The following is a 57,671-nucleotide window of genomic DNA, read 5'->3' as shown; positions in this document are numbered from 1 at the left end:
TCGAAGTTCAGTTGAGGCCATGCCAGCTGAGCAGCGATGAGTACACCGACTGCCATGCCAACAACACCCCAGACAACAGTCATGATGGCAAACTGTCTTACCACCTTATAGTTGTATTCTGGATGGTCAAATGCTGTGCTCATGATCAGATTCCATTAAACAGCGAGGGTTAGAGGGTTAAAAAATCGGCGCAATTATCGTCGCTGGCATCCCCATTTGCAAATAATCCATGTAAAAAAAGTGCCATAAATACAGCGGCTTAGGGCAGTTTTTACACGAATGATAATCAAATGAGAATCAATCGTATTGACGTTCGGTTGGAAATCTGACAGTTTTACGTGCCTCGCCAGGACATAAACTTCAGCCCCAACCTGCGCATACTCCAATTTTACCGCACCTTTGCAGCCCAATTGCAGCCCCTGCATGGTATTACTGTCGTAAACAGGAGTATTGACCCAGCTCAAGCCTTGACGCAGAACGCCTGAAAGCCAGAATACGCGCCGTAAGAACCACGAATTAAGAAGCTTCAGAAGCGTCAGTCAGAAAAATATAAGAGGAGCACCATATGGCCAGTGAACAGACTCAGGAAATACTCGACTCCATCATCATTGATGGGAAAGAGGGCCAGCCAACACTGATCCTGGCGCACGGCGCAGGTGCAGATTTATCAAGTGAATTCATGGCTGACATGGCTGGTAAGATCGCGGCGCACGGTATTCGCGTGATGCGGTTTAACTTCCCATACATGATTAAGCGCGCGCAAGATGGCAAGAAACGACCACCAGACCGCGCTCCAAAACTTATTGATGCTTACGCAGAACTTGTTGAAGAGCTGGATACTCCATGCGTCATTGGTGGTAAAAGCATGGGTGGGCGTATCGCCAGCATGCTTGCCAACGGCAATGATGTGCCTACACAGGTGCAAGGCTGCGTCGCATTGGGTTACCCATTCCACCCGCCGGGGAAACCAGACAACCTGAGAACAGAACACCTGTTAGCAGTTAATACGCCGACGTTAATTGCACAGGGCACACGCGACGCGATGGGGGCAAAAGAAGAGGTATCGGGTTACGGGTTAGATAAAACACTCGAACTGGTCTGGCTCGAAGACGGAAACCACGACCTGAAACCAAGAAAGGCATCCGGTTATACCCATGATGCCCACCTTCAAGCAACCGCAAAACACGTCGCCGACTTTGTAAAACGCTGCCTGTAGGAGGGGATCACATCCCCGACCTGTGCGCTACAGATTCGCGAACCCCATACTTCTGCACATCATGCCGTCAGAATCGTGATCTTCTCCTGCGTTTCCAGAATCGGCTGAATCGACGCAATCACATTGGCACGCTCTGGCGACTTAGCCCACGCCTGCCAGGCTTCAACGCTCGTCCAGTTAGTGATAATCATCCGGCGGTTCTCTTTCTTCACATCTTTATAGCTGGCACCTGACACATAACCCGGCGCTTCGAGAATCGCACGCAAGGTGTTCTTAACCGCAGCTTCATACGTCGTTTCCATATCTGCGGCAATCTCGCGCTCGATAATCACTTTAATCATTGCAGGGGCTTCCTTCTGATGTTTCTCAATATCAAGTAAGGTATGGGCCGAGGGTGTGTATTGCAACCACGAAAACCCAAAAAGCGGAACAAAGAACCAATATGGCCAACAGCGACCTGATTCAGCGACTTCACCGCCTGTTCTCTGAACAGACAACGGGCCTAAACACCATGATGCTCGCCGCAGAAACCGGCGTTGGCCCGGCCGAGCTACAAAGTGCATTGCAACAACTTAAAAGCGACTACAACGCACCGCTGGAATACGACACCAACAGCCGCACCTACCGCTATCGTAAAACCCAGGAGCAAAGCTTCGAACTGCCGGGCCTGCAACTTACCGCGACCGAACTTCGTGGCTTGGCTATCGTCCTTAACATACTTAATGACCTGAACCCCGGGCAGGGCAGCGGCGAACTGAACCGCATCCATGAACAGGTCTCGCGCCTGACGGAAGAACGCGGTGTTGACCTTAGCGAACTGACACAACGCATCCGCATCCTCAGTGCCACGCGCCGTCCGGTAAACCAGAACATCTACCAGCAAGTCAGTGACGCACTGTTTGCGCGAAAACAACTGCACATCCATTACGTCGCCAGTGACCAAAGCCTCAGTGAGCGTAACGTCAGCCCACAAACGCTGGTTTACTACCGAGACCACTGGTACCTCGACGCCTGGTGCCACAAACGCAAGCAACTGCGCACTTTTATGCTCAGCCGCATTAACAGTGCGTACCAAACCAGCGAAAGTGCAAAAGAGTTTGAACAGAGCGAACTCAACGACCACTTCCATAATAGCTATGGCATCTTCTCTGGCGGCGAACAGCACACCGCAGAGCTCATCTTTATGCCCGGTGCCGCCCACCTCGTCGCGCAACAGCAATGGCACCCTGAGGCCCAAGGGCAATGGAAGGGTGATGAATACCATCTGAGCCTGCCGTACAATGACCAGCGTGAATTACTCAGAGACATGCTCTCTTATGCCCCCAACGTCATCATCACAGCTCCCGAAGACCTCAAATCAGCGTACCGAAAACGCCTGCAGGAAGCACTGAACCGTAACCTGTAATCCGGATTACATGGTGGATACTGCATTCTTATATTGATTGTAGGAGGGAAGCTTCTTCCCGAACCATGTTTGATATCCGATTCTGCAGGAGCGCTTCAGCCAGCTTGCCTGGCTATGCGCGAAATCCGCGTGAAACTGCTCTGTGTTGATTGTGGGAACGAATCAGCCGCAGGTTAACCACAAGACCCATATTTGTAGGAGGGGATCATATCCCCGATCTGTGCCTCTAGGATTGGCTTCGCTGTAGGAGCGCTTCAGCCAGCTTGCCTGGCTATGCGAGAAGGTCACTATGCCGATTGTGGGAGTGAATCAGCCGAAGGCTATTCGCGAAAATACCCATGTAAGGTATAGTCTGGCCAAACTTATCGAACAAAAGGATTTGTAAGTGTCCGTAGCGCAGCAACCAATTCAATATCTCGAATACCGGGTAAAACCGGGCGATACACTTTCATTCATCCTTTCTCAGTTTTACGACGTTAATTTTGGTTCCAGCGAATACAAACGACGTGTCACCGGTATAATGGAACTAAACCCTCACATCTCGAACCCTGATCGAATAACTGCTGGAGATTTGCTTGTCCTGGAAGCGTCTGCTGGGCCGCAGATGTGTCTTGCTCCTCAAGAGAACCAGCCAAAACTGTTTAAAGCTCCCGCTCCACAGATTTTAAGTTCAGTCCCTCGCGACAGTGACCCCGACTTCTATGCGTTGAGTTGGTTAGCAAGTAATGCGAATTATCTGACCCTTCCCGGAAGTGTCGCACTGGGAGGCCAGGGCAACCTCCTTAGTGGCGGCAACATCGGCCTGATCGACAAAGTGAGTGAGCTTTACGCTGACTACAAGTCAGGAAAACTCACCAAAGGTCAGTATGACTATCAGCGCAAGCTGACCCTTGACCAGTTTCGCAAAAACATCGGCCCATTCGAGAAAGTACTCTACGGAAAGAAAACTCCGCATGAGGTTATTCGGATAGCGCGGGGCGGTGCTGTACCGGCAACGGCGAATATTGCAGCAAATACCCAACAACTAAGGAAGCTTGCGGCGATGGCGAAACATGGCGGGATCGTACTGACAGGCGTTGGTGTGGCTGCTTCTTGTGTTCAGATAGCGGATGCGGATAGTAATAAAAAGAAGAATGAGATATTTATTGAAACTCTTGCAAGCACGACCATCGGTGCCGCGGGAAGTTATGCTGTAGGCTTGTTTTTGATATCAAATCCAGTGGGGTGGGGGACAGCTATTGTCTTGGCTGCAGGTACAGTTGCAGCGGGTTACTTAGCTGGGAAAGGCGCAAGAGCAGCTTATGATCTTACAGGGGCAAAGGTAGATTTTGTTTCGGGCACAGGGGTTGGTTCGATATGTCGCAGGTGATGATGGAGCAAGCTTTCCTCCTTATGATGTACTCGTTTGCAGCATTCTGGATATGGACAATGATATCGGTCGGCTTCCTGCTAGCTACGCCGAAGGCCTTTCTGGAAAAATACTTTTGCCCGCCATATTTCCGCTCGGCAGAGGTCATCATATTTTCAGGTTTTCCTTCAAACCTGATCCGTAACGTAATGTTTATTCGTTTGCTGGCTTCGCCGTCATCAGGGAGAGTGCGTGGCCTGACCGACGCATATCGAGACGTTCCCTCGTGGCTCATTACTTACGCCAAAGTTCTGTACATCAGTCTTATCCTGGTACTGATCTGGATGTTCGGCATGTTGGCATTCTGGGGGGGCTATATTGCGTACGACCGTTGGTTCGCCTGATCACTTATTCAGGCTTTTGAAGTTGTCGCCCCTTGATCAATAACAGGACATAGGCCAAAACCACATAATGCGTTATCGGAAATGGACTCCATATGGCTCAATCACTTCAAGTACTCTCAAAGCTATTGTTATGGCCAATTTTAGTAAGTATCTCATTGGCTTTCTTTATCGCGTTTCTGGTCATTCCCTTACCTTGGATCAAAGGAATTGCATTACTAACGATCCTTTTGGCGCTGCTTGTACTCATCCGGCCTTTGGCCTGGATGATTGGTGAAACTTCAAGTAAGTGGGGAGAGTTTCTGGAAATCGATCAACCACTCAAATTAACGTTCAACACTCTTACTGATCATTTCAGTCGAGTGGGGTTCTGGGCGGTTTTTCTGGTTGCGATTGGAGGTTCCATAAAGCACGCGATTCAGAATGGATACAGTCATGCCGGTTTATTGTACCTGGGGCTTGCGCTTGTCATCATCGCGTATATCGCTGTCTTGGCGTTGAGTGGCTTAATCTTTCTCTGGCGAACCGTAAGGTTAACCACTGGAGCGACAACTAACTGGAAGATTCTCTTCACTGTAGGGTACAGCACAGCCTTTCTCTGTGTTTGTTCGTTATCGACCCATTTTGCCCTCGCAGGCCTCGAAGGTTACCTGATCTACCTTGAGGGTTAGAGCTAGCGTTTCAGGGTGAGCCAACCGCGCCAATTGCCACTTACTCAGATCATTGGGTCTGGTACGATACGCCCTACACCAGCAGGGACGCGACATCACCTGCTTAATCGTTTTCAGAGTTACAAGGTTTGCAGGAACACCCATGGACCACTCCGTACACAACAAACTCGTCTCCTTCATCTGGAGCATCGCCGACGACTGTCTGCGTGATGTCTATGTCCGTGGCAAATACCGCGACGTCATCCTGCCCATGGTTGTACTGCGCCGCTTAGACACCCTGTTAGAGCCATCCAAGCAGGCCGTACTCGATGAAGTGCGTTTCCAGAAAGAAGAGATGGACGCCACCGAGCTGGACGACGAACCACTCAAGCAGGCCTCAGGCTATGTGTTCTACAACGTCTCCAAATGGACGCTCACCAGCCTCTACAACACGGCCACCAACAACCGCCAGATACTGCTCGCCAACTTTGACGAGTACTTAAACGGCTTCAGCAGCAATGTGCAGGAAATCATCGAGCGCTTCGAGCTGAAAAGCAAAATCCAGCACATGGCCAACAAAGACGTACTGCTTGATGTGGTCGAGAAGTTCGTCTCACCCAAAATCAACCTGACCCCACACGACACCACCGACCCCGATGGTTACAAACTCCCGGCGCTGTCGAATCTAGGCATGGGCTATGTGTTTGAAGAACTGATCCGCAAGTTCAACGAAGAAAACAACGAAGAGGCCGGTGAGCACTTTACCCCGCGTGAAGTGATCGAACTCATGACCCACTTAGTCTTTGACCCCATCAAAGACAACCTGCCGCTCACCATCACCGTCTACGACCCGGCCTGCGGCAGCGGCGGTATGCTCACCGAATCGCAGAACTTTATCGAAGAAAAATACCCGACCACGGGCTCAAAGCGCGATATCTACCTGTTCGGCAAAGAAATCAACGACGAAACCTACGCCATCTGTAAGTCAGACATGATGATCAAGGGCAACAACCCCGAGAACATCAAAGTCGGCTCAACCCTGTCGACCGACGAATTCGCCACACTGCGCTTTGACTTTATGCTCTCTAACCCGCCTTACGGCAAAAGCTGGGCCTCAGAGCAGAAGCACATCAAAGACGGCAGCGACGTCATCGACCCGCGCTTTAAAATTAAGCTCAATAACTATTGGGGCGTCGCCGAAGACTGCGACGCCACACCGCGCTCCAGCGATGGCCAGCTGCTGTTTCTGATGGAAATGGTCAGCAAGATGAAAGACCCGGGCAACACCAACGGCACCCGTATTGCCTCGGTGCATAATGGCTCCAGCCTGTTTACCGGCGACGCCGGTGGCGGCGAAAGCAACATCCGCCGCTACATCATCGAGAACGACTGGCTCGATGCCATTGTGCAGTTGCCCAACAACCTGTTCTACAACACAGGTATTACCACCTACATCTGGCTGCTGAACAACAACAAACCGGCATCGCGCCGGGGCAAAGTGCAACTGATCGACGCCAGCCTGCTGTACCGCAAACTGCGTAAAAACCTCGGCAACAAAAACTGTGAGTTCTCGCCAGAACATATCGACGAGATTACCCGCACCTATCTGCAATGCGCGGCTATTGAGCGTGAACTGGACACAAATGGCGACCCAACCGGCCTCGCCAGCCAGGTGTTTAACAACAGCGACTTCGGCTACTACAAAATCACCATCGAGCGCCCGGATCGCCGCGCCGCTCAATTCAGTACCGAGCGCATTGCGGGGCTACGTTTTGATAAACAGATCGCCGACGTGATGGAACACCTCTACAACGAATACGGCGATCTGGTGTACGAAGTCAAAGGCCACGGCAAAGACGGCAAACAGAGCTTCTTAAAAAGCATCGACAAAGCCGTCATCAACTGGTGCGAAGACAACGACATCAGCCTTAATGCCAAAGCAAAAACCAAACTGCTCGACGTAAAAGTGTGGCAAGGCCTGAAAGCCCTGCACGACAACGCCACTACCTTGATGCAGGCCATGGGCGAAGAGACGTACTACGACTTTAACCGCTTTAAAGATCAGATTGATTTCAACCTGAAGCAGGGCGGCATCAAGCTCAGCGCCAGCGAGAAAAACGCCATCCTCAATGCCGTCAGCTGGTACGACGAACGCGCCGAAAAAGTCATTAAAAAGATCGTCAAACTCAAAGGCGATAAACTCACCGACCTGCTTGAACATCTGGGCTGCGAGCGACATCAGTTGCCTGACTTTGGTTACTACCCATCTGAGTTAGAAAACGAATACGTCACTTTTGATTCCAGCAGCGACCTGCGCGACAGCGAATCCATACCGCTGTCAGGCTCACAAAGTGACAACGCGGGTGTGATTCACCAGTACTTCCTCGACGAAGTAAAACCCCATGTCAGCGAAGCCTGGATCAACCTTGATTCTGTCAAAATCGGCTACGAGATCAGCTTTAACAAATACTTCTACCGCCACAAGCCGCTGCGATCATTAGATGAAGTCGCCAACGACATTATCGCGCTGGAACAGAAAGCCGAAGGCTTGATTGCTCAAATTTTGGGTGTCGATGTAGAGCAGGTGCAGGGATAAGTATGGATGCTATAGCAAAGATGCCGACATACGAGGCGTATAAAGATTCCGGGGTCGAGTGGCTGGGGGAGGTTCCTTCTCACTGGAAAAGTTATCCTCTTTGTGCAAAATCAAATTTGAAATCAGTTTCAAATAATGAAAATGAAGAATTGCTCTCAGTGTATCTTGATAGGGGAGTTATCAAATTTGATGAAGTCGATGCAAAACGAACTAATGTAACTAGTTTGGATTTGAGTAAGTATCAGTTGGTTGAACCCGGCGACTTCGTTTTGAATAATCAGCAAGCATGGAGAGGATCTGTTGGTATATCGAAGTATAGAGGTATTGTAAGCCCTGCATATTTAATTTTATCTATATCTCAAGATATTTCTCCTGAATTTGGAAATTATCTATTTCGGGATGGCGCCATGGTAGCCAACTATTTAGTGTGCTCGAAAGGCGTAGGTACGATACAGAGAAACTTGTATTGGCCACAGTTGAAGCGGACTTTATTGTTTTATCCTTCTCTCGAAGAACAAACCCTGATCGCCAACTTCCTCGACCAGAAAACCGCCCAGATCGACGAAGCCATCGCCATCAAAGAGCAGCAGATCGCGCTGCTGAAAGAACGCAAACAGATCATCATTCAGAAAGCCGTGACCCAGGGCCTTGACCCGGATGTGCCGATAAAAGACTCCGGTGTCGATTGGATTGGCGAGATACCGGCGCATTGGGAAGTAAAAAAATTGAGGTACTTAGGAGAAACTCAAAATGGAATTAGCGCAGGTGCTGAATACTTTGGAGAAGGGTTTCCTTTCGTAAGTTATGGCGATGTGTACAAAAATAGGATGTTGCCTGCTTCAGTTGAAGGGCTTGCTAAATCCACACTGAATGATCAGAAATTGTATTCGGTTAATACTGGAGATGTATTCTTTACAAGAACATCAGAAACAGTTGATGAAATTGGATTCGCCTCGGTATGTTTTAAAACCATTGAAAACGCCACGTTTGCAGGATTCCTTATCCGTTTTAGACCAAGTTCAGACGAGCTAACTAAAGAGTTTTCTAGGTTCTATTTTAATTCCGATTTAATGAGACAGTACTTCGTTCGAGAAATGAACTTGGTTATCCGGGCATCATTAAGTCAAGAGCTTCTTAAAGATCTCCCCGTCGTTTTACCTTCTTCTGAGGAGCAACTCATAATATATGAGTATCTAGAAAAAATAGGTGCAAGGATTGATTCTTCAATCTCTGTACAACTCAATCAAATCACCAAACTCAAAGAATACAAAACCACGCTGATCAATAGCGCCGTCACCGGCAAAATCCGTATCACCCCGGAAATGGTCGCGTAAGAGCAAGGATGCCCTATGTTTACTGTTAATCACCAGACCAATCGTATCAGCCCGGTAAAGATTAAAACCTTCAGTGAACTGGGCTTTACCGAGCGCAAGCATTTGCAGGAGTGGCTGGCACACCAGCCCGATGCCTTAGGTGAAGAGTTACTGATTATCCAGAAAGAGTTCGACGGCTTCGATGACACGCGCGAGCGCTTAGACCTGCTGGCGCTGGATAAAGCCGGCAACCTGGTGATTATTGAAAACAAACTCGACGATAGTGGCCGCGATGTGGTCTGGCAGGCACTGAAATACGCGTCTTATTGTGCGAGTTTAACCAAGGCCCAGATCGTTGAGGTGTATCAGCAGTATCTGCATCGTTACTCTTCTCAGATTAACCCTACGACAGAAACGAGTGACATTCTTGCTCACCCACTTGCTCACCCTGGCCAACCCACGCAAGAAAACAGACAGGATGCCGCAACCCGAATCTGTGAGTTTCTTGAAGCGCCCGATCTGGATGAAATCAAACTCAATCAGGGCAACAGCCAGCGCTTGATGCTGGTAGCAGCGAACTTCCGTAAAGAAGTCACCAGCACCGCACTCTGGTTATTGCAGCAGGGTTTAAACGTACAGTGCTTTAAAGTCACACCGTATGCCTTGGGCGAGCAACTGCTGATCAATATCGACCAGATTATTCCACCGCCCGAAGCCAAAGAACTCATGATTGGCATCAGTGCCAAAGAAGCCGACGAAAAGAACACCGAAGTCGTCGCCCGTCATCGCTATACCGTTCGTCGTGAATACTGGGAGCGTGCGCTCGATCTCTTCCGTAACAGCCGCTGTAATCTTTACGACAACATCAGCGCCAGTAAAGACCACTGGCTCAGCGCGGGCTCAGGCCTTTCTGGTTGTACTTACAACCTGATCTTTAATCAGAAAGAGTTGAGAGTCGAACTCTGGATCAGCCGCGCCAGCGCTGAAGAAAATACCTTTATCTTCGATGAGCTGTTAAAGCAACAGAGCACTATTGAAGACGCCTTCGGCGAACCACTGGAGTGGTTGCGCCTTGAAGGCAAAAAATCCTGCCGCATCCAGTTTTCGCACCCCGCTGAAGGCTTTAACAAAGAACAGTGGCCAGAATTTTCAGCGTGGCACCTTGAACACATGACCCGCCTTGAAAAGGCGATAAAGCAACCGTTACAACAAGCTGCTGACGCTTTGCGCCAACACGATTTCGCTTAAGGATAGCGTCATGGAAGATACCAATAGCATTCAGGTCGCGACCTGCACCGGCGCAGAGCTGTTTTCCGCTGCGCTTGGCTCTCAAAGCACTGCTGAATCACCATCGCTAAAATGCAGCGAAGGCTTGGCTATTTGTGGGCGTTTGACCATCCCTGAGTATCAGCGACCCTACCGCTGGGGTGCGCAACAGCTTGAAAATCTGTTGTCGGATATACAAGCGCACAAGCAGCGAACACCTGACCTTCCGTATTATCTGGGCAGCCTGATTCTGCACCAGGCACATACTCCTGCTGATGCAGGTCATACCAGCCATCTGAATATCATTGATGGCCAGCAGCGAATTACCACACTCGCTTTGTTGGCTCTGGTGTTGGGTGAGAATCGATTGCAGGCCGGAAGCCTAAGCCTTGAGCATCCGATCAGTCAGAATAACGTGGTCAAGAATATAACCTGGCTGAAAGAACAGGATATTGAAGAACTGAAGCGCACTGTTAACTTGAGCGAGCTTCAGTTCAGCTTAGTAGTCACTCAGTCTGAGGACGACGCCTATCGCTTTTTCGAAACTCAGAATACCGGCGGTGTGCGCTTATCCGGACCTGACATCATCAAGGCGCATCATTTGCGTGCAGTTGATCGCGCTTATTTAAAGGACTACGCACTGAAATGGGAGAGCTTAGGCAACCTGAATAAGTCAGTATTGGCGATTCTGCGAGGGCGTTATTGGCAGAGGATTGGCTGGTGCGACCTGCCGCGCCATAACCAGAAGCCCCAGATCAGGGATACGGTGGTCAATGAACTGGCATCGAAAACCGGTAATGCGGGTGTCGATATCTCTTATGGCCGTATGAAGCGTGTCATCACACATTCTGGTGTTATCAGCATGAGTACTCCTGGCCAGGGCTATGACATGCGCCAGCCACTGAATGCCGGCACCAATACTATTCACTATGTCGAGTATTTTCAGCGACTGTACCAGCGCTACTGGCAGTCTCCTGAGTCTGTCCATGTTCAGGGGTACAGTGAGTTTATTGCCTGGCTCAAACGACAGAAGGGCTGTGGCTATCTGCAGGACTTATTTGAATCCTGTTTATTGCTTTATATCAGCCAGTTTGGTGAAGAGAAGCTCACGGCTGCCGCAAAGAAAATTTTTCGTGTCGTGTATTCCCGTCGGGTGAGTAACCAGAAGGCCGTACGCGAAAACTCTGTTCCGGCGTTTGTTAAAGATTATCCGGTACTGGACTGGATTGTTATGAGCTTTACACCAGAGCAATGCTTTGCTCGGTTTGATGACTTTAAGCTGGAAGTCGATCCAAGCAATCTCGATAAGAAAAGCATCAAGCGGCGCTATATGAACGAGGTTGTTAAAGTTTTTGGTCTAACTCTGTCGGAGGATGATTACAAAACGCAGTTTGCGGATGCGCTGTCACGGAAAATAAGGGAGTTAGTATGACGGCAGAAGCTACAGTGCACGAACAGGCTGCAGTTCAGGCTGAGCTGTTGAATCTTGCATCAGTCGTCGAGCAGGGTATCTCGTTTTCGATTCCTTCGTACCAGAGGCCGTACGTGTGGAGTCAGGATGACGCCGCCAGGCTTTGGGACGATATCGTCAATGCTTATAAGGCGAGCGAGTCTGAATATTTTATTGGTACGACCCTGTCAGCACGGGTGACTGCCAAGGAAAAAGAGCCTGAAGACAAGTCATCTGTTTATGAGTTGATAGATGGTCAGCAGCGCACTACCACACTAACCCTGATTGCTCTGGCATTCAGGGCGGCCGGGGTTGAATGCGACCTTGAAAAAGCAGCTGTTATCGAAAAGAAGCCACGCCTCACATTTGAAATCAGAGAGTCCGTTCAGAACCTGGTAGGCAGTGCTGCAGGGCTTGAAGTAACGAAACCGGGCATTGACGCGATTGATTCGGATGAATACTTGCGGCATATCCATGCCAACCTGAAGTTCTTTATTCAGAAAGTTCAGGGGCTTAAAAAAGGTGGGTTCGAAAAGAGTGACGAAACTGACTCGGGTGATGCGCACGCTGAAGTCACGGCCAGAGCGCTGGCCAACTATATTTATCGGCAGGTTCACTGGGTAAACAATATCGTGCCTCAGAACCTCGACTTGAATCGCTTGTTTGCCAGTATGAACACCGCAGGCATACAGCTTGAGCCGGTCGATCTGTTGAAGGCAAAGCTGTTCAAGAAGATCAAAACTGAGAAAGCTCTGTATAGCCTGATCTGGCAGGCGTGTGAACATCAGGATAATTACTTTGAGCGTAACCTGCGCCAGCTATTTCCTAATGCAGACTGGAGCACAATCGAATACAAAGATTTAAGTAAGTTCAGGCGTGAGTTTTTTGTGGCAAGCGAAGGCGCTGATGGTCAGCATGGCACAGATAATAGCTCATCCATGTCGCTGCTGGAGCTGTTCGAAGATGCTACGAAGCTTGCTGCTACAACCGAGCGTCGTGATAACTCACAAAAGCCAGGAAGTAGCTTCGAAACTGCGCAAGGCGAGCATATAAGCGGCAAAAACTCAGACGATACCGAAGATGGCGTAGCTTTAGATAAGGAGGGTGATAAAGCCGCTGTGTATTGTGAGGCGATAGTCAGCTTCGAGCTCTTGCTTATTCATACGCTTCGTATCTTCTGTGCATGCAATGACCGACCCGACCTGGAGCCGCGAATTAAAGCCGGTAATCTTATGGCCTGCTTCGAGGTTCTGGTCGATAGCCCAGAAGCGGAGATCAAGGCATTTGTTGAGTTGCTATGGCAGGTACGGTATCAGTTTGATACCTGGGTGGTTAAGTGGGTTGAGCACACCGACAGGAACGATCGCCAGCTCAGACTGACTAACCTGAGTCGATCAAAGTCGTCGGGTAAGTTCTATATATCCCGTTCAATCCGTGATGTGGGTTTACTGGCACAGTTGCAGTCTGTTCTTAACTTTACAGGTGACAGATCCGCCCAATATTGGTTAACCGCATTACTTGCTCAGTTGGTTGCTGCACCAGAACAAAGCTATGAGCAGGTGGTGCAGCTTCTCGAAAGCATTGATAATCAACTGTCGTTAGCTGAAGACACGCAAAAGGTTGCAAGCTTTACGCTAGCTAAAGGACTGCCTGTTGATGTAAAGAACTGGGCCAGTCAGGAAGAATATCTTAGTGAGTCAAAGGGCACATCGTTTGAACACTACTGGTTCCAGAAGCTGGAGTACGTCTTGTGGAAAGCAGCTATCGAAGAGGAATCGGGTGATCTCGATAGAATCAGACGATATCGAATCACCTCAAAGAACTCCGTAGAGCATGTTCACCCTCAGCATGAAGAGTTTAAACGCAAACTGGGCGGCGAAGGCGACCCGTTGAATGCGTTCGGAAACCTGGTTCTGCTTAGCCCGGGCGAGAATTCGTCGTATGGCAATCAGACGGTGGGTAAGAAGATGGATGACTTCATTAACAAGCCGGGCATTGATTCTATGAAGCTGCGCCAGATATATCGTGCGTATGAGGAGGCTGGGCGAACCTGGAACACGGAACAGGTAGAGAAGCATCAGCGGAAAATGCTAAAACTACTGTGCGAGCACTACAAATCAGGGAGTATTGATGGCCAGTAAGACGAACGAGCAGGCACTTGAAGCAGCGATAGAACAGGCACTTACAGGTATGACCACCGAGGCTGTCCGTGACGCGGGCAGTTTGGCTGAAACACCTGCCAAAGCGATGGTGGGCGACAATGGCTTTAAGATGGGTGTGCCCACCGATTTCGATGCTCAGTACGCGCTGGATACCAAGTTCTTCTGGCAATTCCTTGAAGCAACGCAGGCGGATACGCTGGCCAGGCTGCAAAAGCATAACCCGACTGACTGGCAGCGTAAGATACTCGAGCGCTTTGATCGTCTGATCAAAAAACATGGCATTCTGCATCTGTTGAAGAAAGGCCTACAGGTGGATGATGCCCAGTTTCACCTGATGTATCCCGCACCGCTGGCCAGCAGCAGCGATAAGGTCAAAGAACAGTTCGCTACCAATATTTTCAGTTGTACCCGTCAGTTGCGTTATTCGCTGGCAAACCCCAGGGAAGAGATTGATATCGTAATCTTCCTCAACGGTATCCCGCTGATTACGATGGAGCTTAAAAACGCCTGGACCGGTCAGACAGCGCGTTACCACGGCCAGAAGCAGTATCGTGAAGATCGTGATACCAGCCAGCCGTTGCTGCAGTTTGGTCGTTGTCTGGTGCATATGGCGGTCGATACCGACGAAGTCTATATGACCACTAAGCTCGCCGGTAAAAGCACTTTCTTCCTGCCGTTTAACAAGGGCCATAACTTTGGGCAGGGGAATCCGCCTAGCCCGAATGGTCATAAAACGGCCTACCTGTGGGAAGAAGTATTCACCAAAGAAAGCCTGGCCAACATTATTCAGCATTTTGTTCGCTTAGATGGCACTGCAAGTACGCCACTGAATAAACGCACCTTGTTCTTCCCCCGTTATCACCAGTTAGATGTGGTACGAAAGCTGGTGAAAGATGCTGCGGTTAATGGTGTGGGTAAGACGTATCTGATTCAGCATTCTGCCGGTTCGGGCAAGTCAAACTCGATTACCTGGGCAGCGTACCAGTTGATTGAGGCTTACCCGGAAACTGCCGAGGCTGCGAATGGCCGCAGCATAGAGCAACCCCTGTTTGACTCGGTAATTGTGGTGACAGATCGCCGCCTGCTCGATAAACAGCTGCGCGACAATATCAAAGAGTTTGCCGAGGTTAAGAACATTGTCGCCCCGGCGCAGAAATCGGCGGACCTTAAGGCGGCTCTTGAGGCCGGCAAAAAAATCATTATCACGACGATTCAGAAGTTTCCGTTTATCGTCGACGGTATTGAAGACCTGAGTGAGAAGCGCTTTGCGGTTATTATCGACGAGGCGCACAGCTCGCAGTCGGGCAGTGCCCACGGCAAAATGAATCAGGCGATGGGTGTTGATGGTTCAGAAGAGCCTGACGATATTCAGGACAAGATCATCGAGGCGATTCGCTCACGCAAACGCCGTACTAATGCCTCGTATCTGGCGTTTACCGCAACTCCCAAGAACATCACCCTTGAAAAGTTTGGTGAAAAGCAGCCAGACGGCACCTTCAAGCCGTTTCACCTGTATTCAATGAAGCAGGCCATCGAAGAAGGGTTTATTCTCGATGTGCTGGCAAATTACACCACCTATCGCAGTTACTACGAGATTACCAAGTCGATAGCTGAAAACCCGATATTCGATACGGTTAAGGCGCAGAAGAAGCTCAGAGCCTATGTTGAACGCAGTCAGCAGACGATTGATATTAAAGCCGAGATTATGCTCGATCACTTTACCGAGCAGGTGGTGAACACCAAAAAGCTCAAAGGCAAAGCGAAAGGCATGGTGGTAACTCAGAACATTGAAGCCGCTATCCGTTACTACAAAGCCATCAGCCGCCAGTTGGCGTTGCGTGGTAATCCGTTTAAGGCGGTTATTGCCTTCTCTGGAACAAAAGAAGTGGACGGCATTGAATACACCGAAGCCGATATAAATGGCTTTGGCGAAGGCGAGACGAAAGACAAGTTCGACACCGATGAATACCGTATTCTGGTGGTTGCAAACAAATACCTGACGGGATTTGACCAGCCCAAGCTCAGTGCCATGTACGTTGATAAGAAATTAACATCGGTACTATGTGTTCAGACTCTGTCGCGGCTGAACCGATCTGCGCCAAAACTTGGTAAGAAAACCGAAGACCTGTTTGTGCTGGATTTCTTCAATTCAGTCGATGACATCAAGCTCGCCTTTGATGATTTTTATACATCGACGTCGCTGTCTGAAGCCACTGACATTAACGTACTGAACGACCTCAAAGATGAGCTTGAAGCCTATGGTGTGTATGAGTGGTTCGAGGTGGAGAACTTCGTTAAACGGTATTTCAATAACGAAGACGCGCAGACCCTCAGCCCGATTATTGATGTTGCCGCTGCCCGCTTTGAGCATGAGCTGGAGTTAGAGCACCAGCAGAAAGTCGACTTTAAAGTCAAAGCGAAGCAGTACGTTAAGATATACAGCCAGATGGCGTCCATCATGCCGTATGAAGTCGCGGACTGGGAAAAGCTCTTCTGGTTCTTAAAATTTCTGATCCCGAAACTGAAACTTCAGGACCCGCAGGCCGACTCCATCGACGAGCTGCTGGATTCGGTCGATCTAAGTTCGTACGGCCTTGAACGTGATAGGTTAGGCCAGTCTATTGGTCTGGATTTATCCGAGACCGAACTTGACCCACAGAACCCCAATACCCGCGGCGGGCACGGCACTGAAAGCGAAGAAAATCCGCTGGATGAGATTATCCGCACGTTTAACGAACGCTGGTTCCAGGATTGGAGCGCAACCCCTGAAGAACAGCGGGTGAAGTTTATAAGCGTGAAAGATGGGGTGAGTAACCACCCGGAATTTGAAGATAAGTATCTCAATGACGCCGATCCCCAGAACCGAAATCTTGCGTTAAATAAGATTGTGAAAGAAGTCATGCTGAATAAGCGTAAAGACGATATGGAACTGTATCGGCTTTTCTTCGGAGATGATGCTTTCCGAAGTGCGTTGGTTAAGAGCCTTGAGAACAGTTTTTTGAAGGTGTGGTGATATTTCGTATCGAAACAGACGTATCTGAGTGCCAGTCAATCGTATTCGATATTGATGATTACCTTGATGTGCTCGACCCTTCTATCGGCGAGAAACAGGCAATGTTTCTTCCCATGGTTAATCTTTCTGTCGCAGAAGGCTGGTCGCCGATTGAACTGTCGTATTTTCAGAATGAAGGCACCGTAGATCTTGCTGATGTAAGTCTCTGGAAGTCGGGCCTTTTGCTGATGAACCAGAAAGGCTATGACGCTTTGCACGATGTGCTTACTGCTAATGGTGAGTTCTTGACTTGTGAACTACATGGGAAGACTGCTTTTATCTTTAACTGTCTTGAGTTGAAGCCAGAAAATGGCGCAAAGGTAAGTTACAAAGAAAAAAACGGGTGGAAGCAGTCTGTTGACGCAATTGAATTTCCCGACGGTTGGAATGAGCCGCTTTTTAAGTTTAAGAATGAGCTGACGTTTAACTTGTATGGTTCTGAAGCATTTAAAGTTGCTTACGACTCAAATGAGCTGAAGGGGCTGTGCTTTCACTAGTTTCGTAACTAGGCCACTTCATCAGGCTCTTTTCCGGCCACTCTTGGCCACGTCCTAACACCCGTTCTACTCTTTATTCATCCTTCACAATAATTTTGGCTGAGTATGATTAATAAGAAACTAGTAGTAACGGGTTGCTTTGCACTTTCATTTGTAGCGCACGCAGAGCGGCCAGTCGTCGAGCATGGTTTGATCGCGGGTGCATCTGTTCAGGTGGGTAGCTATGAAGAAGACGGTGCGGATAGCGTATCTCCTATTGGTGGGCTGCTTTCTCTTGAGAAGCCTTTGATTGATAACTTCAGCTTGAGAGCGGATTACGCCTTTGGCCTGGAGGCTGATTCTACTGAGGTAGGTACAACCGAAGTCGATGTCTCTTTGGGTAATATGTTCTCGGGGTTTGCCAAGGTTCAGACCAGTGACATCGCTGGTTTCCGGCTTTATGGCTTGCTGGGGGTGAGTAAGGCGGAATTCAGGGCCGAAGTCGTCGATACGGAAGGCGAAACCACTGATGGCGATACTGACCTGTCGTATGGCTTGGGAGTGACTGCAGGTATTAAGCCGGGCCTTACAGTGAATGGCGAGTTCATTTCTTATCTTTCAGAAGATGACTATTCCTATTCTGGGTTTAACTTCGGGCTTTCAAAGCTTTTCTGACCTCCTTACAATGACACCATCTTTTACGAGGAGCACAGCATGGCCAAGGGTTTTGAAGTTACGGGAATCATCCACACCATCGGTGAGACGCAGTCGTTCGGTCAGAACGGGTTCACTAAGCGTGAGTTTGTGGTCAAACTGACCGGTGAAGGCGAGAAGGAAGAGTACCCGAACTACGTGGCTCTTGAGTTGATCAAAGATAAGTGTGCTCTGATGGACAGCTATCAGCCGGGTGATGAGGTTAAGGTTCAGTTCAATCTGAACGGTCGCCTCTGGAATGCGCCGGGTAAGCCAGAGAAGTGCTTTACCAGTTTGCAGGCGTGGCGTGTGGAGCGTATGGACGATGTGCCTCAGTTTGCTCAGCAGCAGCCAGCGCCGTCTCAGGCCTATAATGATTTTGATGACGACGTGCCGTTCTAAATGGGCAGTCTGAATTAATGAAGGCGCGGTGATCGCGCCTTTTTTGTGGATCGGATTCAGGAGAGTGCTAATGCGTGTGTTGATTGCCGGGTCATCGGGGGCCATTGCCGAAGCTGTCGCCAAGCGAATGCGAGATGAGGGCGATTATGTATTCACCTTGAGCCGGTCGGGTGAGCCTTCGGCGACGCACTGTGTCGCCGATCTGACCAAGCCATCTTCCGTCGAGCAGGTAAAAGCATTCGTTGAGAAGTGTGGGCCACTGGATGCGGTGTTCTGTGGCACTGGGTTGTTGCACGGTGGTTGGAATATGCCCGAGAAGTCGCTGTCACAGCTGTCGATGGAGTGGCTTCAGCAGAACATGTTGGTAAACGTTCAGACGCACATTCATCTCGCACAAGCCGTTGAGCCACTTGTAAAACGTTCGTCGCCCATTAAGTGGGTGTCTCTTTCTGCAATGGTTGGCAGCATGGAAGATAATGGCTTGGGCGGTTGGTACAGTTACCGTATGAGTAAGGCCGCCCTGAATATGTTTATTCGTAATCTGTCGATTGAGTGGTCGCGGAAGGCACCAGGCAGTGTGGTTGTGGCTCAGCACCCGGGCACTACGGATTCACGTTTGTCAGAGCCGTTTCAGGCTGGGATTGCCGAGGGCAAGTTGTATACCCGCGAGCAAACCGCTGAGCGCCTGGTCAATGTTATGAGAGGGCTGACGCCTGAACAGAACGGGCGTTTGTTGCATTGGGACGGAAGTGTGATTCCTTTTTGATCTAGAATCTTACTCTTTCAGCCCATCCCGGTAATTTCATTCCTTCCGCACTCAATTCAATATCATCCGGCTCCGGCTGGGCTTCTTTATCGCGGTAGGGCAGTGGTAAGTTCTCTTTCGCTACAGCGCTCAGGTACTGCTGCTGACTCTCCCTGATCTTCTCATTTCTTGCTATGTAGCTGTGCCATTCGGCTTCGGTGACGAGTGTTTTCAGGTGTTCACGGCTTGCTTGTCCGCTCAGCACCCAGGCACTGGCATTGTTTCCTCCAAAGCCTTTGCTGTTAATAAAACAGACCGGGATATCTTCGGCTGAAACCTTGGTGTGGCTCAGCGGAATCGTCAGATGCGACTGATGCACGTCGGGTGCGATTTCGCTGGCGGTGGTAATGCCGGGCAGGACACCGTAGTTCCATGATCCCAGGGCCATCAGCAGCTGGTCGGCGGACGCGGCCGAGATGGAGTGCCCTAAGTGGGCTTTCACTGCGCAGACGGGCCACTTGCTGATGCCAAACTCTTTGGCAAGCCGGTTAAACATGTCTGATTCGGTAGTACGGTTTTGTGGAGTGCTGCTGCCGTGAGCCTGCACAAAGCTCTTCTGTAGGGCATCGTCTCCCAGAGCGGTTTTACTCAGGGTACGTTTTGCGCTGGCCATGGCTTTTCCCATGGTGATGTAGTTGCCAATGCCCGGTGCCGAGATGGAGCGTTTATAGCCATCTGCGTGGATAAATACGTCGCCAATACTCCCGAGTATATTCAGCCCAAGCTCGAGCGCGGTATCCCGACTGGTGAGCACGAAGCACTGAGCCGACTCTGCCAGAGTAAAACCAACGTTCTGAGCGAAGGGTCGGGAAGCACGGCGAAATTCAGGTTGTTGATTGTTGCTCAGACCTTCAAGTTTTTGCAGGCGCTCTTCCGTAGCGAGTGCTCCCATCGCATTAAAGCCCTCAACAATGCCCGGGATGAGCGGCGCTTCGCTGTTACCTGTGAGGACAAGCTTACGGCGACCGCTGCGGATATCATCAAGGGCCATCCGCAGGTTGTAGAGGAAGCTGGCACAGGCGCCGTTGTTGCTTCCGGTGGCCCCAGCGTTACCAAGCAGGTAGGCGTTGATAAAGTCGGCGGGCATGGTGGATATGCCCATTGGTAACTGGCGGGAGGTGTTGCGCTGGCCCATCAAGGGGGCACATAACATGCCGCCGAACCCCTGTATATCTAGCTGACCCGCCGTCGAGCCCATATAAACGGCAATGTCATCGGGGCAGAGGTGTTGCTTGATGTCATCGGCACTCATACCCAGGTTGCCCAGCGCGTCTGCTGCGGCGTACAGCGCCAGTTGTAATCCGCGAGGGTGGTGTTTCGAGTTGTAGAGGCTGGCGACGTCAAATCCGGTCGGGATCTGACCAGCGCTTTGCACATCGCAGCGTTTGTAGGTCTCTCGATAGATTTTGCTGGGTGTGGTTTTATCTGTCGAAGTTATACCGTTATCTATGTTCGATTCTTTCGCTTGAGCTTCTTCTTGTTCCTGAATCTCGTTGAAAATCATGGCGTCGGGATTCCAGCCACGTAGGTCAGGGCAGTCTTTGTCCCAGGCCCGGACAAGCGAATTATTGAGAACCTCGTGAGGTGGTTGGTCAGTCAGATTTGCCAACTCATTCTGCAGTTCTGTTTGCTGAACGGGGGAGAGTGCATCGTAAATAATCCGTCGATACGCTTGATGGCCAGAGGCACGCCCAGCGGCGTTGATACCGCCGAACGCGGCAATCACTACATCGGTGATTTCAGGAGAGTAAGTTGAATCAGACACAGTGGCCTCCGGCATATAATCAAGCAAGGTTTTGGGCGTTTGCCCGAGTGTGCCCACACAGTGTGCTCCGGATTCAGTTCTTCGGAATAGAATAAAAATGACGTATAGTGGTATTTAAAAGACATATTTGGCAAATCTGGAGGTGTTTTTGCTAAATCGATCTGACTTTCATGTCAGCGTTCTGCAGCTCGATCAGATGCTCTTGTCCAGCCTGGCAATGCCGCTTGAAATGCTCCATGCCGCGGTGAGCTACCATCGCACCAAAAGCCGTTCGCGATTGAGTCTGAATGTCGAATCAGTGTCCGTTACTGAGAATTGTCAGCCAATCGGTGGGCTCGAGATCGTTAGTGGAACGCCTTTGGCGGATGTAGGTAAGACCGATCTGGTGATCGTGCCTGCCATGTGGCGTAATCCATTACGAAAGTTAGATCCATCAGACCCTGTCTGTGAATGGCTCAGGCAGCGTTATTCCGGCGGTGCGGCTGTCATGAGTATCGGTACAGGGGCCTGGCTTCTGGCGAAGGCGGGGCTGCTTAATGGTCAGGCTGCGACCACCCATTGGCATGCTCTGAATGATTTTGAGCACGATTTTCCGGATGTTAGCCTGCAGCGCGATCACCTGCTGACGCAGGCAGGGCGTATTTATTGCGCAGCCAGTATTAATTCAGGCGCTGACCTGATGATTCACCTGATCGGTACATTGTTTAATAACGAAACCGCCGCCTACGTTGAGCGGCAATTCTCTCCCGAAGCCCGTATGTCCTTCGATAAAAGAGTGTTTACTGAAGGAGCCCCACAGCACGCTGATGAAGCCATCGCACTCGCACAGAGTTGGTTGCACCAGCACTGGCAGGAACCTCTGTCGATGGACCGGATTTCTGAGATTGCCGGATTAAGCCCTAGGCAGCTGAGTCGGCGCTTCAAAAAGGTGACCGGCGAGTCCCCGGGGCAGTATCTGCTTCATCTCAAGTGTCGTTTTGGTAAGGAGTGGCTTAAAAACAGTGACCTCTCAATAGCAGAGATCGCTCAGATGTGCGGATTCAGTGATGCCAGTCATTTCGGGCGCATCTTTCGTCGTTGGCAGGGCGTGGCGCCATCTGACTACCGACGGGCAGTCCGGGCCAAGCTATTCAGCGTGAACAGTCAGTTTTAGCAAAAGAGATTAATTTTCACTTCCAGGAACAAAAGTCTGGCTGGTAATGTCTGACCGGAGGTTAAATTGGTCATTGGGGCCATTAACCTTCAATAATAACAAAATTAGACTAACCTGATGTTACAGGGGCTATGCGGCGCGAGAAGCGCGGGAGCAGGCAATGGCGGTAACGGAACAGAGGGATTTGACGGGGCTGAAGTCCGGGGCGTTCGACGCCTTGTTGAGCTCCGAGGATATGGGGATTGCGATACTTGATACCGGGCTACGGTATGTGGAGCTGAATGCCCTTCTGGCGAGGTTTAACGGTGTTTCTGGTGAGGAACACATTGGCAGAACTGTCTCGGAGGTTTTGCCCAAGTTAGGTCCGCTGATTACTCCCATCCTGAAAGAAGTTATTGAAACCGGTGAGCCTGTAAGAAACCTTGAGATTGCCGGTGAGACGCCCAGCGTAGTCGGGCAGGACTCTTTTTGGGAAGCATCGTATCTTCCGATTTTTTCTTCGCCGGGTCAGGTTGCTGGAATTCTGGTTATGGCGGTCAATCGGACGCTCGAGTATGAGCTCAAGCGCACTCAGGAAGAAGCTCACGAACTGCAGCGGCGTATTCTCGACAGCCTGTTTACCTTTGTCAGTATTCTCTCTCCAGACGGCCTCCTTATCGATGCTAACCGAGCACCGTTAGAGGCTGCGGGCATTGATCTCGCCGATGTCATCGGCAAGCGCTTCTGGGACTGTATCTGGTGGAATTACTCACCAAAAATTCAGATGCAACTGCGCTCAGCTGTTATCCGTGCAGGTGCGGGTGAGACTGTTCGTTATGATGTGCCTATCCGTACGGTGGGTGATACCCGCATTACTATCGATTTTATGGTTTCGCCGCTGCTTGGCGCGGATGGCGAAGTCACTCACCTCGTCGCCTCGGCAAACGACGTATCTGAACGAAAAAGTCGGGAAACTGAATTATCACTCAGTGAAAAGCGCTTCCGCCGTGTGTTTGACTCTACTGCAGATGGCCTGGTAATGATTAATGACTACGGCGAGATTATGCTCGCCAACCCCAGCATGGCCAGCATGTTCGGGTATTCGTTATCTGAATTATATTCCTGCTCAATTGAAGACCTTATCCCGTCTCATTTACGTGAAAAGCACCGGCGTGATCGAACGCGTTACCAGGAAAGCCCGGTTCCACGAGCCATGGCGGCTATGCGGGAATTGATGGCCTGTCGGCGTGACGGATCAGAATTTCCGGTAGAAGTCGCATTGACGCCTTTGCAGTTTCCGGAAGGAACTCGGGTTCTCGCAACGGTAGTTGATATTTCGATTCAGAAGCAGATTCAGGCGAGTCTTATTAAAGCCTTGAAAGAAAAGACATCTCTTCTTAACGAAGTTCATCACCGTGTAAAAAATAATCTACAGGTGGTTTCCAGTTTATTGAGCCTTCAGGCGCGCAGTGTTCCCGAGGAGCTGGTGGGCGCATTTCTTGAAAGCCAGGGGAGGGTGAAGGCAATGGCTCTGATGCACCAGCAGCTATACGAGCATAAAACGTACGAGAGTATTGGCGCTGCAAAATACAGTAGCGAGTTAGTTTCGCTTATCACGCGCAGTCATACGATGACCAGCAGTCAGAATATCAAAACCATCCTTGTACCTCCCGAACGGGAAGTCTTTTTGACGATGGATCAGGCGCTGCCTTTCGGCTTGTTGCTTAATGAGCTCGTAACAAACTCCATAAAGCATGCATTTACTGATCAAGACCTGGGTGAAATACGTATTTCAATGTCACAGGATGGTGATATGAATATTGTGGTTGTTGAGGACAATGGAAAGGGAGTCGAGGAAGGGGTAGAACTTGGCAAAACAACATCGCTTGGATTCCAGTTGATTCCCGGATTAGTCGAGCAGCTGGACGGAGAAATAGTGTTGATAAGAAATCAAGGAACTCGCTATGAAATACGCTTTCGCAAGCAGGAGACAGAGGAATGAGTGGCGAAAAGATTCTGATCACGGAAGATGAGCGGATCACTGCACTGGATCTGAAGATGACGCTGGAAAAACTGGGTTATTTGGTGGTTGGTAGTGTTGCTTCTGGGGAGGAATCAATCGAGTTTGCACGACGACTGAAGCCTGACCTGGTTCTTATGGATATTCATTTAAAAACAGCCATGATGGGTACAGAAGCTGCACAGCTGATCTCAAAGGAACTGGATATTCCGGTTATTTTCCTGAGCGCATACTCTGACAGGTCGGTGATTCGCGAAGCCGGACAGTCAACACCTTATGGCTATCTGATAAAGCCTTATGATGCTCGTGAGATAGATGCATCTATTCAGGTGGCACTAGCAAAACATGAGGTTGATGATGAGATAAAGAAGAGTGACATGAAACTGAAGTTGGCACTCGAAGCCGCCAATATGTCAGCCTGGGAGTGGGAGCCAGAAGACAGACTTTGTCTGGCGACGCCCGAGCAACCAGGAACGACGAATTTCGCAAGCACGATTGACGATATTATTAATCGCGTACATCCCGCTGACAGAGATATGCTTGTTTCTTCTCTTAACAGCACAGGTCAGCTTTCACAGCAAGTTCGTTTGTTATACAAGGACACTGACGACTATCATAGTGTCGATTTGTTTGCGGCTGTCGTAACAGATAAAGAAGGCCAACGTAAGGTCGTTGGTATTGCTCGTGATATTGAGAAAGAGGTACGCGAGCGAGAGGAGCTGCGACAGGCCAGAGTCGTCTTTGAATCTATCTCTGAAGCGATTCTGATAACCGATTCTGAGAGAAAAGTGATCTCTGCTAATCCTGCCTTGGAAATTATCACTGGATTCACCATTGATGAAATCAAGGGGCGCGATCCGGATGAGTTTCTTCACGCTCGTCGTCATAAAGACCACTTTTCACCCAAGCTCCTTGAACAAGGTAATCATTTCTGGAGTGGTGAAGTAGCCTGCAATACCAAATCTGGTGAGCGTTTTCCGGCCTGGGAACATATTTCTGGCGTATTTGATGACGATGGCATGGTCACCAATTATGTATTTACTATTTCAGATATTGGCGAGCTTCGCCGCGCTGAAAAGAACCTGCAGAGAATGGCGTTTCTTGATTCCCTGACCGGTGTCGGAAATCGCGTTCACCTTGAACGCACGTTGAGTGAATATCTGCATGCACAGCGTAACTCAGCGGAACCTGTGGCTGTGCTTTATATCGACCTTGACGGTTTTAAGCTCGTTAATGACACCTTAGGGCATGCTGAGGGAGACCGATTATTGCAGATTATTGCCGAGCGATTTGTCAGCTCGGTAAGGGAAGACGATACGGTTACTCGTGTTGGTGGCGATGAGTTCGTCATTGTAGTACCGCACTTCAGCGACCATGAAGGGCTGCGTGTAATGGCGAATAAATTGCTTAGAGCAGTCGCTGAACCTATCACATTATCCCGTGAAGTCGTCGAGGTTTCTGCCAGTATTGGTGTTGCCATTTCAGGTGGAGAGCTGATCACCCATGAAGATGTGATTACGGCTGCTGACACAGCCTTGATGCATGCGAAAAGCGCGGGCAAGAGTTGTTTTAAGTTTTATGATTTTGAACTGGCGATGGTTTCGGTTGAGCGAAACCGCATCGAACGCAATATTAAAGATGCGCTGAACAGTAACGAAATCTGTGTTGAGTTTCAGCCCCTGGTCGATGTCGTTAATGGGCGGGTCTATGGGGCCGAAGCCCTGTGCCGTTGGTATAGCCATGATCTTGGGGTGATTCCTCCAGAGCGGTTTGTCCCCATTGCCGAGCAGAGTAATGTGATACTTGAGTTAGGTGAAAAGGTATTAACTGAGAGCTTCAGGCAGCTGCATCAATGGCGGCTGCAAGGCCTCACGGAGCTTGTTGTATCCGTCAATGTTTCTGCTCGTCAGCTATCGGATAAAAACTTTCCTTCAATTATCAGTTACCTGCTTAAAGAACATGACGTGCCAGCGGATAGAATCGAATTAGAAGTTACCGAGACGGCAATTCAGAATAATAAACACGCCAAGCAGCAGCTTGATCAACTCCGTGCACTTGGTATTCGCCTTGCTATCGACGATTTTGGTACAGGGTATTCATCATTAAGCCGTCTGAAATCCTTGCCTTTCGATCGCGTAAAAATCGATCGAAGCTTCGTTATGGATTTGCCCAACAGTGAAAGTGACATTGAGATCTGCAAAGCTATCTTTGCGCTTTGCGGCGTTCTCGGCATGAACGTGACGGCCGAAGGTATTGAGAATGAAAATCAGCTAAATACCCTTCGCCAGATGGGCTGTGGCTGTGGTCAGGGCTTCTTGTTTGGCCGCTCTATGGCTTCTCAGCGATTCGTAGAATGGGTGAAAGGTTTTGAATTAAATAACGGCTGAACTATCGGTTGTCTGGCGCTAGAATAAATAAAACCTCTGAACATACAGAGGGCGTTGACAACCGGAGCAGTGAGAATGAACCCACATCAGGCCGGCCTGTTTGAAGAGCCGGGTCGCAGTAGTCAGTATCTGGAATATCAATTTCGCTCGGCAGCTGATGCCGATTTGCGCCAAGCTCTTTCTCGGGCACTAAAGCCTGTTGATGGTGCGCGTATCATGGTCGCATTCAATCAGGCCTCCTGGAAGCGCTTAGGCCCAGGCTGGACACCCTCAGGACTATGTGACTTTACGGCGCAGTATTCCTCCAAAGGGCACGTTATGCCAGCGTCGCAGCGCGACATGTTCATCTGGGTTGTCGGCGAAGATCGCGGTGACGTAATGAATGCCGTAGTTCAAGTTACCGAGGCTCTGTCCGACGTCGCAGATCTGGAGCTCGATCTGGATGGGTACAAAACCCGTGATGCACGAATTCTTACTGGCTTCGTTGATGGTACCGGAAACCCCGGAACGGCAGAGAAAAAGCGTGCGGCAGCGCTTATTCCTGAAGGGGAGCTGGGAGCAGGTGGATCGTTTGTCCTCGGACAGAAATGGACACACAGATTGCAGGAATTTCTGAGTCTGAGTGTAAATGCCCAGGAAAACGTTATTGGCCGCACCAAAGAGACGAATATCGAACTCGAAGGAACGGCGCTGCCGCCTGAATCGCATGTCGGGCGCACTGACATTGACGTCGACGACGTACCGATGAAAATGTATCGCCGTGGTACGCCTTACGGTGGTGGAGAGGACAAGGGGCTTTATTTCCTCGCGTTTGCCTGCGACATGGATCGCTTTGTGAGCGTGATCGATAGCATGCTGGGTAAGGACGACGGAATCACAGATGCCATGATGGATTTCAGTGACGCATTGACCGGTTCATACTGGTTTATGCCGTCGCAGGTGGATCTGGATACAATGTTGGCGGGGTGACCGCCGATAGCCAGCTTGTCTGGCTAACGGCGACCCCGGAGGGTATCAACCGTTAACCGGGGTTCCCCACAGGTCATATTCGTCGGAATGCTCGATATCAACCTCAAGGAAATCCCCCGGCTGGCAATCGAAGAACTCGTTCAGGTAAACCATGCCGTCGATGTTGGGCGCGTCGGCGATTGAGCGGCCAATCGCACCTTCGTCATCGACTTCATCAATAAGCACAGTCATGCGGGTACCGACTCTTCGGGCCAGCTTACGCGTGCTGATTTCCTGCGCTTTTTCCATAAAGCGGTCATGACGCTCCTGCTGAATGTCTTCTGGCACATGGTCAGGCAGGTCGTTCGCTTTCGCGCCCTCGACGGGGCTGTACTTGAAACAACCAACACGATCGAGTTCTGCTTCTTCGAGCCAGTCGAGGAGCATCTGGAAGTCTTCTTCGGTTTCACCGGGGAAGCCGACAACGAAGGTCGAGCGCAGCACAAGCTCCGGGCAGATTTCGCGCCACTTCTTGATACGCGCCAGTGTGTTTTCGGCGTGCGCAGGGCGTTTCATCAGTTTCAGAATACGCGGACTTGCGTGCTGGAACGGGATATCCAGATACGGAAGTATCTTTCCGTCCGCCATCAGCGGAATCACGTCGTCTACGTGCGGGTAAGGGTAAACATAATGCAGGCGTACCCAAACTCCCATCTTGCCGAGCTCTTCACAGAGGTCGAGCATCTTGGTTTTTACCGGCTTGCCATCCCAGAAGCCCGTGCGGTACTTCAGGTCGACACCGTACGCGGAGGTGTCCTGAGAGATCACGAGTAGCTCTTTGGTGCCTGCATTGACGAGGCGTTTCGCTTCTTCCAGTACATCGCCGATAGGACGACTGACATGCTTCCCGCGCATATCCGGGATGATGCAGAAGGTGCAGCTGTGGTTACAGCCTTCTGAGATCTTCAGGTAAGAGTAGTGGCGAGGTGTCAGCTTCACACCTTGGGGCGGAACCAGATCCGTAAACGGATTATGTTCGGTTTGCTTAGGTGACCATTCATGAACTGCGGTCATGACCTCTTCGTAGGCTTGTGGGCCTGTTACTGCGAGAACACCGGGGTTCTTTTCTTTGATCAGCTCAGCATCGGCGCCTTTACCCATACAGCCAGTCACAATCACACGACCGTTTTCGTTCATGGCTTCATTGATGGCGTCGAGAGATTCCTGTTTGGCAGCATCGATAAAACCACAAGTGTTTACGACAACGACATCTGCGTTGTTGTACTGGTTTACTACGTCATAGCCGTCAAGCTTGAGTTGGGTCAGGATGCGTTCGGAGTCCACCAGGGCTTTCGGGCAGCCGAGAGACACGAATCCTACTTTGCCGCTGCCTGGAATTGCATCGCCTTCACCGACACTTGGATTTGAGGGGTGGTCTGTCATGGTGTGTACCTTCGCCGCCGGGGTAATTATCTCAGGGCGGCGATTGTACCTGATTAGTGAGGGGCTTTGGAGGCTGTCACTATGTCTTCCGGGTGAGCCAGTTCAGTGCAGTTGCGGCCGTTTTCTTTTGCCCGGTAAAGGGCATCATCGGCTCGCTTGAGAAGATCGTTGAAATTCTCATCATGATCCGACAGTTCTGCCGCGCCAATGCTTACGGTAACAGGGATAGAGGAGGGCATGAGCTCAGATATCTGGTGGCGCATTACCTCGGCTTTGTAGTGTGCCTGATTCAGCGAGCAGGGTTCCATCAGTACGATAAACTCTTCGCCACCAAAGCGTGCGACGGTATCTTCAGTGCGGCATTGGCGCTGGAGGAGCTCTGATACCTGCTCGAGAATCTGATCACCGGCAATGTGTCCATGGGTGTCATTGATTTTTTTGAAGTGATCAAGGTCGATAATCAGCGTGGTCAATGGTGTGTTATGACGACGCGCACGCGCAATTCGCTGGTCGACCATTTCCAGCATGTAGTGGCGGTTGTACAGGCCGGTGAGTTGATCGTGCATAGCCAGCTGCAACAGACGATCCTGCTGGCGCTTCAGTGTTACGTGAGTATCAACGCGGGCAGACAGAATTACCGGACGAATGGGTTTGGTGATGTAATCAACGGCGCCGATTCGCAGACCAAGCTGTTCGTCTTCGATGTTGTCGCGGCCGGTAACAAAAATGACGGGAATGTCCCGGGTTTCGCTCATGTCTTTGAGTTCGCGGCAGGTTTCGTATCCAGAGATGCCGGGCATTTCGATATCAAGGAGGATGAGGTCTGGTTTGTGCCGGAGTGCCATATCAAGACATTGCTGTCCGCTCGTCGCTGTCTTGACACGATAACGCTCCTGAAGCACCGCGGCCATAACGCGGATATTCGACGGCGAGTCGTCAACGATCAAAACAGTGGATAACGGAATTTCATTAGGCATTCTTATAGCTCTCGGTTATCTGCTGAAGCAGTGACTTAATCCTAGACTGAGCTTTTGCGTTTTCAAATGCTGTGATCTCGTGCGCAAGCTGCCCCAATTCTGCCTCGTAATACGCATTCCCAAGGGGTTTAAGCATGAATTCAAGACTCTTCTGACTAATGTAGTCGTTTTGTTCCAATGCGTGATTTATTGCAACCAGTCGTTCTCTCAGGCCAATTAGTGGTGTAGGGGCTTCGGCTTCGTTACTTGTTTCTACCAACTCGGTCAGTCGTGCTGTTTCTTCATGCAGCTCATCGAGTAGCATCTCTGCTGTTTCAGTGTTACCGGTGCGTATATCCTGATCCAACTTTGAGGCGACTTTTTGTATGGCGACCAGCCCGAGGTTACCAGCGACCCCTTTGAGGTTGTGTGCCACCTCCCTGAGAGCTTCGTAGCGACCACCATCAAGCAGTTGCGTCATCTCCGAGAGGCGCACAGGCTGCTCACTGCGGAACATATCAATCAGTTGGTTCAGAAGCTTCTCGTTACCCACAACGCGCTTGAGAGCTTGCTGGCGGTCCCAGATCATTTCACCGGTTTCTGGCTGGCTTTTAATGACGACAGCTCTGTCGCTCACTGTAGAATCCTGGCTTCCGTCATCTGCCAGCAACCATCGTTCAAGCATGGAGGTCAGTAAACCCGGGTCTACAGGCTTTGCCAGGTAGTCATTCATACCAGACGCAAGGCAGCGCTCTTTGTCGCCAGTCATGGCGTGTGCTGTCATGGCGATGACAGGGGTACTCTGGTGTTGGTCGCCGGCGCGTCCGTGTCGTAGAGCCCGCGTTGCCTGATAGCCATCCATTACAGGCATCTGGCAGTCCATAAGAATGAGGTCGAATGGAGTTTCTTCTGAGCTGATTTTCTGAATAGCCTCTTCACCATTTTCAGTGACCACTACTTTAATACCCAAAGCGGTGAGCATTTCTTCTGCGACAAGTTGATTTACGCGGTTGTCTTCGACAAGCAGCACTCGTTTGTCCCGAAAGGTGGGTTTATTGTTCGGTACGTCCGCATTGCCGGTATGATCGAACTCTTTGCGCGTATGGAAGTATTCGACGAGATTGAGTACGTTCAACGGCTTTAGTACATGGCCATGGAGTCTGCCGGACTCGAGAACCCGTTCTGACTGGCGGAAGCTTACCGGTACCATCAAAACTCTGAGTGCTGTATCCATGGCTGGTAGCTGAGCTAATGCTTCAGAACTGTCTCTCCAGTCTTCACCGGGAATATTGCTGCTCAAAATGAGAAGGTCGACGCTGTCTGGGTCGCCTATCAATATTTCTGATGCGTCGGCCGTTGAGCCGACGGCATCGACTCTGGCTCCCAGTGCTTCCAGGTTCTTCCGGGTAATCTCACGCGATTTCGGGTTATTAATAATAGCCAGTACACGAGTGCCATTGAGGCCGGGAAGCGGGGTAGCACCTGGGGCAATATCGAGCTGAATCGTGGCGGTAAAGGCGCTGCCCACCTTTGGGGTACTTTCAACTGAAACCGAGCCCTTCATCCGTTCACACAGGTTTTTCACGATGGCCAAACCAAGGCCGCTGCCGCCAAACTCTCTGGTGGTCGACGAATCGACCTGATTGAAGGCGTTAAAAAGGTTCGCGCGCTTGGTTTCGTCGATACCTATGCCGGTATCTTTGACTGTGATTGATAACTGCCATTTGTCATCAAGTAACACCTGCTCAAGTGATACTGTTACCTCGCCCTCACTGGTGAACTTAATCGCGTTGCTTAACAGGTTAACAAGTATCTGGCGGACCCGGCCGGGATCTCCAATGACTACATTGGTGTGTAGCTGGGAGGTGTCGACCAGAAGTTCGACGGCTTTTGTTTCTGCCTGGCTGGCGAGAGACTCTGTCGCAGCGGTCAGTACGCTATTGAGTTCGAACTCGATGGATTCAAGTTCAAGCTTATTTGCTTCGATTTTTGAGAAGTCGAGAATGTCATTAATCAATGCGAGAAGAGACTGCGCACTGTTTTGGGCAATTCGAATCCGGTTGAGCTGATCATCGGTTAGTGGCGTGTCCTTGAGAAGGTTGAGCATACCCAGAACGCCATTCATCGGAGTGCGGATTTCATGGCTCATAGTCGCAAGGAAGTCGCTTTTCGTCCGCGCAGCACTTTCCGCTTCACGCTTCGCCGCCAACAATGCAAGCTCGCTCTCTTTCTGCTGAGTGACATCGCTGGTCATGCCGACCACCCGCGAGCCTTGCGAATGCTCATCGTCCAATATCACCGCAGCAGAGCGGACATGGCGCTCCTTACCGTCGGCGCGAACAATTCTGAATTCATAATCGAATGGCTTTTTATGCTCGATGGCGTCTTTGAGTCGGGTCACCACCCAGTCGTGGTCGTCTGGATGAATGAAGGATTCCCACTCTTTAATGCTGGGAGGTGTGACGTCAGGGGCGATACCGTACAGCTCGCGCATACCGGCGTCCCAGGCCATCTCGCCGGTTGTCAGGTTGTGCTCCCAGATGCAGATGCCAGCAGACTCAGTCGCCAGCTGGATTCTCTGGTGACTGATGTTGATCTCTGTCTGCGCCAGTTTGTTTTCTGTAATGTCGAGGTGGGTTCCGATCATTCGCAGTGGCTGACCGTCGTCGTCCCACTCAACAACGCGTCCTGTGTCGTGAACCCAGACCCAGTGACCGTCTTTATGCCTCATTCTCGCTTCGCATTCGTAGCGTTTCAGTTTGCCTTCCCAGTGTTGTGCAAGGAGCTCGCCGGAGTGTTCGAGGTCGTCTGGATGGCATGCATCAAGCCAGGTATCGATCGATACTGGTGCCAGCTCATCGAGTGTGTAGCCAATAATGTTGGCCCAGCGTTCACTGAAAGAGGTTTCTCCGGTTTTGACGTTCCAGTCCCAGAAGCCAACGGCCGTCGATTCAATCATTAGCTGATTGCGCTGAGCCTCCTCGCGTTTCTCGGTTTCCTGTTCCCGTTCTTCAGTGATGTCCTGAAAAGAGCCAAACAGACGGGTACAAGTCCCGTCTACCATCACAGGCGCGCCTAATGCGCGAGCCCAGATTCTGCGACCTTTCGCTGTTTTCAGCGGTAATTCGAGATCCCAGCTTTTACCTGCTTCAACGGCGCTTGCGATTGCTTCGCGGAGGCGCTCTTTTGCTTCATCGCCATCGTAAAAGTCGATGCCGTTATCGACAGTCGGGATGAAATCATCGTCTACCTCGTGAATAAGGCGGGTGACTGGAGTCCAGTAGAGATTTTCCGTAGTAAGGTCGAGTTCCCAGCCACCAATACGAGCTTGCTTACTGACGGCATCCAGTAACAGACGATCCCGCTCCAGTTCATTATCGGTTTCTTCGCGAGCAAGCTCGTCGCCCATCCACTTCGCAAATAATTGAATCAGCTCAATCTCGCCGGTGCTGAAAGCGCGTGATCGCGGCTCCGGGCCCGAGAAATTAATTGTGCCGTACAGCTTATCTTTGAGAAACAGGGGGGCGGCGAGATACGACTCAAGACCAAAATTGGCGTAAGCAGGGTGATGCTGGGTTTCGCTATCGCCCACATGGTGGTGCGCGACCGCATGACAACCAGCGATAGTTTCAGAACAATAGGTATTACCTAGCTGAAAGTTATCACCGGGCTTAAGTGCGTTTTCAGGGTTCAGAGTGAAGCGCACTGTATATTGTTCATCAACGATGTGACTGATGATGCCAATCGGCAGGTTGAATATCTCACAGCCCAGACGAAGGATTCGCTCAGCTTTAGTGTCTATGGTTGCCTGGCGGTCAGAAGTAATTTCATGCAAACGGCGCATTGCGTCCAGAGTGCGGTGCTGGTCTGTGACGTCGGTGCGCAGGGCCACGTAACCCGTGATTTCACCGGTTTCATCGCGTTGGGTAGAAATGGTCGTTTCTACCCAGTAGAGCTCACCGGTCTTACGACGATTGCAGATTTCTCCACGCCAGATGTCGTTATCGGCGAGTGTGTCGAACATTTCTTCGAAAAATTGTCTGCTGTGATGACCGGAGTTCACCATGTGATGAGTGCGGCCAATTAACTCTTCGCGTTCGTAGCCACTGATGTCGCAGAACAGGTCATTAACGTATTGAATGCGGCCTTCCTTGTCTGTGATGGCAACGATCGCGTGTTGATCCAATGCGTATTTCTGCAGTAACCAGTGATCTCCCGGTAGTGTATCGGGGACGCTGGGAGTGGGGTGAGGCATGCCTGCTCCGTGGTAGAAAGTATAATCCGCTTTCAAGTATAGTCAGTTCACAGGTAAGCGCAGGGCGAATCCAGGCCTTTTCGCCAACATTTCTGATAACAAGGAGTCTTAATATGCGTGGTAGTTTGCTGCTGGTTGGTATGGTCGTGGTTTCGGCTGTTCTGCCGGTGCACGCGGGGAAAGTGTATGTCTGTAAATCAGCAGCGGGCGAGACCCTGTTCTCACAGACGCCATGCCCGTCAGAATACTCGGTGAAGGAAGAACGCCAGGTCGATACCAGTAAGCCATCGAGGGGTGCTTCTGAAGCAGAGTTGCAAGGGATGGCTGATGAGCTTTCCCGCAGTAATGACAAAATTCGTGTGCAGCGTGACCTGAAAAATGCGAAGAAGAAGCTTAGCGACCTGCAACAGGAACGTGAGCGCATGATCAAAGAAAAATCCGAGCTGGCGAAGTCTATTGCTGGCCCGAACGCTCGCAACCGTGCACAAGCCATCGTCGATGAGATGAAAACCGGCGCGGACCGTTATAACGAGCAGATACGCCTGCAAAGAGAGAATATCTCAGGGTTAGAAAAGCGCTTGTCGGAAATTAACGAGGCGTCTGACTCCGCCAAGCAGGAGCTTGACCGCTCGCAAATGGCGATCTGAGTAAATGCCCGAGCGTCCTCTGGTCTGGCTACTGTCAGCATATCGTTCCGAAAGTCACGCCAGTTGGGTTAACTGGCTCTCGAATCAGCAGGACTGCCCTGTGCGGCTTCGAATCTTCGAACTTCCTGGCCGCTACTTCCGCTGGCGTATCCGCGGTAACCCTTTGTCGTGGATGGCAGAATTTCGGGACGCACTCCAGGAAGAGAGCCCCCATCATATTCTCGCAACATCCATGGTGGATATTGCCACCATCAAAGGTATGCACCCTGAACTCGCAGGTATTCCTGTCACTCTGTATTTCCACGAAAATCAGTTTGCTTACCCGGTAGGTGACCGTCAGCACTCGTCGATTGATCCCCAGATGGTTCAGTTATACGGAGCGCTGTCGTCTGAACGCTGCCTGTTTAATTCGCGTTTTAACCTGGAATCCATGCTGAAGGGAGTTACAGAGCTTCTGCGTAAATTACCTGACGCCACTCCCGACCATGTTGTTGATGAGTTACGAGCGAAGAGTTCGGTTTTACCTGTCGCTGTCGAGACAGTAAATACTGATACGATTCCAGCGCAAACAGGCACGATGCCGATGATTCTCTGGAATCACCGCTGGGAATACGACAAGCGTCCGGATCGATTCGAAGCAGTGCTTGATACGTTAGCTAATCGCGGCGTAGATTTTCAGTTGGCGCTGTTGGGGCCGCGACCTGAGAAGGTGCCGGGCGAACTGTCTGCGATACGTGAGAAGCACGCCGCACGGATTGTTGCCGATGGTATGGTGCCGCGGGCTGAGTATGAAACCTTATTAAAGCGTGCTCGGGTTGTGATCAGCACAGCGGATCATGAGTTTCAGGGGCTATCGATGATTGAAGCCGTGAGTGCTGGCGCAACGCCTGTAGTCCCTGACGCGTTATGCTATCGCGAACAATACCCAGGCCGCTTTCGATATACGCCCGGTAATATTGAAGAAGCCGCTGATCGAGTGAGCGACGCACTTCAGCACAGTAGCCCGGTGGATATTTCTCGTTGGACCGCGAGTCACACGGGCGAACTATGGCGTAATTTAATGATTTACTTCAGTCTGCCTGTAGGGGCTATTGAAGACACGAATGGAACAGCAGCATGGGATTTTTACACTGGCTGACGCCAGGGTTTCTTTTCAGCCAACTCAATGCAATTGATGAAGAGCGTAAACCGGCCAGTTTATCGCCTGCGGAAGAAGCGAAAGAGCGTATACGTGTCTGGCAGATTATCGGTATTGCCTGTGTGTGTCTGCTTCTGGTGCATTACGGAAAATACAGCAGTAACCTGACCGCGCTGGTGAAGTGGTTTTCCGAAGTGATGTCTGATCCCTCGATATATCGTGACTATCATCGTTACGAATACCGCGAATTACTGGGATATATCTGGTGGGGCAGCATTAACCTCCTCGGATTTCTTATTATCCCAATGCTGGCCATACGCTGGTGGTTCAAAGATTCACTGAGTGAGTATGGCTGGCAGTGGGGCAGCGTTCATCACCACTGGCGTGGCTATGTTTTGTTAGCATCGCCGATTCTCGTGTTTGCAATCATCGCCAGTTTCGGTGATGACTTTTCACAGCATTATCCCTTTTATAATCAAGCCCATCGAAGCTGGTTTGACTTGCTGAGCTGGGAGGTTATTTATGTCCTTCAGTTTATTGCCGTTGAATTCTTTTTTCGCGGATATCTGGTAAATGGCCTGAAACGCCAGTTTGGTAGTCTGTCGATTGCGGTGATGTGTTTGCCGTACCTGATGCTGCACTTCCCGAAGCTATGGCCGGAGTCCTTCGGCGCGATTCTGTTCGGCTTTTTTCTCGGTGTACTTGCTCTTATGTCACGGTCGATTTGGGGTGGTGTTCTGGTGCATGTGTCTATCGCATTGATGATGGATGTAGCAGCCCTTCTGCAAACCAAAGGGCTACCCCAGCAGTGGTAGAAAGACCGGCGCTTCAGCGCCCGTTAATGTCATCCAACCTTGCCAGAAATGTCTGCATGATTTTCTGATAAAGTGCCGTACCTTCATGAAGGTCTTCAACGCCTTTGTCTATGCTTGGGTTGTCGTTGACCTCAATGACAACGACCCGATCACCGCTGGATTTCAGGTCAACCCCATAAAACCCATCTCCCATACAGCGCGCTGCTTTTAATGCGGTTTTGATGACTTTTTTAGGCACATCATTAATAGCAAAGGCATCAGCATTCCCAGAACTGTTCGATTTTGATCGGGCACTGTGGTTGTAAATCTGCCAATGACTTTTGGCCATAAAATACCGGCAGGCATAGATGGCTTCACCATTCAGAACACCAATACGCCAGTCGTACTCGGTTGGCATAAATTTCTGCAGTAAGAGCAAGGCAGAGCGTTGACCAAGGCGACTGATACACTCTTGTAGCTCCTCCCGTGTTTTTGCTTTTTCTACACCAATTGAGAAGGCGCCGTCTGGTACTTTCACGATGATCGGAAGTTCCAGCTCTTCGATGAGGTGGTCGATGTTATAGTCTTGCTGAGTCATCAATAGCCGCGTTTCTGGTGTGTCTACCTGATGCAGTTGCAAGCACTCGTGGAGGTAGACTTTGTTAGAGCAGCGCATAATGTCGCGAGGGCTGTCGATAACGACGAGCCCAGCATTTTCAGCCTGTTGTGCAATACGATACGTGTGATGATCGACGTTTGTCGTTTCACGGATAAAGAGTGCATCGTATTCTGCAATTCTATGGGCTTCTTTCCAGGTGATCAGCTCAACGTTTAAACCAATGTCTTTACCGGCTTTTTCAAATGCAGTTAATGCGCCTTTATTGGAGGGCGGCAGCTGTTCTTCCGGGTTGACCAGAATCGCCAGGTCGTACTTATAACGCTTATTGATGCGCTTGAGTCGCCATATCTTCGAACTGAACGTATCCAGAGATTCGGCAAATCGGGTCTGGTCACTGTCATTGAGTTCGTTAATTGCAACGACGTTTAACGAGCCGATGATCCACAGGTTTTCGTGCACTCTCTGGAGCACCGCGTCAAACACAGGGAAGGCGAATGTCTCGAACAGTTTTCGGGCAACTGGCTTAAGAGAAGTGTTATCTGTTTGTCCGAAATATACGCGCAGGGTTACCTGATCCGCGTTTCTTTTGTTTGAGCGCCGGTCGGCTTCGAGAACGCGGCTGGTCTTTGTGGGCAGCGGCTGTCCTTGCTCGAAATTGTTTAATTCACGAATGGCACGAACACCGGGAAACACCTGGCCACCGCGAGCCTCAGCGAGAAGTGAGCCGTAGTAACCAGTACTCAGATAAGAGTAATCAGAGCATAGGTTAATGACGTAGCCGCGAGCCTCGGTCTGCCCAGCCAGAAAGTCACCAATGGTTATGACCTGACGGGTTGGGTAGTAGGGCTGCCAGTCACTGAGCTGGTCAACGAGTACGAGCAGTGGCTTCATGTATTGGTGACTCTTTGTGTATTAGAAAATGAAAAACCTGAGCCAGATGATAGTTCTCGCTGGCGTATCACAACATCAAGTTTTTCTTCTCGTCTGGAGTGATATTTCTCGTGAGCACAGCCGTAGCGATTCGCTGTGTTCAGTTCTACTATGCGCCTTCAGATTGCTGTTTCATTTTTAGGTTCAGTATATGACGTTTCGTTTAGCCACATCGGCAGATGTTCCCGCGTTATCGGCTATTGAAGAGGAGGCCTTTCCGGGCGACCGGCTGACGCCTCGTCGTTTTCGCCATTTCATTCGCTCCAGCCACTCTGAGTTATGGGTACATGAAGACGAAAATGGTCTTCAGGCGTACATCCTGGTGCTGTTCCATCGTGGCACTTCGTTGGCGAGGCTGTATTCCATCGCGGTTTCAGCTAGGGCACGAGGGCGTGGACTTGCGCGTCAGCTACTGGATCATGCTGAGGCTCAGGCCATGCTCCGCGGAGTATTTTTCATGCGCCTGGAGGTTCGTGATGATAATGAGGGCGCTCTGTACCTCTATGAATCTACCGGGTATCGGAGAATTCGCTTCCTGCCCGGTTACTACGAAGACGGCAGTGCGGGCTGGAGACTGGAGAAACACCTGAGCACGATGCGTGTCGTTCCTCAGGAGTTGCCTTTCTACGGTCAGACAACGCCTTTTACGTGCGGTCCGTCAGCGTTGATGATGGCGATGCGCAGTCTACAGTCAGAGTTTCAGTTGTCGCGTCTTTGTGAACTGAATATCTGGCGGGAGGCGACAACCATTTACCTGACGACTGGCCATGGAGGTTGCTCTGCTCAGGGGCTGGCTCTTGCAGCTCAGACGCGCGGGTTTGATGCCAGCATCTGGGTGTCGGATGAGTCAGTTCCCTTTATTGAGGGCGTACGGAATGAGCATAAACGTGAAGTTCTGCGCCTTGTCAGTGATGACTTCAGTCAGCGCTGCGAACGTGCGGGGATATCCTCGGAGGTGTCGCAGTTTACGGTCGAAACACTCCGAGAGGCTTTGAAATCCGGCCATCGTATTCTGCTCTTAATCAGTACGTACCGGATGAACCGGAACAAGGCACCGCACTGGGTGTGGTTGGTCGCGATAGATGAAGATTTTGCTTACATCAATGACCCTGATGTCGATGATACGCTGGATCAGGCGGCGGTCGATAATATCTATGTGCCTGTGAGTCTGGAGAATCTGGCGGCGATGTGTCAGTACGGCAGCCGCCGTTACATGGCTGCTGTCTTGATATCGGGAGCTGGACGTCCTTTGTAGAAGCCGCCTGACGATAGGTTAGTGGCTGGTATGGATATACGGCTCAGTTTTGCTGGCGTCCACCCTGTCATCCAGTTCTGGTGCGCGCTCAGCTCGAAGCGCTACCCAGGCGGCTACGTCTTCCCGCCACTCTTCTGCCGGGCGCAACTCTGGTGCAGCCAGAAGTTTCGCTTCGGTACCGCGCGATGCGAATACGACAATGTCCTGAACTTTGTATGCTCTCATAGCCATGATAATTACCTCCGGGAGGGGTTATAACAAAGCTGGGATGAGACAGCCAGATCAATCCCGCCTGAACGGCAGTCTTTCTGAGGCGGCAGCGGCATATTCTTCAATGTACGCCGCTTCCTCTCGTGTGAACCTGCCAATAGCGTCGTGCAATTCCGGATGTGCCAGCCAATGGTAGCTTCGTGTGAACTCGGGGGCGAAGCCACGACTGATCTTGTGTTCTCCTTGAGTACCCGGGTTGAACATACCGAGGTTCTTCTCAATGCAGAACTCAATCCCCTGGTAATAGCAGGCCTCGAAATGCAAGGCATCGTAGTCGCGCAGACACCCCCAGTAGCGGCCATAAAGTGCGTCATCGTCGAAGAAACAAAGGGCAGCAGCGCATGGGCCTTCTTCGTCTACTGCGAGCACCAGCATCATCGAATCTGCCATGGTCTCACGGAGTTGGTGAAAGAAACCGGGCGTAAGGTAAGGATGAGAGCGTCTGCGGTAGTAGGTATCGCAATAGCAGTGGTAGAAGATATCAATCATTTCGGGTGTGATGCCTTCACCTTCGAAGCGTGACACCTTTAAGCCTTGTTCTGTGATCCGGCGGCGCTCCTTTAGCAGGTTCTTACGTTTACGGCTGGCGAACGTTGCCAGAAAGTCGTCAAAAGAGCTGAAGTTATTGTTCCTCCAGATGAACTGGCAGCCTTTTCGTTCCGATGCGCCAGCGTCCGGAGTCAGTTCGCCAGCGGGGAAGTTCATATGCCAGCCACTCAGCCCCTTACTCGAGCAAAAGTCTGATAAGCCCTGGGCCAGGCTTTGGGTGTCCACCGGGGTGGTGCTTAACCATCGTGGGCCCGGAACGGGCGTGAACGGGACGCCTAGCAGAAGCTTTGGGTAATACTGCATGCCATAACTGACGTAGGCCTCTGCCCACTGCCAGTCGAATACGTATTCTCCGTAACTGTGGTCTTTAATATAGGCAGGGAGAACAAGATTGGGAGTCCCGGTGTCATCAAGGCTGATCAGGTGGCTCGGCGTCCAACCTGTCTTTGGCGAGACACAGCCAGTGGCCTCAAGGGCATGCAGGAAGTCATAACGTAGAAATGGCGCCGCGTTATCCGGCAGAAGGGCATCCCACTGTTCCCTCGGGATTGATGAAATAGAGGAAAGGGCAATCAACTCAGACATTAAGGTACCCGGAGTGAATGATAGTGACCTGACACGTATGGCGCTTTATCATGAAAGCAACAACCAGGAGAGATTATGTTCCGCTTAGATGAACGCCTGCAAGCTGACACCGTGTATTTGGGCCGCTTGCCTTTGTGCAAAGTACTTATGATGAAGGATCGCCGTTACCCTTGGGTGATTCTCGTGCCATCCCGCTCTAACGTTTTCGAGTATTACCATCTGAAGAAAGAGGATCGCCTTCAGTTGATGGAAGAATCTGCATTTGTAGCAGAGAAGATGGCTGATCATTTCGCATCTGATTCCATGAACATCGCCGCGCTTGGGAATGTCGTTGCCCAGCTGCATGTTCACCATGTTGCGCGATTCAAATCTGATCCTGCCTGGCCAGGGCCTGTCTGGGGGCATAGCCCTGCAGAAGCTTTTTCTGACGAAGAGCTAAAAGAGCGCTCAGAAGAGATGATTAATTTATTGAACAGCCACTTCATTAACGAGTCTGAAGCAGACGACGATATTCAGGACACTGTGTACTGGTAATAGGTGAATGTGGAAGTATTTCGACGTTATATGAACAACCCGTTACGTAATTTCAATTACTTGATTGGTTGTGAAGAAACTCGACAAGCCATTGCTCTGGATCCTTTGGATGGTGATGCGATGGTGGCTCTGGCAGAAGCGCAGGGTTACACCATCAAATACATTATCAACACGCACGAACATCATGATCATGTCGAGGGTAACCCAGCGGTTGTGGCGGCCACGGGCGCGGAAGTTATTGCGCACCAGAACGCCATGGCCAGAATACCTGATGTGGATCGCGGCGTGGTCGCGGGTGATGTGATCGAACTTGGTTCTCTTAAGCTTCATGTCCTCTTCACTCCTGGGCACACTCCAGTCCATTTGTGCTTGCTTGTAAAACCCGAAAACAATGGCGGAACACCGGTACTTTTTTCAGGTGATACGTTATTCAATGCCTGCGCAGGAAACTGTCGAAATGGTGGTGACGTTGACGAAATGTACGATTCATTTGTGTCACAGCTTATGCCGCTGCCTGACGATACTCTGTTGTATCCCGGGCATGACTACATGAAAAATAACCTGGCGTTCGCATTAACGCGTGAGCCTGAGAATAACGTTGCAAGTGACTGGCAGGCATCGGTTGCAGAGACGGAACCCGACGACATGCCTGTGATGACCATGGGGCAGGAGCGTTTATACAATCCGTTTTTGAGATTACATCACCCAGCTGTCATTGATGGTTTAAAAGCTGAATTTCCACATCTGGGATTAAGTGATCGTGATGTATTCAAAGCATTGCGTAAATTGCGTGACCAGTGGTGAGTTTTTTTCTAGCGCTCAGTCTTTAAGAGCATCGTGTATTTTTTTACGCAATTCCGGCAGTACTTTGCTTTCAAACCAGGGGTTTTTCTTTAACCAGATCTGATTTCTCGGTGATGGATGCGGGAGCGGAAAAAAGGGCGCTTTGGCTTCTGTCGCGTGCACAACGCGCTCGGTCAGTGTTTTATAGTTGTCGTTTAAATACGATTTCTGTGCGTACTGGCCGATCAGCAGAATTAGCTTCAAATCTGACAGATGCTCAAATACCTTCTGATGCCATTGCGGAGCACATTCCTTTCGTGGGGGCATGTCGCCCGATTTTCCTTTACCCGGGTAACATAGCCCCATCGGCATAATAGCTATCTTGTTCTCGTCATAGAATTCGTCATCGGAGAGCTGCAACCACTGGCGCAGTTTTTTCCCGCTAGGATCATTCCATGGAATACCTGTTTCGTGAACACGTGTGCCAGGTGCCTGGCCAATAATTAATATCTTTGCAGTACTGGCGACTTGAATGACCGGATTTGCTCCCAGTGGTAAATCATGGGCGCATAAGTCACAGTTGCGAATTTCGGTCAGCAGATTTTTGAGAGGAATGTCGGGCATAACAAAAGAGGGCCGTAGCCCTCTCTGCGAAGATGTGACTTAAAGAGCCATATCCTTCAGTTTTTTCAGCGGCAGAACTTTTACCTTGGTTGAAGCAGGCTTCGCTGCAACATCCATTGTCTCGCCTGGGCGGAATGGGTTTGGCACGTTTTTACGGGCTTTCTGCGCTGGTTTCTTAACTGTTTTGATCTTCAGCAGACCGGGCAGGGTGAACTCACCAACGGCACGCTTCTTAACGTGGCGCTCGATTACGATACCCAGTTCGTCAAGTACGGCGCTGACTTCTTTCTTAGACAGGCCGGTATTTTCTGCAATTTCGTTCAGAATCTGAGTTTTAGTGAACTTTTCACGAACGGCTGTAACTTTACGGGCCGGTGCGGCTTTAGCTGTCGTTGGTTTCTTTGCTGCCATAGTGGTTTTTCCTTTTCTTGAGTAAGCGGCTGCCCGAAATGCGTAGAGAGATGAGTGCTAACAGGCCCCTCGATTTTTAAGCAAAAAAAAAGGGTTAGCAACCCGCTAACCCCTGTTTTTTTAGGCATAGATCACGAAATCAGCCTAATTTTTTCAACGCCCAGCCAAAGATGTCAGAATAACGCACTGGGAACAGGCGTTGGATGCGATCCATCAGACGAGCATCGCTACCGATCAGAATGCGGCGTTTACCGCCTTTAACGCCTTCCAGAATGGTGTCAGCGGCTTGTGCGGGGGTCGTTTTGGCAATTTTTTCGAAGTGTTTCGCTTGCTGCTCCAGCGTCTGGTTGTCGCCAGTCATACTGGTTTTCATACGACCATTGCGAACGATATTGGTCTTAATGCCGCCTGGGTGAACGGTGGTAACAAAGACGTTGGTGTCTTTCAGTTCCTGGCGCAGTGATTCAGTGAAGCCACGAACTGCAAATTTGGTCGCGTTGTACGCCGCTTGAGTCGGTAGGGCGATGATGCCGAAGATACTTGAGACATTGACGATGGCAGATTCAGGACGCTCTTTCAGCAGTGGCAGGAACGACTTAGTACCGTAAACCACGCCCCAGAAGTTAATGTTGACGATCCACTCCATGTCTTCATAGCTCATACGCTCAACCGTTTCTGACAGAGCAACACCGGCGTTGTTAATGATCATATCGACCTGGCCATGATCCGCTTTTACCTGTTCTGCATAGGCTTCCCACGCACCACGGTCGGCCACGTCGAGTTTCTGCAGGGTCACTTTGCCTGTACCACGCAGGATAGATGCGGTCTCTTCCAGAGCTTCCATGTTAACGTCCGACAGTGCGAGATTAGCGCCCTGCATGCTGAGCTGTTGTGCAAGTGCGCGGCCGATGCCGGACGCAGCGCCGGTGACAACAACGACTTTCTCTGAATAAGACTGCATAACTCGAATACCTTCTGTTGATTGTTATTTCTGTATGGCTGCAAAGCTTACTGTGCCCCCATGCTATCTCAAGGTGTGAAAGTGTCATGGAACAGTGAAATAGTACCCTTACCACCCCTTGCAGACGGTTAACGCGGCTCTCCAGATCCGCTATAATGCGCGGCTTTTACTGACTTGCCGGCGGAACTTTACCGCGCCAGGCGGATTTCGATGACAGGGAAGGGCGTTCAGCGGCCTCCCAGACTGACTTAGGACCGAACGATGCGCACACATTACTGTGGTGATATCAACGAAACACTGATTGATCAGACCGTAACTTTCTGCGGTTGGGTACATCGTCGCCGTGACCACGGTGGCGTCATCTTCCTGGACGTACGTGACCGCGAGGGTCTGGTACAGGTCGTATTCGACCCGGATACCGTTGATGCTTTCAACACCGCTGACAGTGTTCGCTCTGAGTTCGTTGTTCAGATTACCGGTCGTGTTCGTGGCCGCCCTGAAGGCACCACTAACGAAAACATGAAAACCGGCATGATCGAAGTGCTGGGTAAAGAAATCAACGTATTGAACAAGGCAGCAACGCCTCCGTTCCCGCTGGACGGCTATACCGACGTAGGTGAAGACGTACGTCTGAAGTACCGTTACATGGACATGCGTCGCCCTGAGATGCAAGACAAGCTGCGCTTCCGTTCAAAAGTGACTTCAGCTGCCCGTCGCTTCCTGGAAGACAACGGCTTCCTGGATATCGAAACGCCGATCCTGACTCGCGCTACTCCAGAAGGTGCGCGTGATTACCTGGTGCCTAGCCGTACTCACGAAGGTTCGTTCTTCGCATTGCCGCAGTCGCCACAGCTGTTCAAGCAGCTGCTGATGGTGTCTGGTTTTGACCGTTACTACCAGATTGCTAAGTGCTTCCGTGACGAAGACCTGCGTGCTGACCGTCAGCCAGAATTTACCCAGATCGATATCGAAGCGTCTTTTATTAACGAAGACGAAATCATGGGTATGGTTCAGGGCATGATCAAAGACATCTTCGCCAAAGAGCTGAGCGTCGACCTGGGTGACTTCCCACGTATGCCGTTCTCGGAAGCGATGAACAAATACGGCTCTGACAAGCCGGATCTGCGAATCCCAATGGAGCTGGTTGATGTTGAAGAATTCCTGCAGGACATCGACTTCAAAGTATTCGCAGCGCCTGCGAAAGATCCTAAGTGCCGCGTTGCAGCGTTGAAAGTACCAGGTGGTGCTGAGCTGTCTCGTAAGCAGATCGACGAATACACCAAGTTCGTTGGTATTTACGGTGCGAAAGGTCTGGCCTGGATCAAGGTCAACGAAATCGAGAAAGGCGTAGAAGGTCTTCAGTCTCCGATCATCAAGTTCATTGGTGACGACAACACCATGAAGATCATGGAGAAGCTGGACGCTAAGAACGGCGACATCGTGTTCTTCGGTGCAGACAAAACTAAGGTCGTGAACGAAGCCCTTGGCGCACTGCGTTGCAAGCTGGGTGAAGACCTCAACATGTACACCAAAGAGTGGGCTGCTCTGTGGGTTGTTGATTTCCCAATGTTCGAAGAGAACGACGACGGTTCAATGACTGCGCTGCACCACCCATTCACCGCACCAAGCTGCTCGCCAGAAGAACTGGAAAAGGCCCCATTGGAAGCACTGTCACGTGCCTATGACATGGTACTGAACGGCTGCGAACTGGGTGGCGGTTCTATCCGTATCCACGACGAAGCGATGCAGGAAACGGTATTCCGTGTACTGGGTATTTCTGAAGAAGAGCAGCGCGAGAAATTCGGCTTCCTGCTCGACGCGCTGAAGTTCGGTGCGCCACCACACGGTGGTCTGGCATTTGGTCTGGATCGTCTGATCATGCTGTTGACTGGCGCGACCAGCATCCGTGAAGTGATTGCCTTCCCGAAAACTCAGTCGGCTGCGTGTGTAATGACACAGGCACCGGGTGAAGTGAGCAACACGCAACTGCGTGACCTGCACATCAAACTGCGTGAGAAAGCAAAACCAGCGGAATAATCTGCCGGGTTTGTTATTTCCTCTTTAAAGACGGGCGCCCACTCATCGAGTCGGCGCCCGTTTTCTTTTGCAGATCGGTTACAGTCGATCGCCTCGTAATTCAGCGACTTTCTCTTTTAAGTAGCCTGGGCTAGCGTCTTCTGCTTGCACGGTATCTCCGACAACCATATCGATCTTCGACCAGAACCGTTTCGGTAATTGTGTCAGAGCAGGGCGGTCTTTGTGGCTGAAGAAGCTGCCCCACAGTCCGCGCAGTGCCATTGGTATGACTGGGACCGGCGTTTCATCGAGTATCCGGCTGATGCCATTTTTAAACTCGTCTATTTCACCGGTTGTAGTGAGCTTTCCTTCCGGGAAAATACAGACCACTTCGCCAGCTCGAAGCTCTTCAGCGATTCTCTCGAATGCTTTTTCATAGCCTTCAGGGTCGGCTTTTTTGCTGTCGATCGGGATTGCTTTTGCCGTGCGGAAGATAAAGTTCAGTACCGGCATGTTGTAGATGGGCTTAAAGGTAACGAAGCGAACAGGGCGGCGGCATGCTCCTCCAATTAACAGCGCATCTACGAATGACACATGGTTGCACACGAGCACACAGGCGCCTTCATCCGGAATTTTATGCAGGTTTATGTGATTTACCCGGTACATGGTGTGCGTAAGCACCCAGATGATAAAGCGCATCGCAAATTCTGGGATCGTGCGATAAATATAAATAGAGACCAGTGCATTCAGAATCGCGAGGATCATAAAGAACTGTGGTATTGATAGGTCTAGTACGCCCAGAACAATAATCCCTGTGATGGCTGACGCGACCATAAACAGAGCATTCATAATGTTGATCGCGGCGATCACCTGAGATCGGTGCTGAGGTTCAGAGCGTGCCTGGATCATGGCATACAGCGGAACGATGTAGAAACCGCCAAAGACACCGATCATCAGAAAGTCAAAGACGATACGAAGGTTCCACGGTGAGCTTAAAAACTCCCCAGCGTTAATCAGTTCGGTGCCAATGGCGGGTAAGTCCTGCAGGAATAAGTCGATACCAAATATGGTCAGACCAATCGAACCGAGAGGTACGAGGCCGAGTTCTACTTTATGCCCTGACAGACGCTCACATAGCAGCGAGCCCAATGCGATACCAATAGAGAAGGTCGCCAATAAAACCATGACGACACTCTGGTCCCCGCCCAGAAAGTCTTTGGCGAAGCCATAGATCTGGGTCAGGTAGGCAGCACCCAGAAACCAGAACCAGGAGATAGCGAGCACAGCCAGAAAGATACTCTTTGTCTGGCGGGCGTAACCCAGCGTGCGCCAGGTTTCAGTCACCGAGTTGAAGCGAACTTTCTGTGTCGGGTTAGCGGCCGGTGCAGAAGGAATCTGGCGGCTGACCAGATAACCAAGGCAAGACACACTGATAATCACAGCGCTGACCCATATCACTCCGTCTTCTCTGGTGGCGATTACACTGGCGATCAGCGTACCAGTCAGAATGGCAAGGAAAGTCCCCATCTCGACCAGAGCGTTACCACCAACGAGTTCGTGGTTATCCAGGTGCTGAGGAATGATGCTGTATTTTACTGGCCCAAAGAACGCAGACTGTGTCCCCATCAGAAAAAGCAGACACATCAACCCCGCGGTAGCACTGAAGTAAAAAGCACAGGCGCCGAGCACCATAATGACGATCTCAAGTAACTTAATACGTCGTATCAGGTAAGATTTTTCGTATTTATCAGAAAGCTGACCAGCCAGTGCCGAGAATAAGAAAAAGGGAAGAATAAACAGCATCGCCCCCAGGTTATTCATCAGGCTCAGGTCCATCGTGCTGGAAAGCAGACCGAAGGTGATCATCGCCATCAGCGAGTTTTTGTAGACGTTATCGTTGAAGGCGCCTAAAAACTGAGTAAAGAAGAAGGGCGCAAAGCGTCGGCTCTTAAGAAGGCTGAACTGCGAGTGATCACGAGGATCGGGCGTGCCGTTGGGCGTCTGTTGGTCAGACATTAAAACATCCTGTCGTGCGGAAATTTGGTGTACCGAAAATACCACCAGTTCGACGTCAGGCCAAATTACAAAGAAGCCCGCGTTTAAGCGGGCTTCTTTGTGTTCACGTAATGTCGACTTACTTCTGGTAGTCGTAGGCTGAGAACCAGCCTTCTTCTACGTGCTCTTCGTGCTCAGCACCGTCAAAGTAGCTGTAAGCGCTGGTATCACCCTTCAGCTGAATTTCCAGAAAGGCCGTAACCAGCGTACGGAATTTCTTCTTATATTCCGTTTCGCTGTTACCAAACCAGTGGAAGTGGCTACCGCCTGCATACATAGCAAGACCGCGCTCTGTGTTTGGTGAGAGCTCAGAATAGTAGCGTTCAGTCGCGTAGGCCAGTTCGTCGAATTCACTGCCCAGCATCAGAATCGGAGATTCAATCGCTTCGAAATCAACACTGTAAGCGCCTAACCACGGAGCCAGTGCGATCGCGCTGGTGTGCTGGTTGCCCATTTCTTCAGCTGCCAGAATGACGCCGCCACCACCCATGGAGAAGCCCATCAGGTTACGTTTAGTGAGGTCGATCTTGCCTTGCAGTGGGCTGCCTGAGCGTGAGTTCTCGTCTTCGAATTCAGCAAAACCGCCAAACTGCGCGTCGCGCCAGCCCGGTGGAACACCCAGGGTGTTATTAGGCGTCATAGTCAGTACAGCGTAACCATGTGAAGACAGGTGCTCTGCCAGCCATTCCATCTGCTCTTTAGTGTTAGTGAAACCCCCAGTCAACGTCGTTGCTGGGATTGGGCCACCGCTCAGGTCGCAAGGGTAGGTCATACGCGCTGACGCGTAGCCGTCATTCTCGAGATTTGCTTCATATGAGCAGATCTCGAAGTCCCCCGGCACACCCAGAGCCTGGCCTTCTGGTGAAGGATCAGGATCACCGCCGCCAAAGCAGCCAGCGAGCGCAATTGATGCCGTGAGAGGAAGGGCGCGGAATACGCTTTTCAGAGATACAGACATGTCGTTTACCTTTAGTTATTTTTGTAAGGAACGACTCCAGAATATCAATCTGGACTGGGCAGGCTCGTCATATGTGGCCATGAAAAGCTATTTGGACGCAGGAGTCCTAACTATGGCCATATTTGAATGGTCGGTGTTTCTGGGGCACAAAAAAGCCCGCGTTAAGCGGGCTTAGAAGGGTCGATGTGTGCGTTACTTCTGGTAGTCAAACGCTGAGAACCAGCCGTTTGCTACGTGTTCGTCGTGCTCAGCGCCTTCAAAGTAGCTGTAGGCTGAGTCGTCGTCTTTCAGCTGAACTTCCAGGAAAGCAGTCACGAGTGTACGGAATTCTGCCTTCTCGTCCTGGTTGCCAGAACCGAACCAGTCGTAGTGACTAGCACCGGCAAACATGGCCAGGCCACGTTCAATATTGCTTGGCAGCTGCGCGTAGAAGTCTTCGGTGTAGTAAGCGAGTTCATCTTCTTCACTACCCAGCATCATGGTTGGTACTTTGATGCCGTTATAGTTGACGTTGTTATCGCCTAACCAAGGTGCAAGTGCGATGACGCTGGCTGGATCTTCACCCATGTCAGCGGCTGCCAGCAATACGCCTCCACCGCCCATAGAGAAGCCCATGATGTTGCGCTTATCCAGGTTGATCTTGCCTTGCAGCGGGCTGCCAGCACGGTTGTTTTCATCTTCAAGCTCAGCAAAGCCGCCCAGCTGTGCACTGCGCCATACCGGTGGTTGGCCAAAGCGGTTGCTTGGAGTCATGGTCAGAACAATATAGCCGTGGCTGGTCAGGTGCTCAGACAACCACTCCATCTGCTCTTTTGAATTGGTAAAGCCGCCGGTCAGAGTTGTCGCCGGGAATGGACCTGCGCTCAGATCACATGGGTAGGTCATCCGGGCTGACGAGTAACGGCTGTTCTCCAGGTTGTTCTCGTAGGAACAGATTTCATAATCACCTGGGTTAGTCAGAGCCTGGCCTTCTGGGGCCGGATCTGGATCTCCACCACCGAAGCAGCCTGCCAGAGCGACAGAAGCAGCGAGTGGAAGAAAGCGGAGCGTGGACTTGAATGAAACAGACATATATTCACCTGTGTTGTTTTTATTCTTAGTGAGTACAGGGTACCAAGCTGATTGAGCCTTTCACGCACTATTTTTACAAACGTTCACAGGTGGAACGAAATGTCCTATTCGTGTCCATTTATGGTACGCAAAGCCGATTTCGGCTCATAATTTATGGCTGATCCGGGTGAAACGTTCAGGCGATTGCCTTTCTGTTTCGCTCAATACCTTTGCTGCTGAACTGCTCTCTTTTAAGTGGTAATCCAGCCAGGCAAGCGTCAACTCGATGTAGCTATCACGGTTTGTTGTGATCTCTGGTCGGTACCACTGTTGGTGACGGCCATTCTCATACACAGCAATAAAGCGCTGAGCCGTAGATGCTTCTACGTGCTGGTATATTTCCTCGATGGATTCGTTCGTAACCAGCAAGTCCTTAGCGCCAGCCAGGATCATAGTCGGAGCGGTAGGGGATACGTTTCGTTGTTCTTTCAGCAAAAACGGCGCAAACGCGGCGAGGGCTTTAACGTCATCTTTCAGAATGCTCCCTGCGAGTAGGGTACCGCCACCGCCCATCGAAAACCCGGCGATTCCACGAAGGTTGGTATCAATCAGACTCTTTACTGGGGAGCCTTCTTCTTTAGTGGTGGCTACCAGCGTTTTCTGACCTCTGAGGTGCGCATCGCGCCATTGCTCAACTTTTCCGTACTTATCTGTCGGGGTCATCGCCAGAACTACATACCCCGAATTGGCAATCGCCTCAGCCATCCATTGCAGTTTGTGATAGGTATTCGAATAACCACCCGTCAGCGTAATGGCAGGTAGAGGAGTGTCTGCATCACAGGGGTAAAAATACGCTGCTTCTGAATAATTTTCAGTCGACGGGACTTCAATCTGACAGACATCGGCTGCAGAAAAACCCGAAAAAAGCAGTGCAGATCCAAGGACGAAATAATTTTTTAAGCGCATATTTCTCTTATTCTGAAAGTGAAAACAGCCGCTGAGCATAGGCCCAGCCTGACCCGAAGTCAAAATGCAGAAAGTTCCTGAAACAATCCGTTGCGTTGTTTCAGTGAACGAATTTTCCTCCCAAGCCTCACACTTTCACATGTTTAACGACCTCGTTCATGAGGCAAGGAGTCAAATATGAAAAAGCTAACTATCCCAGCAACGACTGCACTTCTTACTGCTGCTATGTATGGCACACCAGCAATGGCAGAAGGCGAATATGATGCAGATGCATTCGTCGGTGGTTCAATCAGTTACAGCAAACTGGAAAACCTCTCTATCGGTGGTGAAGAAGTTGAAGAACTGGGTGATGCTGACGAATTTGACGACGACCGCACAAGCTGGAAAGGCTTTGCCGGTGTGTGGCTGAACGATTACGTGGGTATTGAGGGTCAGTACCTGAATCTGGGTGAGTATAAAGAAGGCAGCTTCCAGTTTGACCCAAGCGGTTTAACGGCGTCACTGATGCTGGGTCTTCCTGCTGGCGACCACACTCGTGTATTTGTTAAAGGTGGTCAGTTCTGGTGGGACGCTGATGTAAAAGGTCCACTGGGCTACAGCGATGAGCGTGAAGGCACCGCCATGTTCTACGGTGTGGGTACATCCATTGCGCTACTGGATAACCTGAACCTTCGCCTTGAATATGAGCGCGCTGACTTTGATGAAGATAACGTCGAAGCGGATGTTGATTTTGCTTCAGCAGGTCTTGCTTTCATGTTCTGAGTCGATTGACGACATAGAACGAGCAAACATAAAAACCCGGCAATTGCCGGGTTTTTATGTGTCAGCTCAAACGTCAGACCAGCTATTAGCTGCAATAATATCGCGCAATACCATCGGCAGAATGCCTTTATGACGAATCTGCTCAAGCTCAGACGAGGTATCCACACGAGATACCAGCGTGTGCTGTTCGGTTGAACCGTCTTTGCGCTTAATCGTCAGCGTTACAGATCCACGCGGCTGCAGGGCATCAATGCCCGCCAGGTCGAAGGTTTCAGAGCCATCCAGGTTCAGAGAACCCAGCGTCACGCTTTCTGGCAATTGCAGTGGCAGTACGCCCATGCCGACCAGGTTAGACTTGTGAATACGCTCAAAGCTCTCAGCGATAATGGCTTTCACACCCAGCAGAGCCGGGCCTTTGGCCGCCCAGTCACGTGATGAGCCAGTACCGTACAGCTTGCCGCCGAATACCACCGAGGGCGTGCCTTCCTGCTGGTAGCGCGAGGCCGCATCGTAGATCGACATCTTCTCAGCGTCGCCATTAGCGTTGTAGTAGTTAGTCACCGCACCTGTGGTGCCCGGCAGCATCAGGTTTCGGGCTTTAACGTTGCCGAAGATACTGCGTAGCATTACGTGGTGGTTACCACGACGCGCGCCCAGTGACGTCAGGTCGTTGGCATCCACACCGATCGACATCAGGTACTCGCCCGGAGGTGAGTCAGGGCGGATACGGCTCACAGGCGAGATATGGTCAGTAGTGGTGTTGTCATCACACATCACCAGCATGCGTGCGTCGCTGATATTGTTCAGTGAATCGGCTGGAGTTTCGAGTGCGAAGCCATCGAAGAATGAGATTTCCTGAATGTAGCTCGACTTCTCGTCCCACTGATACACAGGGCCAGTCGGTGACTCCAGCTTCTGCCAGGTTTCCGGGCCACCCATGGAGTTTTCATAGGTTTCGCGGAAGGCAGTCGGGTCCATGCACTCGTGCATGGTCTGCGTGATTTCCGCGTTGCTTGGCCAGATGTCTTTCAGGAACACATCATTACCCTGAGCGTCTTGGCCCAGCGGCTCTTTCGTCACGTCGATGTTCACATTGCCAGCAATCGCCATGGCAATCACCAGCGGTGGCGACATCAGGAAGTTAGTGTCGACATCCGGGTGCACGCGGCCTTCGAAGTTACGGTTACCCGACAACACAGAAGACACAATAATGTCGTGATCACGCAGCGCAGCTTCAATGCTTGGCGCCAGCGGGCCAGAGTTACCCACGCACGTAGTACAGCCGTAGCCTGCGGTGTTAAAGCCCAGCGCATCCAGATGCTCCTGCAGCCCGGCTTTGGTCAGGAAGTCGGTCGCAACCGGTGAGCCGGGAGCCATTGACGTCTTAACGCCGTCTGGCACTGTCAGGCCCAGCTGGTTCGCTTTCTTCGCCAGCAGGCCAGCGGCAATCAGCAGGCCCGGGTTAGAGGTATTGGTGCAGGCGGTAATCGCGGCAATTACGATATCGCCGTCTTTTAAGGTGCGCTCTGGCAGAGACTGGAAGATACCGTTCTCATCGGCCTTAACCGGCGTGACGGTCACTTCTTCAGGGGTACGATCGCCTGAGGTCGCAGTTTGCTGGAATACCTTACCGATATCACCCAGAGGCAGACGGTCTTGCGGGCGTTTTGGCCCAGCAACAGACGGCTCAACCGTAGACAGATCAAGATGCAGCAGGTCGGTGTAGCGCGGCAGTTTCTGGCCCGCTTTCCAAGCCATATTCTGCGCCTGGTAATACGCCAGCGGCAGATCGCCATCGCGGCCAGTAGCCTTCATATAATCAGCGGCGATTTCATCAAACGGGAAGAATCCCATAGTCGCGCCGTATTCAGGCGACATGTTAGCGATGGTCGCACGGTCTGGCAGAGACAGGTTCGCGCTGCCTTCACCCACGTATTCAACGAACTTGCCTACTACACCGCGTGGGTATTTGCGCAGCATTTCAGTGATGGTCAGTACCAGGTCGGTGGCGGTCACGCCTTCTTTCAGAGCGCCAGTCAGCTCAACGCCAATAACCTCAGGGGCAAGCATTTCCATCGGCTGGCCAAGCATAGACGCGCCAGCTTCAATACCACCGACACCCCAGCCAACAATACCCAACGCGTTGGCCATAGGCGTGTGGCTGTCCATACCGATCAGGGTATCCGGGATCATCAGTTCGTCTTGTTGCCCATTTCCCTGAACCAAGTAACCCTGAGCCAGATATTCCAGGTTTACCTGATGCACGATGCCCGTCTGAGGCGGAATAATACGAATCGTGTTAAACGCCTGCGCACCCCACTTAAGGAAGGCATAACGCTCAGTGTTACGGGCAGCTTCAAGCTCACTGTTAATACGCAGCGACGCCGGGCTACCGGTGTTATCCATGGTCACCGTGTGGTCGATCACCAGATCAGCACGCACCAGAGGCTCAATAATGGAAGGGTTCAGACCCATGCGCTCAACCGCAGAGCGCATCGCCGCGAAGTCGACGATGGCAGGCGTACCACTCAGATCGTGCATGATCACACGACCCGCAGTAAACGGAATTTCTACCGGCTCTGTACCCTGATGCGAAGGCCAGTTACCCAGCGCCTGCAGCTGCTCAACGGTGATACCGTTCTTGCCGACATTGCGAGCGATACCCTCAAGAATCGGGCGCAGAGAGAAGGGCAGTTCATCCAGATTGATACCTAAACGTGCGGCAGTGTCTGGCAGGCTGTGAAAACGATGAGACGTGCCTGGCAGCGTCTTGATTGAGCTGGATGGGTCAAATGAAGTCATGCTGGATACCTAACAGGATGAGCTGATGTTTGTAGATTGTCAGCAATTTTAACGGTAAAAGGGGCTAAATCAAGGTAAATAGCCGTTGTTTGGGTGGGATTGTATACAACCTTGCGAATTTCGAGCGTGTGCTCCTGCAGGCTGAGTGTCAGGTCGCGGGTGCCAGAGCAATAAAATATCGCAGCCCGCGGCCAGCTCCTTCTGACCGCACGCAGTTCTTGGCGAGTAAATCGCCCAGATCGCGGGTTGCGGTGGCCTTAGAACATTTGCCAAGAGCCGCGTACTTTTGCGCACGGATGCCATTCGGAAAGCCTTCCTTTCCGGCTTTGAATACCTTGTTTAACACCGTCTTCTGCCGCTCTGATAACTCAGTATTTTTATGTCGCTGCCAGAATGCGGTTTTCTCAAAGATGGTCGCTACCTTATCGGCGGCTTCTTGCTGTGCTGCGATCAGGGTTTCGATAAACCAGCTGAGCCACTCAGTGATATCAAGTACGGCAGGGTCTTCCAGTTCAGATACGTCGCAGCAACTGGCGGTATTCAGCTGGCGATAGTATTCCTTTTTGTTCTTTTCGATATGCGTCGACATACTGAGCACGACCGGCATGCCCAGATCCTGCGCCAGTGCGTATTCGATGATGGCGCGGCCGATACGGCCATTACCGTCATCAAATGGGTGAACAACCTCAAACCACAGGTGAGCGATACCAGCGCGGATAACGCCAGGTATCTGCCGGCTCTCCTGATGATTAAACCAGCTAAGAAACTCAGACATTAAGGCATCAACATCTTGAGCCGCCGGTGCCTCATAATGCACTCGCTCATAACCCACTGGTCCAGAGACGATCTGTATGGGTTCGGGGCTATCACGCCATTGGCCGACGGTGAGTTCGCTATGCAGGATATTGTCTTCAAAGCCAGCGAGCACCATACGGTGCCAGTTCAACAGCATCTCTTTGCTAAGCGGTTGATTGAAATGCTGTCGCACATCCACAAGCAACGCAGCCATACCCTCTGCCTTAACATCAGCGACATTGATCGGAGTGGGGGACAGATTCAGGTAGTTCTGCAATGACGAACGCACACTAGCCGGACTCAGGTTCTCACCCTCAATCAGGCTGGTGTTGATCGCTTCATCCACCATCAGGTCTAACTGAGCGGCAATGGAGTCACCGTCATCCGTCTGCGACAGGCGGCCAGACAGCTGGGAGGCTTGCTTGGCATACTGGTAAGCCAGAGCCGACAGCTTACTGCTGTCGTAGCTGAACTGGGGCCAGTGTTTGTGTTGCCAGATGTAGTTCATGTGCTGTCCGGGTGGCTGTGACACGTCTTATACAATGCTGTGAGCCGCAAATTTCAGATTTGCGGCTCATTATTGTTTGCTATATGAGCCGTAAAGGCAAGTTTTGCGGCTCAGGATGGCTTTGTGAATGAGCCGAAGGAGGGGCAAATCGCCATGAGGTTAACAACAGTCGAAGAACGTGCCGGTAGGGTGTCCTTGTAATGTCGATCAGAGTACCATCCATCATTAGATCAATGAGAATGGAATCGAAAATGCTAGCTACTCATAAGGAAGCAGAAGAACGCTATACGATATTACGTAAGGCGGTTCTGGATGAAATCAATAAAGAATTTAGCTTAACCAATCAGGCTGGTATGTCCGCCAGGCTGATTGATCAAATGGCGCTAAGTCAATCTAAATTATGGAGCCAGTCACCCAACAGACAGGTGGATTGGGATTGGCGCGAAGGCTATTCCGCTTTTAAGTTCAGATACCCAAAACGTTTTGAAATGGCCTTATGGCATGATGAAATGCTTGTAAGTCTTAGTCTTGGGCGGCCAACATACAATGGTTCAAGGCTACGTCTGGATTTTATAGAAGGAAACCCGGATAAACCAAAAGATATTAAAGTTTTCGAACCAACTGTTTTAGCGATGGTGGCGTATGCTCAGGTACTAGGAGCTACAGAGCTACGGGTTATGCATCCGATAAATCAGGATGTTAAAAAATACTATGAACGCTTTGGTTTTTCCTATGTATCCAAAGCAGATTATCTTTATATAACGTTGTGAGGCACAGACTATGAGCAATGATAAAGTCAAGAGTCTGGCGGAAAAGCGGAATGAGAAGCAAACTGAGACGATTCAGGACGCTATCAAGCGGGCAAAACAGCTTATCCGCAACAATGACGCAGAAAATCTTGAAGAGCCGGAAGGTCTTGCCTCTGGGGATATGAAAAAATTTCTGAATAACCCTGACGAATATGAAAAGGATGATAAAGATGAGTAATACAAAAGGTACAAGCCTTGTGTCAGAGCAGGATAAGCAGCTGAAGCCACTTGCTGGTGAAGTCGATCCTAAAGATGCAAAGACAAAAGTATTTTTGGCAATGCAAAAAGCGAAGAACAAAATTAAAAAAACAAACAGTTTTTGATGTGATATATGGATAGTATTCTCTACGGTCCATGTTCTCTTTTGCTCACGAAGTGATATAAAAAATCATCAAGTTCTAGGGCGGCCAACGAGAACGAACGCGAACAGCAGGCATCGCGGCCTGCAAACTGCGCCTTTCTTAAGACTCCTACCCACCGAAACCTTCCATCAGAGCAATCTGAGATTCTGGCTCGTCTGAAATGTGGCTTTTTCGCCTCAAAAGCAGCGAATTCAAGGCATTGAGAGGCCAGCCAAACCAACTAGAACGACCGGCGTAATCTTGAAGCAGAAACCAAGGCTTTTTCTCCTACTATGACCGTCCATGTAAGTCCGTGTTCTGGTTGAATACCCCGGACACCTCAAGAAGAGATAAACTCTTCACCAACA

The 57,671-nt window shown here is 50.7% G+C and carries 48 protein-coding genes (1 of these 48 running past the window's edge); 30 read left to right on the top strand and 18 right to left on the bottom strand.

The features are described 5' to 3' along the window. Positions 1 to 143, bottom strand: the start of a protein-coding gene (gene ccoN, locus AC5E51_RS09495) for a cytochrome-c oxidase, cbb3-type subunit I (protein ID WP_076517093.1). 1,285 nt of this gene lie to the left of the window's left edge; only the first 143 of its 1,428 coding nucleotides appear in the window; the start codon lies at positions 141 to 143; its stop codon lies off the left edge, out of view. 422 nt (positions 144 to 565) lie between these two features. Between ccoN and AC5E51_RS09490 the strand changes: the two genes are divergently transcribed. Further along, positions 566 to 1,216 carry an alpha/beta fold hydrolase gene (locus AC5E51_RS09490; RefSeq protein WP_491778493.1) on the top strand — a complete coding sequence of 217 codons (651 nt, stop codon included), beginning with the start codon at positions 566 to 568 and terminating at the stop codon, positions 1,214 to 1,216. 59 nt (positions 1,217 to 1,275) lie between these two features. Here the strand turns inward: AC5E51_RS09490 and AC5E51_RS09485 are convergent, their stop codons facing one another. After that, positions 1,276 to 1,557: an antibiotic biosynthesis monooxygenase family protein gene (locus tag AC5E51_RS09485; RefSeq protein ID WP_297533628.1), complete on the bottom strand. Its 282-nt coding sequence runs from the start codon at positions 1,555 to 1,557 to the stop codon at positions 1,276 to 1,278. A 101-nt stretch (positions 1,558 to 1,658) separates the two neighbouring features. Between AC5E51_RS09485 and AC5E51_RS09480 the strand changes: the two genes are divergently transcribed. The 14 genes from AC5E51_RS09480 to AC5E51_RS09415 all read left to right on the top strand — a co-directional run bounded on the left by AC5E51_RS09480 (position 1,659) and on the right by AC5E51_RS09415 (position 19,196). Further along, complete coding sequence (locus AC5E51_RS09480) at positions 1,659 to 2,621, top strand: helix-turn-helix transcriptional regulator (protein ID WP_491778492.1); 963 nt, start codon at positions 1,659 to 1,661, stop codon at positions 2,619 to 2,621. A 385-nt stretch (positions 2,622 to 3,006) separates the two neighbouring features. Further along, the gene (locus AC5E51_RS09475; protein ID WP_491778491.1) at positions 3,007 to 3,990 is read left to right on the top strand and encodes a LysM peptidoglycan-binding domain-containing protein; all 984 of its coding nucleotides are present in this window, start codon (positions 3,007 to 3,009) and stop codon (positions 3,988 to 3,990) included. Beyond that, positions 3,978 to 4,373: a hypothetical protein gene (locus tag AC5E51_RS09470; protein ID WP_491778490.1), complete on the top strand. Its 396-nt coding sequence runs from the start codon at positions 3,978 to 3,980 to the stop codon at positions 4,371 to 4,373. Before AC5E51_RS09475 ends, AC5E51_RS09470 begins: the two co-directional genes overlap by 13 nt. Positions 4,374 to 4,465: 92 nt before the next feature. Next, complete coding sequence (locus AC5E51_RS09465; RefSeq protein ID WP_488046124.1) at positions 4,466 to 5,041, top strand: hypothetical protein; 576 nt, start codon at positions 4,466 to 4,468, stop codon at positions 5,039 to 5,041. Between the two features lie 142 nt (positions 5,042 to 5,183). Then, positions 5,184 to 7,616 (top strand): type I restriction-modification system subunit M, encoded by a 2,433-nt coding sequence (locus tag AC5E51_RS09460; protein WP_491778489.1) that lies wholly within the window; start codon positions 5,184 to 5,186, stop codon positions 7,614 to 7,616. Positions 7,617 to 7,618: 2 nt separating this feature from the next. After that, complete coding sequence (locus AC5E51_RS09455; RefSeq protein ID WP_491778488.1) at positions 7,619 to 8,950, top strand: restriction endonuclease subunit S; 1,332 nt, start codon at positions 7,619 to 7,621, stop codon at positions 8,948 to 8,950. A 15-nt stretch (positions 8,951 to 8,965) separates the two neighbouring features. Continuing rightward, positions 8,966 to 10,177, top strand: a complete 1,212-nt coding sequence (locus AC5E51_RS09450) for a DUF4268 domain-containing protein (RefSeq protein ID WP_491778487.1) — start codon at positions 8,966 to 8,968, stop codon at positions 10,175 to 10,177. Positions 10,178 to 10,187: 10 nt separating this feature from the next. Next, a complete protein-coding gene (locus AC5E51_RS09445; protein WP_488046128.1) occupies positions 10,188 to 11,627 on the top strand; it encodes a DUF262 domain-containing protein in 1,440 nt (479 codons plus the stop codon). Then, positions 11,624 to 13,786 carry a DUF262 domain-containing protein gene (locus AC5E51_RS09440; protein ID WP_491778486.1) on the top strand — a complete coding sequence of 721 codons (2,163 nt, stop codon included), beginning with the start codon at positions 11,624 to 11,626 and terminating at the stop codon, positions 13,784 to 13,786. Before AC5E51_RS09445 ends, AC5E51_RS09440 begins: the two co-directional genes overlap by 4 nt. Next, complete coding sequence (locus tag AC5E51_RS09435) at positions 13,776 to 16,820, top strand: type I restriction endonuclease subunit R (protein WP_491778485.1); 3,045 nt, start codon at positions 13,776 to 13,778, stop codon at positions 16,818 to 16,820. The genes AC5E51_RS09440 and AC5E51_RS09435 overlap by 11 nt, the downstream gene beginning before the upstream one ends. Beyond that, positions 16,817 to 17,356 carry a hypothetical protein gene (locus tag AC5E51_RS09430; RefSeq protein WP_491778484.1) on the top strand — a complete coding sequence of 180 codons (540 nt, stop codon included), beginning with the start codon at positions 16,817 to 16,819 and terminating at the stop codon, positions 17,354 to 17,356. The genes AC5E51_RS09435 and AC5E51_RS09430 overlap by 4 nt, the downstream gene beginning before the upstream one ends. Before the next feature lie 105 nt (positions 17,357 to 17,461). Beyond that, positions 17,462 to 18,010, top strand: coding sequence for an outer membrane beta-barrel protein (locus tag AC5E51_RS09425; RefSeq protein ID WP_491778483.1), 549 nt, complete (start codon positions 17,462 to 17,464; stop codon positions 18,008 to 18,010). Between the two features lie 39 nt (positions 18,011 to 18,049). Beyond that, entirely contained in the window at positions 18,050 to 18,430 is a 381-nt protein-coding gene (locus AC5E51_RS09420) for a DUF3127 domain-containing protein (protein ID WP_491778482.1), read from the top strand. Positions 18,431 to 18,500: 70 nt separating this feature from the next. After that, positions 18,501 to 19,196 carry an SDR family NAD(P)-dependent oxidoreductase gene (locus AC5E51_RS09415; RefSeq protein WP_491778481.1) on the top strand — a complete coding sequence of 232 codons (696 nt, stop codon included), beginning with the start codon at positions 18,501 to 18,503 and terminating at the stop codon, positions 19,194 to 19,196. A 1-nt stretch (position 19,197) separates the two neighbouring features. On the opposite strand, the gene AC5E51_RS09410 is transcribed toward AC5E51_RS09415, so the two are convergent. Beyond that, positions 19,198 to 21,000 carry a beta-ketoacyl synthase gene (locus tag AC5E51_RS09410; protein WP_491778480.1) on the bottom strand — a complete coding sequence of 601 codons (1,803 nt, stop codon included), beginning with the start codon at positions 20,998 to 21,000 and terminating at the stop codon, positions 19,198 to 19,200. A gap of 148 nt (positions 21,001 to 21,148) precedes the next feature. Between AC5E51_RS09410 and AC5E51_RS09405 the strand changes: the two genes are divergently transcribed. The 4 genes from AC5E51_RS09405 (at position 21,149) to AC5E51_RS09390 (ending at position 27,508) form a co-directional block, all read left to right on the top strand. Then, complete coding sequence (locus tag AC5E51_RS09405; RefSeq protein ID WP_491778479.1) at positions 21,149 to 22,153, top strand: GlxA family transcriptional regulator; 1,005 nt, start codon at positions 21,149 to 21,151, stop codon at positions 22,151 to 22,153. Positions 22,154 to 22,313: 160 nt separating this feature from the next. After that, entirely contained in the window at positions 22,314 to 24,134 is a 1,821-nt protein-coding gene (locus tag AC5E51_RS09400) for a PAS domain-containing protein (RefSeq protein ID WP_491778478.1), read from the top strand. Next, the gene (locus AC5E51_RS09395) at positions 24,131 to 26,539 is read left to right on the top strand and encodes a two-component system response regulator (RefSeq protein ID WP_491778477.1); all 2,409 of its coding nucleotides are present in this window, start codon (positions 24,131 to 24,133) and stop codon (positions 26,537 to 26,539) included. The genes AC5E51_RS09400 and AC5E51_RS09395 overlap by 4 nt, the downstream gene beginning before the upstream one ends. Before the next feature lie 75 nt (positions 26,540 to 26,614). Beyond that, positions 26,615 to 27,508 carry a Dyp-type peroxidase gene (locus AC5E51_RS09390; RefSeq protein ID WP_297533750.1) on the top strand — a complete coding sequence of 298 codons (894 nt, stop codon included), beginning with the start codon at positions 26,615 to 26,617 and terminating at the stop codon, positions 27,506 to 27,508. 45 nt (positions 27,509 to 27,553) lie between these two features. Here the strand turns inward: AC5E51_RS09390 and rimO are convergent, their stop codons facing one another. Genes rimO through AC5E51_RS09375 form a run of 3 tightly spaced genes read right to left on the bottom strand, consistent with a single transcriptional unit; the run spans position 27,554 to position 34,141 of the window. After that, entirely contained in the window at positions 27,554 to 28,930 is a 1,377-nt protein-coding gene (gene rimO / locus AC5E51_RS09385; RefSeq protein WP_301377260.1) for a 30S ribosomal protein S12 methylthiotransferase RimO, read from the bottom strand. A 53-nt stretch (positions 28,931 to 28,983) separates the two neighbouring features. Further along, positions 28,984 to 29,907: a diguanylate cyclase gene (locus tag AC5E51_RS09380; RefSeq protein WP_488073277.1), complete on the bottom strand. Its 924-nt coding sequence runs from the start codon at positions 29,905 to 29,907 to the stop codon at positions 28,984 to 28,986. Further along, on the bottom strand, positions 29,900 to 34,141 hold the full coding sequence (locus tag AC5E51_RS09375; protein WP_491778476.1) for a PAS domain-containing protein: 4,242 nt from the start codon (positions 34,139 to 34,141) through the stop codon (positions 29,900 to 29,902). Before AC5E51_RS09375 ends, AC5E51_RS09380 begins: the two co-directional genes overlap by 8 nt. A 113-nt stretch (positions 34,142 to 34,254) precedes the next feature. Between AC5E51_RS09375 and AC5E51_RS09370 the strand changes: the two genes are divergently transcribed. From AC5E51_RS09370 to AC5E51_RS09360, 3 genes are read left to right on the top strand one after another with little or no spacing between them, the layout of a single operon-like run. Further along, positions 34,255 to 34,788, top strand: coding sequence for a hypothetical protein (locus AC5E51_RS09370; protein WP_491778475.1), 534 nt, complete (start codon positions 34,255 to 34,257; stop codon positions 34,786 to 34,788). Between the two features lie 4 nt (positions 34,789 to 34,792). Beyond that, positions 34,793 to 35,926 carry a tRNA-queuosine alpha-mannosyltransferase domain-containing protein gene (locus AC5E51_RS09365; protein WP_491778474.1) on the top strand — a complete coding sequence of 378 codons (1,134 nt, stop codon included), beginning with the start codon at positions 34,793 to 34,795 and terminating at the stop codon, positions 35,924 to 35,926. Next, positions 35,905 to 36,741, top strand: a complete 837-nt coding sequence (locus AC5E51_RS09360; RefSeq protein WP_297533756.1) for a CPBP family intramembrane glutamic endopeptidase — start codon at positions 35,905 to 35,907, stop codon at positions 36,739 to 36,741. The genes AC5E51_RS09365 and AC5E51_RS09360 overlap by 22 nt, the downstream gene beginning before the upstream one ends. A 13-nt stretch (positions 36,742 to 36,754) precedes the next feature. Here AC5E51_RS09360 and AC5E51_RS09355 read toward each other — a convergent pair whose 3' ends face one another. Continuing rightward, the gene (locus tag AC5E51_RS09355) at positions 36,755 to 38,230 is read right to left on the bottom strand and encodes a RimK family ATP-grasp domain-containing protein (RefSeq protein ID WP_491778473.1); all 1,476 of its coding nucleotides are present in this window, start codon (positions 38,228 to 38,230) and stop codon (positions 36,755 to 36,757) included. A 190-nt stretch (positions 38,231 to 38,420) separates the two neighbouring features. On the opposite strand from AC5E51_RS09355, the gene AC5E51_RS09350 reads away from it, so the two are divergent. After that, positions 38,421 to 39,524 (top strand): GNAT family N-acetyltransferase/peptidase C39 family protein, encoded by a 1,104-nt coding sequence (locus tag AC5E51_RS09350; RefSeq protein WP_068439986.1) that lies wholly within the window; start codon positions 38,421 to 38,423, stop codon positions 39,522 to 39,524. Between the two features lie 18 nt (positions 39,525 to 39,542). On the opposite strand, the gene AC5E51_RS09345 is transcribed toward AC5E51_RS09350, so the two are convergent. Together AC5E51_RS09345 and AC5E51_RS09340 are read right to left on the bottom strand one after the other, a co-directional pair. Next, on the bottom strand, positions 39,543 to 39,755 hold the full coding sequence (locus tag AC5E51_RS09345; protein ID WP_068437543.1) for a hypothetical protein: 213 nt from the start codon (positions 39,753 to 39,755) through the stop codon (positions 39,543 to 39,545). Positions 39,756 to 39,806: 51 nt separating this feature from the next. Further along, positions 39,807 to 40,928, bottom strand: a complete 1,122-nt coding sequence (locus tag AC5E51_RS09340) for a GNAT family N-acetyltransferase (protein WP_068439988.1) — start codon at positions 40,926 to 40,928, stop codon at positions 39,807 to 39,809. Between the two features lie 75 nt (positions 40,929 to 41,003). On the opposite strand from AC5E51_RS09340, the gene AC5E51_RS09335 reads away from it, so the two are divergent. Together AC5E51_RS09335 and AC5E51_RS09330 are read left to right on the top strand one after the other, a co-directional pair. Further along, a complete protein-coding gene (locus AC5E51_RS09335; protein ID WP_068439990.1) occupies positions 41,004 to 41,462 on the top strand; it encodes an HIT domain-containing protein in 459 nt (152 codons plus the stop codon). Positions 41,463 to 41,492: 30 nt separating this feature from the next. Beyond that, positions 41,493 to 42,266: a hydroxyacylglutathione hydrolase gene (locus AC5E51_RS09330; protein WP_491778472.1), complete on the top strand. Its 774-nt coding sequence runs from the start codon at positions 41,493 to 41,495 to the stop codon at positions 42,264 to 42,266. Between the two features lie 15 nt (positions 42,267 to 42,281). Here AC5E51_RS09330 and AC5E51_RS09325 read toward each other — a convergent pair whose 3' ends face one another. From AC5E51_RS09325 to AC5E51_RS09315, 3 genes are all read right to left on the bottom strand, one after another. After that, positions 42,282 to 42,869, bottom strand: coding sequence for a uracil-DNA glycosylase family protein (locus tag AC5E51_RS09325; protein ID WP_491778471.1), 588 nt, complete (start codon positions 42,867 to 42,869; stop codon positions 42,282 to 42,284). Positions 42,870 to 42,908: 39 nt separating this feature from the next. Then, on the bottom strand, positions 42,909 to 43,280 hold the full coding sequence (locus tag AC5E51_RS09320; RefSeq protein ID WP_076517183.1) for an HU family DNA-binding protein: 372 nt from the start codon (positions 43,278 to 43,280) through the stop codon (positions 42,909 to 42,911). A gap of 139 nt (positions 43,281 to 43,419) precedes the next feature. Beyond that, positions 43,420 to 44,241, bottom strand: coding sequence for an SDR family NAD(P)-dependent oxidoreductase (locus AC5E51_RS09315; protein ID WP_308791061.1), 822 nt, complete (start codon positions 44,239 to 44,241; stop codon positions 43,420 to 43,422). A 261-nt stretch (positions 44,242 to 44,502) separates the two neighbouring features. Here AC5E51_RS09315 and aspS point away from each other — a divergent pair, with 261 nt between their 5' ends. Next, on the top strand, positions 44,503 to 46,278 hold the full coding sequence (gene aspS, locus AC5E51_RS09310) for an aspartate--tRNA ligase (protein WP_301377248.1): 1,776 nt from the start codon (positions 44,503 to 44,505) through the stop codon (positions 46,276 to 46,278). A 78-nt stretch (positions 46,279 to 46,356) separates the two neighbouring features. On the opposite strand, the gene AC5E51_RS09305 is transcribed toward aspS, so the two are convergent. The 4 genes from AC5E51_RS09305 to AC5E51_RS09290 all read right to left on the bottom strand — a co-directional run bounded on the left by AC5E51_RS09305 (position 46,357) and on the right by AC5E51_RS09290 (position 51,286). Then, on the bottom strand, positions 46,357 to 48,273 hold the full coding sequence (locus AC5E51_RS09305) for an MFS transporter (protein WP_491778470.1): 1,917 nt from the start codon (positions 48,271 to 48,273) through the stop codon (positions 46,357 to 46,359). 118 nt (positions 48,274 to 48,391) lie between these two features. Further along, complete coding sequence (locus AC5E51_RS09300) at positions 48,392 to 49,270, bottom strand: poly(ethylene terephthalate) hydrolase family protein (RefSeq protein ID WP_491778469.1); 879 nt, start codon at positions 49,268 to 49,270, stop codon at positions 48,392 to 48,394. 192 nt (positions 49,271 to 49,462) lie between these two features. Next, the gene (locus AC5E51_RS09295) at positions 49,463 to 50,341 is read right to left on the bottom strand and encodes an alpha/beta hydrolase family protein (RefSeq protein WP_491778468.1); all 879 of its coding nucleotides are present in this window, start codon (positions 50,339 to 50,341) and stop codon (positions 49,463 to 49,465) included. Positions 50,342 to 50,485: 144 nt separating this feature from the next. Further along, positions 50,486 to 51,286: a dienelactone hydrolase family protein gene (locus AC5E51_RS09290; RefSeq protein ID WP_491778467.1), complete on the bottom strand. Its 801-nt coding sequence runs from the start codon at positions 51,284 to 51,286 to the stop codon at positions 50,486 to 50,488. Positions 51,287 to 51,463: 177 nt separating this feature from the next. On the opposite strand from AC5E51_RS09290, the gene AC5E51_RS09285 reads away from it, so the two are divergent. After that, complete coding sequence (locus tag AC5E51_RS09285; RefSeq protein ID WP_491223111.1) at positions 51,464 to 52,048, top strand: porin family protein; 585 nt, start codon at positions 51,464 to 51,466, stop codon at positions 52,046 to 52,048. A 66-nt stretch (positions 52,049 to 52,114) separates the two neighbouring features. Here AC5E51_RS09285 and acnA read toward each other — a convergent pair whose 3' ends face one another. Next, the gene (gene acnA, locus AC5E51_RS09280; protein WP_491778466.1) at positions 52,115 to 54,850 is read right to left on the bottom strand and encodes an aconitate hydratase AcnA; all 2,736 of its coding nucleotides are present in this window, start codon (positions 54,848 to 54,850) and stop codon (positions 52,115 to 52,117) included. Positions 54,851 to 54,998: 148 nt separating this feature from the next. Next, positions 54,999 to 56,153, bottom strand: coding sequence for a Fic family protein (locus AC5E51_RS09275; protein WP_491778465.1), 1,155 nt, complete (start codon positions 56,151 to 56,153; stop codon positions 54,999 to 55,001). A gap of 239 nt (positions 56,154 to 56,392) precedes the next feature. On the opposite strand from AC5E51_RS09275, the gene AC5E51_RS09270 reads away from it, so the two are divergent. Genes AC5E51_RS09270 through AC5E51_RS09260 form a run of 3 tightly spaced genes read left to right on the top strand, consistent with a single transcriptional unit; the run spans position 56,393 to position 57,285 of the window. Next, a complete protein-coding gene (locus AC5E51_RS09270; protein WP_297533772.1) occupies positions 56,393 to 56,923 on the top strand; it encodes a hypothetical protein in 531 nt (176 codons plus the stop codon). A gap of 10 nt (positions 56,924 to 56,933) precedes the next feature. Continuing rightward, positions 56,934 to 57,140, top strand: a complete 207-nt coding sequence (locus tag AC5E51_RS09265) for a hypothetical protein (RefSeq protein ID WP_297533773.1) — start codon at positions 56,934 to 56,936, stop codon at positions 57,138 to 57,140. Further along, the gene (locus AC5E51_RS09260) at positions 57,133 to 57,285 is read left to right on the top strand and encodes a hypothetical protein (protein WP_297533775.1); all 153 of its coding nucleotides are present in this window, start codon (positions 57,133 to 57,135) and stop codon (positions 57,283 to 57,285) included. The genes AC5E51_RS09265 and AC5E51_RS09260 overlap by 8 nt, the downstream gene beginning before the upstream one ends. Positions 57,286 to 57,671: the final 386 nt, after the last annotated feature.

The sequence above is a fragment of the Thalassolituus sp. genome (assembly GCF_984348125.1).
The sequence above is the reverse complement of the archived record's forward strand: the minus strand, read 5'-3'. Positions and strand labels throughout refer to the sequence as shown.

Coding starts and splice junctions, on each gene's coding strand:
- AC5E51_RS09490 (WP_491778493.1), top strand. CDS start 566: ATGGCCAGTGAACAGACTCAGGAAATACTCGACTCCATCATCATTGAT.
- AC5E51_RS09485 (WP_297533628.1), bottom strand. CDS start 1,557: ATGATTAAAGTGATTATCGAGCGCGAGATTGCCGCAGATATGGAAACG.
- AC5E51_RS09480 (WP_491778492.1), top strand. CDS start 1,659: ATGGCCAACAGCGACCTGATTCAGCGACTTCACCGCCTGTTCTCTGAA.
- AC5E51_RS09470 (WP_491778490.1), top strand. CDS start 3,978: ATGTCGCAGGTGATGATGGAGCAAGCTTTCCTCCTTATGATGTACTCG.
- AC5E51_RS09465 (WP_488046124.1), top strand. CDS start 4,466: ATGGCTCAATCACTTCAAGTACTCTCAAAGCTATTGTTATGGCCAATT.
- AC5E51_RS09460 (WP_491778489.1), top strand. CDS start 5,184: ATGGACCACTCCGTACACAACAAACTCGTCTCCTTCATCTGGAGCATC.
- AC5E51_RS09455 (WP_491778488.1), top strand. CDS start 7,619: ATGGATGCTATAGCAAAGATGCCGACATACGAGGCGTATAAAGATTCC.
- AC5E51_RS09450 (WP_491778487.1), top strand. CDS start 8,966: ATGTTTACTGTTAATCACCAGACCAATCGTATCAGCCCGGTAAAGATT.
- AC5E51_RS09445 (WP_488046128.1), top strand. CDS start 10,188: ATGGAAGATACCAATAGCATTCAGGTCGCGACCTGCACCGGCGCAGAG.
- AC5E51_RS09440 (WP_491778486.1), top strand. CDS start 11,624: ATGACGGCAGAAGCTACAGTGCACGAACAGGCTGCAGTTCAGGCTGAG.
- AC5E51_RS09435 (WP_491778485.1), top strand. CDS start 13,776: ATGGCCAGTAAGACGAACGAGCAGGCACTTGAAGCAGCGATAGAACAG.
- AC5E51_RS09425 (WP_491778483.1), top strand. CDS start 17,462: ATGATTAATAAGAAACTAGTAGTAACGGGTTGCTTTGCACTTTCATTT.
- AC5E51_RS09420 (WP_491778482.1), top strand. CDS start 18,050: ATGGCCAAGGGTTTTGAAGTTACGGGAATCATCCACACCATCGGTGAG.
- AC5E51_RS09415 (WP_491778481.1), top strand. CDS start 18,501: ATGCGTGTGTTGATTGCCGGGTCATCGGGGGCCATTGCCGAAGCTGTC.
- AC5E51_RS09400 (WP_491778478.1), top strand. CDS start 22,314: ATGGCGGTAACGGAACAGAGGGATTTGACGGGGCTGAAGTCCGGGGCG.
- AC5E51_RS09395 (WP_491778477.1), top strand. CDS start 24,131: ATGAGTGGCGAAAAGATTCTGATCACGGAAGATGAGCGGATCACTGCA.
- AC5E51_RS09390 (WP_297533750.1), top strand. CDS start 26,615: ATGAACCCACATCAGGCCGGCCTGTTTGAAGAGCCGGGTCGCAGTAGT.
- rimO (WP_301377260.1), bottom strand. CDS start 28,930: ATGACAGACCACCCCTCAAATCCAAGTGTCGGTGAAGGCGATGCAATT.
- AC5E51_RS09380 (WP_488073277.1), bottom strand. CDS start 29,907: ATGCCTAATGAAATTCCGTTATCCACTGTTTTGATCGTTGACGACTCG.
- AC5E51_RS09375 (WP_491778476.1), bottom strand. CDS start 34,141: ATGCCTCACCCCACTCCCAGCGTCCCCGATACACTACCGGGAGATCAC.
- AC5E51_RS09370 (WP_491778475.1), top strand. CDS start 34,255: ATGCGTGGTAGTTTGCTGCTGGTTGGTATGGTCGTGGTTTCGGCTGTT.
- AC5E51_RS09365 (WP_491778474.1), top strand. CDS start 34,793: ATGCCCGAGCGTCCTCTGGTCTGGCTACTGTCAGCATATCGTTCCGAA.
- AC5E51_RS09360 (WP_297533756.1), top strand. CDS start 35,905: ATGGGATTTTTACACTGGCTGACGCCAGGGTTTCTTTTCAGCCAACTC.
- AC5E51_RS09355 (WP_491778473.1), bottom strand. CDS start 38,230: ATGAAGCCACTGCTCGTACTCGTTGACCAGCTCAGTGACTGGCAGCCC.
- AC5E51_RS09350 (WP_068439986.1), top strand. CDS start 38,421: ATGACGTTTCGTTTAGCCACATCGGCAGATGTTCCCGCGTTATCGGCT.
- AC5E51_RS09345 (WP_068437543.1), bottom strand. CDS start 39,755: ATGGCTATGAGAGCATACAAAGTTCAGGACATTGTCGTATTCGCATCG.
- AC5E51_RS09340 (WP_068439988.1), bottom strand. CDS start 40,928: ATGTCTGAGTTGATTGCCCTTTCCTCTATTTCATCAATCCCGAGGGAA.
- AC5E51_RS09335 (WP_068439990.1), top strand. CDS start 41,004: ATGTTCCGCTTAGATGAACGCCTGCAAGCTGACACCGTGTATTTGGGC.
- AC5E51_RS09330 (WP_491778472.1), top strand. CDS start 41,493: ATGAACAACCCGTTACGTAATTTCAATTACTTGATTGGTTGTGAAGAA.
- AC5E51_RS09325 (WP_491778471.1), bottom strand. CDS start 42,869: ATGCCCGACATTCCTCTCAAAAATCTGCTGACCGAAATTCGCAACTGT.
- AC5E51_RS09320 (WP_076517183.1), bottom strand. CDS start 43,280: ATGGCAGCAAAGAAACCAACGACAGCTAAAGCCGCACCGGCCCGTAAA.
- AC5E51_RS09315 (WP_308791061.1), bottom strand. CDS start 44,241: ATGCAGTCTTATTCAGAGAAAGTCGTTGTTGTCACCGGCGCTGCGTCC.
- aspS (WP_301377248.1), top strand. CDS start 44,503: ATGCGCACACATTACTGTGGTGATATCAACGAAACACTGATTGATCAG.
- AC5E51_RS09305 (WP_491778470.1), bottom strand. CDS start 48,273: ATGTCTGACCAACAGACGCCCAACGGCACGCCCGATCCTCGTGATCAC.
- AC5E51_RS09300 (WP_491778469.1), bottom strand. CDS start 49,270: ATGTCTGTATCTCTGAAAAGCGTATTCCGCGCCCTTCCTCTCACGGCA.
- AC5E51_RS09295 (WP_491778468.1), bottom strand. CDS start 50,341: ATGTCTGTTTCATTCAAGTCCACGCTCCGCTTTCTTCCACTCGCTGCT.
- AC5E51_RS09290 (WP_491778467.1), bottom strand. CDS start 51,286: ATGCGCTTAAAAAATTATTTCGTCCTTGGATCTGCACTGCTTTTTTCG.
- AC5E51_RS09285 (WP_491223111.1), top strand. CDS start 51,464: ATGAAAAAGCTAACTATCCCAGCAACGACTGCACTTCTTACTGCTGCT.
- acnA (WP_491778466.1), bottom strand. CDS start 54,850: ATGACTTCATTTGACCCATCCAGCTCAATCAAGACGCTGCCAGGCACG.
- AC5E51_RS09275 (WP_491778465.1), bottom strand. CDS start 56,153: ATGAACTACATCTGGCAACACAAACACTGGCCCCAGTTCAGCTACGAC.
- AC5E51_RS09270 (WP_297533772.1), top strand. CDS start 56,393: ATGGAATCGAAAATGCTAGCTACTCATAAGGAAGCAGAAGAACGCTAT.
- AC5E51_RS09265 (WP_297533773.1), top strand. CDS start 56,934: ATGAGCAATGATAAAGTCAAGAGTCTGGCGGAAAAGCGGAATGAGAAG.
- AC5E51_RS09260 (WP_297533775.1), top strand. CDS start 57,133: ATGAGTAATACAAAAGGTACAAGCCTTGTGTCAGAGCAGGATAAGCAG.